Below are 57,671 nucleotides of genomic sequence, written 5' to 3' on the forward strand. Positions count from 1 at the left end.
CAACTCGACGTCGTCCATGGCGAATTGGCCGTGGATGCCGACCGGGAGGGTGACCGCGTACCCCCACATCTGGGTGAGGCCGAGGACGTGGTCGATGCCGCCGACGGGCTGGTAGTCCGTGCGGTAGACGAAGTTGGCGAACGGGATCTCGATCTGCTTCCAGCCGGTGAAGTCGTCCGTGAAGGACGTCGTCCACAGCTCGGAGGCCTCGCCGTTCGCGCCGCCGTCCTTGATCTCGAAGTTGGTCGCCTTGCCGGTGTTCTGGCCGTCCCACCAGAACCGGATGCCTTTGTGCGCCGACCAGTCGTGGGCGGGCGCGTTCGCGGCGTAGTCGTGGGTGAAGCCGCCGTAGCCGCTGATGTCGTAGGTACCGGAGAGAACCTTGGCGCCCTCGGGGGCGTCCGGTCTCGCGGTCAGGGCGAGTTGGGGCGGGTCGTCGTTGTCGCCGCCCCAGGTGAAGATGCCCTCGGCGGGCTGGCTCGCGAAGGGCACCTCGCCTTCGAAGCGGTCGACGGCTACGGGTGCGGGGTCGTCGGCCGCCTGGGACACGGCCGGTGACAGCAGCGCGGCCAACAGTGCGGTGGAGACGAGCAGGGCGGTTCTCGGCATGGACCTTCCCTCGGCTCTGGGGCTCTGGTTCACTCTGGTTCGCCCATTTCACTCATGACTTAGATCACGTCGTGAGTTAACTAACGGCCCGCAGACCCGTCAAGACATCTCGTCAGGAAGGGCTAACGGCACCCGTAAGCAAGCGCGGCCAGGTCCGGGCCGACGGCAAGGCCATGAGCCTCGGCGAGTTCGAGAAGCTCGCCGAGGACTCGTGCTGAACTCCTGGGGGCCTACTTGGCCGGTTCCACGCCCGCGCGCAGCAGACCGTACGTGTACGCGTCCTCCAGCGCCTGCCACGACGCGGCGATGACGTTCTCCGCGACGCCCACCGTCGACCACTCGCCCGCGCCGTCGGACGTGGAGATCAGGACGCGGGTCGTGGAGGACGTGCCGTGGACGCCTTCCAGGATGCGGACCTTGTAGTCGACGAGGTCGAGCTTGGCGAGCTGGGGGTAGAGCTTTTCGAGGGCTACGCGCAGGGCGCGGTCGAGGGCGTTGACCGGGCCGTTGCCCTCGGCCGTGGCGACGATGCGCTCGCCCTTGGCGTAGAGCTTGACCGTGGCCTCGTTGGCGTGGGTGCCGTCGGGGCGGTCCTCGACGATCGCGCGCCAGGACTCGACCTCGAAGTAGGAGCGGGCCTTGCCCTCTGCCTCGGCGCGGAGGAGGAGTTCGAAGGACGCGTCGGCCGCCTCGTAGGTGTAGCCCCTGAGTTCGCGCTCCTTGACGCGGTCCACCACCCGGCCGACCAGTTCGCGGTCGCCGCTGATGTCGACGCCGAGTTCCTTGCCCTTCAGCTCGATCGACGCGCGGCCCGCCATGTCGGAGACCAGCATCCGCATGGTGTTGCCGACCTGCTCGGGGTCGATGTGCTGGTACAGGTCCGGGTCGACCTTGATCGCGGAGGCGTGCAGGCCGGCCTTGTGGGCGAAGGCGGATACGCCGACGTACGGCTGGTGCGTCGACGGGGTGAGGTTCACTACCTCGGCGATGGCGTGGGAGATGCGGGTCATCTCACGCAGCTTGCCGTCGGGGAGGACCTTCTTGCCGTACTTCAGCTCCAGGGCCGCGACGACGGGGAAGAGGTTGGCGTTGCCGACGCGCTCTCCGTAGCCGTTCGCCGTGCACTGGACGTGGGTCGCGCCCGCGTCGACGGCGGCGAGGGTGTTGGCGACCGCGCAGCCGGTGTCGTCCTGGGTGTGGATGCCGAGCCGGGCGCCGGTGTCGGCGAGGACGGTGGCGACGACCGCCTGGATCTGCGCCGGGAGCATCCCGCCGTTGGTGTCGCAGAGGATCACGACGGACGCGCCGGCCTCGGCGGCGGACCGTACGACCGCTTTCGCGTACTCGGGGTTGGCGCGGTAGCCGTCGAAGAAGTGCTCGCAGTCGACGAAGACGCGGCGGCCCTGGGCGACCAGGTGGGAGACGGTGTCGCGGACCATCTCCAGGTTCTCGTCGAGGGTGGTGCGCAGGGCCAGCTCGACATGGCGGTCGTGGGACTTCGCGACGAGGGTGATGACGTCGGCGCCGGAGTCCAGGAGTGCCTTGACCTGCGGGTCCTCGGCCGCTTTGGCGCCGGCGCGGCGGGTGGCGCCGAACGCGACCAGCTGGGCGTGCTTGAAGTCGATCTCCTGCCGGGCGCGGGCGAAGAACTCGGTGTCCCGCGGGTTCGCGCCGGGCCAGCCGCCCTCGATGAAGCCAACGCCGAAGTCGTCCAGGTGCCGAGCGATGGCCAGCTTGTCCGCGACGGTGAGGTTGATGCCCTCCCGCTGCGCGCCGTCACGCAGGGTCGTGTCGAAGACGTGGAACGAATCGTCGAGTTCGCTGGTTTCCGTCATGGTCTCTGGCTCCTGAGGATCTGGATCTCGGTCTGTACCGGAATGACCGGCTCCACCGTCCCCCAATGATCCCTCGCGCTGCGCTCCCGGCTGAAGGTGGGCCAGAAAAGCGAAAAACCTCTCGCGGGTGCGAGAGGTCTGCGCGCGGGTCGAGGACGACGATGGCCGCCCGTACCTGGTCGTACGTGGCGGTCACTGCGGACCGGCGCGCCTGCTGCCAATAATCGTGGCGAACGAGAGCACGGGGGCAGTCTGGCACACCTGCGGCCGTGCTCACCGTCCGTCTCATGATGCGAACAGTCGGTTGATCAACTCACCTGGCGGACGAACACGTCCGCGACCCCGTTGGTGTCGTCCGGCACCAGGGAGGACGCCGAGCTGAACGCCACCGCACGCCCGCCGGCGGTCAGCGTGTCCGGTCCCACCTGGGCGTCCGTCGGGAGGGCGGCGCCTTTCCGCCCGGTCCGCAGGTCGCGCACCCGTGTGCCGTCCGCGCCCGCGACGACGGCGTACCGGCCGTCCGCCGTGGCCGACAGGGGACGCCCGTCCGCCACCCGCCGGGACTCGCCGGTGCGCAGGTCGTGGACGTACAGGCCGCCCTCGGCGTCGAGGAGGACGCGGCGGCCGTCCGCGGTGATACGGACCAGGTAGGCGGCGCCGAGGCCCGTGTCGACCTGGGTCCGCTCGCCCGTCCTGCGGTCCTTGACGAAGACGTCGGCCGGGTCCGTCCCGGAGCCGGTGCGGACGCCGTACGCGACCCGTTCGCCGTCGCCGCTCACCGAGGCCCCGGCCTTGTCGCCCTCCTCGGCCGGGGAGATCAGCTCGTCGGTGCCGGTGGCCGTGTCGCGGACGTACAGGAGCCGGGTGGCCTGCGGGCCGTTGCGGTTGCCGATGGTGTACGCGACGTGCGTGCCGTCCGGGCTGATCGACTCCACGCCGCCCAACTCGTCGAAGCCGGGCGGGTTCTCGGGCCACAGCTTCGTCGAGACGCCGGTGGCGCGGTCGTACAGGTACGGCGCCTGGAACCGGACGCCGGCGGAGAAGGCGACCCGGCTCCCGTCGGCGCTCGGCATCGGCGAGCCGTACGCGTAGCCGCTGCCGAGGTCGACCGCGGTGACCTTGCCGGTGGTCAGGTCCTTCAGCCGCAGGCACGTGAAGTACTGCGCGCAGCCCAAGCTCGGCGCCGTCGAGGTGAACGCGACATGCCGGCCGTCGGCGCTGATCGCGGCGCCGCCGGACGGCCCGTCGGCCTGGCTGCCGTCGGCGGCGGTACTGACCCGCTCCACCGGGGGCGGCCGGTGCGGTGCCGCGGTGGCCGGGACGGCGGCGGCACCCAGCGCGAGGAGCAGCGCGGCCCCCAAGGACATGCCGGAGGTGCGTCTGGACATCAACATGATTTCCCCCGAAACCTCGTCTTCCCCCGGTCCCGCACCGGGGACTCACAGGGATGCAAGCGCACCGGGCGCCCCGGGTCAATGCGCTCGTCTGCGTACAACCCGGACGCGCCCTCAGGAGTCCGCGAGGAGCCCCTCGTCGATGAACTCCCTTACGTGGCCGAGAACTTGCGCCCGGTCCGTTCCGCGCAGCCCGATCGCCACATGGATGGAGAACCCGTCGAGGAGGGCGCGGAGGCGGGCGGCGAAGCGGTCCGGGTCGACGCGGCGGAACTCGCCGCGCGAGACGCCCTCCGCGATCAGCGCGACGAGGTCGCGGTGCCAGACGCCCTCGATGACGGCCTGCCGGTCGCGGGCGTTCTCGTCGGCGTTCTGCGAGCGGTTCCAGACCTCCAGCCACAGCGTCCAGTGCGGATCGCGGTGCCCGTGCGGGACGTACAGGTCGACGTACGCGTCGACGCGCTCGCGGGCGGTGGCCGTACGGGTGAGGAGCCGGCCGCGTTCGGCGCCGAGTCTGCCCTCGCTCCACTCCAGGGTCTGGAGCAGGAGTTCGTCCTTGGAGTGGAAGTAGTAGAGGAGATGGCCGCTGCTCATGCCGACCTCGCGGCCGAGCGCCGCCATGGTGAGCTTCTCCAGACCGCGTGCGGCGATCATGCCCATGGCGGCGGCGAGGACGTCCTCGCGCGGCGGCGCGTTCTTCCGCGCACCGGCCATCGTCCGACTCCCTAGATTTTCGGCTGCTGTTGGGTGACGCAGTGGATGCCTCCACCGCCCGCGAAGATCGTACGGGCGTCCACCGGCGTCACCGTCCGCCCGGGGAAGAGACGGCGGAGGATCCCGGCGGCGATCTCGTCCTGCGGGTCGTCGAAGGCGCAGAGCACGACCCCGCCGTTGCAGAGGTAGTGGTTGACGTAGGAGTAGTCGGCCCAGTGGCCGTCGGCCTCCAGCACGGTCGGCGCCGGGATCTCCACGACCTCCAGGCGGCGGCCCTTCGCGTCGGTCTCGGCGCGGAGGAGGGCGAGGTACTCCTGGGAGCGGGCGTGGTCCGGGTGGGCCGGGTCGCGCTGGCTGTGGACCACTACGGTGCCGGGCCGGGCGAAGGCCGCGACGATGTCGACATGGCCCTGGGTGCCGTAGACGCCGTAGTCGCCGGTGAGGCCGTGCGGGAGCCAGATGGCCTTGGTGGTGCCGAGGTTGGCGTGGATCTCCGCCTCGACCTGCTCGCGGGTCCAGCCGGGGTTGCGGCCGGCGCCGAGCTGGACCGTCTCGGTGAGCAGGACCGTGCCCTCGCCGTCGACGTGGATGGCGCCGCCCTCGTTGACGAGTTCCGAGGTGTACGTCTTCGCGCCGGCGAGATCCGCGACGTGCGAGCCGATCTTCGCGTCGTGCTCCCAGCGGGCCCAGTCCTGGGCGCCCCAGCCGTTGAACGTCCAGTCCACGGCGGCCAGTTCACGGCCGTCGGTGACGAACGTGGGGCCGATGTCCCGCATCCACGCGTCGTCCAGTTCGCGCTCGACCAGGTCGATGTCCGGGCCGAGCAGTTCGCGCGCCGACTCGGCCTGCCCGGGCCCGTGCATCATCGTCACCGGTTCGAAGCGGCGCACGGCACGGGCCACCGACGCCCAGGCGGTACGGGCCTCCGCCAGCTCCCCGGCGTTGGTGAAGGTCGGGTTGGGCCCGGGCCAGGCCATCCAGGTGCGCTCGTGCGGGGCCCACTCGGGGGGCATACGGAAGCCGTCGGCGGCGGGCGTGGTCATGAGGAATCCTTTCCGGAAATGTGACACTCGACCGGCCATGTGTCACAAAAAGTAGAGGCGGTTGAGGGAGACGGACTCGGCCGGTTCGGAGCGCAGCGGCTCCCCGTCGAGGGTGACCAGGCCGGTGCGCTGGTCGACGTCGACCGCTCCGGTACGGGAGTTGAGCCGCAGGTCGGCGGGTCCGATGCCCCGGGTGCCGCGAACTGCCACGCGGCGGCGGCGAGTTGGCATCGAGTCGTTGCCCTGGTCCAGGGCCGCCTGTGCGACGAAGGCCACGGAGATGTCGGCGGGGGTCGTACCGTGCGCGCCGAACTGCGGTCCCAGAACCAGGGGTTCGCAGGTGTCGGTCGCCGCGTTGGGGTCGCCGACCACGCCGTAGGCCGGGAATCCCGACTTCAGCACCAGCTGCGGTTTCGCGCCGAAGTACTCGGGCCGCCACAGCACGAGGTCGGCGAGCTTGCCGACCTCGAGGGAGCCGACCTCGTGCGAAAGCCCGTGCGCGATCGCGGGGTTGATGGTCAGCTTGGCGATGTAGCGCAGGACGCGTTCATTGTCGTCATCACCGGACGGCGCGCCGAGTTCGGCCTTCATCTTCCCGGCCATCGCGAACGTACGGCGGACCGTCTCTCCCGCCCGGCCCATGCCCTGCGCGTCGGACGAGGTGATGCCGATCGCGCCCAGGTCGTGCAGCACGTCCTCGGCACCCATCGTCCCGGCGCGGATGCGGTCGCGGGCCATGGCGGCGTCGCCGGGCAGGTCGGTCTTCAGGTCGTGGACGGAGACGATCATGCCGTAGTGCTCGGCGACGGCGTCCCGGCCGAAGGGGAGGGTGGGGTTGGTGGAGGAGCCGATGACGTTCGCGACTCCCGCCATTTTCAGGACGTTCGGCACGTGTCCGCCGCCGCACCCCTCGATGTGGAAGGCGTGGATCGTCCGGCCCTCCAGGACACGAAGCGTGTCCTCCACCGACAGGCACTCGTTCAACCCGTCGCTGTGCAGGGCGACTTGGACGTCGTGGTCCTCCGCTACCCGCAACGCCGTATCCAGGGCGCGGGTGTGGGCGCCCATGTCCTCGTGGACCTTGAAGCCGCTGGCACCGCCTTCGGCGAGCGCCTCGATCAGCGGTGCGTCCGAGGACGACGAACCCCGGCCCAGGAAGCCGATGTTGACCGGCCAGGCGTCGAACGCGTTGAACGCGTGGCGCAGCGCCCAGGGCGAGTTGACGCCGACGCCCCACACCGGGCCGAACTCCTGGCCGATGATCGTGGTCACCCCGGACGCCAGCGAGGCCTCCATGATGCGCGGCGACAGCAGATGGACATGCGTGTCGACGGCACCGGCGGTGGCGATCAGCCCCTCGCCGGAGACGATGGAGGTACCGGTGCCGACGACGACGTCGACCCCGTCGAGGGTGTCGGGGTTACCGGCCCGCCCGAGGGAACAGATCCGCCCTTCGCGGATACCGATGGAGACCTTCCGGATGCCCTGCACCGCGTCGATCACCACCACATTGCTGATCACGACGTCGCAGGTGTCGCGGACGGCGGCGGCCTTGAGGTGCAGTCCGTCGCGGGCGGTCTTGCCGAAGCCGGCGAGGAACTCGTCGCCGTAGCGCTGGGAGTCGGACTCGACGCGGACGGTCAGCCCCGAGTCGCCGAGGCGGACCCGGTCGCCGGCACGGGGGCCATGGGTGGCGGCGTACTCGTACGGGTTCACAGCTCGACTCCCAGGTAGCCGCAGGCGGTTGCCCGGCGCAGGGCCTCTTCCTTGGCGCCCGGCGCGTCCAGCGGTCCGTCGACGAGCCCCGCGAAACCGATCGCGATCCGCTCGCCGCCGATCGGCAGCAGACCGACCTCGGCGCGCTCGCCCGGCCCGAAGCGGACGGACGACCCGGCGGGTACGGCGAGCCGCATGCCGTAGGCCTCGGCGCGGGGGAAGTCGAGGCGCGGGTTGGCCTCGAAGAAGTGGAAGTGGGAGGTCACGGAGACGGGGACGGTCGCCGTGTTGACGACCGTGAGGCGGACGACGGCCTCGGGCTCGGCGTGCGCGGGCCCGGGCCGGAGCGCGCCCGGAGCCCGGTCCCCCAGGCTGCCGCCGCCGATGGGGTCGGAGACGACCGCGAGTCGCGAGCCGTCGTCGAAGACGGCCTCGACATGCACCTCGGTGACGACGTCGGCGACACCCGGCAGGACGTCGTCCGGCCCCAGGACCGACCGGGCGCGCGAGATCGCGACGGCGAGTCGCGCACCGTCCCTGGCCGCCTCGCACACCGTGTCCGCGATGAGCGCGGTGGCCTCCGGCACGTTGAGCCGGAGGCCGCGCGCCTTGCGGGCGCGGGCCAGTTCGGCGGCCGAGAACAGCAGCAGCCGGTCACGTTCCGTGGGGGTGAGTCTCATCCCGCATCCCTCCTTTAGAGCAGAACTCTAAACGAAGAATCCTCACACCGGGCGACTTGACGCGCCCCCATCCCTGGTTTGCATTGAACGTCACTCTAAACCGGGCGGGGCTCATCATTTCTGGGCGCCTCCGTGCACGGGCCACTGGACGGTCGCGCCCTGCGCTCTCAGCCCGTCTGGGGGTGCCCCCTCTGGGGGAGTGTGAGGACGAGGCCGTTCAGGCCGGTCACCCCGGCTCCAACCCCGGCAGGAACTCGCTCGCCCCGAACGCCGGCCTCAGGTCGGTGAACCACGTCGCGCTCTCGTCGTACGCCGCGAAGAACGGGCGGTCCACGAGGGCGGGATCGCGGGCCTGGATCAGATGCAGCACGAAGACCTTCTCGCCGGCGATCTCCGCGACGCCGTCGACGCAGACCTTGCCCGGCATCGCGGACATGACCGGGCCGCGGACCGTGCGGGCGAGGCCGGAGACGCGGGCGTAGGCGTCGCGGAAGATCTGGTGACCGCGGGCCAGCGGGACGCCGAAGTAGCCCTGGGGGCCGGTGTCGCGCTCGACGAACTGGTAGTACGGCACCGCGCCGAGCGTGGTCGTCTCGTCCCACAGTTCGGCCCAGGCCTCTGCGCTGTCGTTGATGCCGGCCACCAGCGGGCCCTGGCAGCGGATCACCGCGCCCGTGCCCCGTACCCGGCGCATCGCCTCCCGTACGACCGGCGGGCGCACCTCCTGCGGATGCGTGAAGTGGGCCATGAGGGCGAGGTGACGGCCGCTCGCCACCACCTTCTCGAAGAGGAGGAGCAGGTCGTCGGCGTCCCGGTCGGTCGTGAAGCGGTACGGCCAGAAGGCGAGGGACTTGGTGCCGATGCGGATCGAGCGGACCGTGTCGATCTCCAGGAGGGGGTCGACGTAGCGGCGAAGGACCTCTGTACTCATCACCAACGGGTCGCCGCCCGTGATGAGGGTGCTGGTGACCTCGGGGTGGGCCCGGAGGTAGGCGGTGGTCGTGGTGATGTCGTCGGTGGCGATGCGGAGTTCGGACTCGCCGACGAACTGCGGCCAGCGGAAGCAGTACGTGCAGTAGGCGTGGCAGGTCTGGCCCTGGCGCGGGAAGACCAGCACGGTCTCGGGGTACTTGTGCTGGAGGCCGGTGAGGCGTTCGCCCTCGTGCACGGGCACGTTGGCGTCGAGCTGGCCCGAGGGGTGCGGGTTCAGCTTCATCCGGATCTCGTGGGCCGCGCGCAGGACTTCGGCCTTGGGTGCCTCCTGGGAGAGGAGGTCGGCCATCTGCTTGAGGTCGGGTTCGGGCAACATCCCGGCCTGCGGGAACGTCAGCCGGAAGATCGGGTCGCCGGGGACCGCCGACCAGTCGATCAACTCGTCCACGACATACGTGTTCGTACGGAACGGCAGGACCGTGGAGACGGCCCGCAGGGCGAGCCGCTCGGCGGCCGACAGGGACACGCGTTTCAGCAGGCCGTCCAGGTCGCGGGGGGTGAAGGCGCGAAATCGGGGGCGGTGCGTTGAACTCATGTGTGCCGGGGCCTCTATTCCGTGGCCAGGACCGTGGGCGGCCTCAGCTCAAAGAACGTAGTCTCCAACGCACCGTACTTGTCCGCGAAGTGCTGCCTCAGCAGCTCATGCAGGTCACTCTCGTCATCGACGACGATCAGTTGATGGGCACCCGGCACGCCCAAGGCCTCGCTGAACGCAGAGAGTTGGTCGGGCGGGTGGCGGGCCAGGTACGAGACCAGGTCGTATCCGGGGACATACAGAACGCCCTCGACGGATACGAACCGGCAGCTGAACTCCCGCCGCCCGTCTGCCGCGTCGACCAGGGTCACCGGCATGTGTATGAACTGCTCCACCAGTTTGCCCTGCTGCCAGAGTTCGTCGAAGCGTTGCTCCAAGAACGTGCCCAGTGGGGATCGCACCGCGACCTCCAGCTGGACGCCCTCGCCGGAGAGCCGGCCGATGGTCAGGAAGGAGACCAGGCAGCGGTCGTCCCATCGGTACAGGGTGCCACCCGGGGACGTCGAGCACAGCCGCACCTCCATCAGCGGGCGGGATACGTCGTCAAGTCGGCGAGCGAAATGCTCCAGGATACGTATGTTGCTCAGGATCCCTAGACGAACGACGGAATCCTGCTGGCCCAGTTCAAGACTGCGCCGGATGACGGCGGGGGAATCGGGATCGAGTAGCAGGATCTGAACTCGGGCACCATGCCCAGTGGCCTCTTTGACACCGCGAAAGAAACGCTCGGCGTACTGGGGGCCGAAGAGGTTGGAGAAGGTGTCCAGCACCTTCACGTTCGAGATCGAGCCGTGGACCTGGGCGCTGAACCACTCATAGTCAAGCCGGGGGTGTTCGCGGACCCGGCCCTCCTGGGCTCGGGCGATCAGCGGGCCGATCACGAAGACGGTGATGACGACGCCCACGATGTCGGTGCCCAGGTTGAGGGTGAGGTTCTCGCTGAAGTTGTCCATGCGCTTGGCGAGCCAGAGCAACAGTCCGGCGCAGGCGGCGAGCAGGAGGAGCACAGTGAGGCTCTGCGGGCGGCGCGGAGTGCGCAAGGCGCGGAGCAGCCGGCGCGGCGGCCTCACCGACGGCGTTCGTCCGTTCACCCGCGCTCCCTCCCCGGCCGCGCCCGCGCACGGCAGAGCGCGCTCCCCCCTCGCGGAATCAGTGGATACCCAAGCGGGGGAGGCGCTACGCGTCGAACGAACTACCGACCGCTGGCCGGAATTCGACCTCAGCCCAGCCGGTGCATCCAGCCGTGCTTGTCCGCGGTGTCGCCGCGCTGGATGTCGAGGAGTGCCGAGCGGAGCTTCAGCGTGACCTCGCCGGGCTCGCCGCCCGACTGCGTCCACTCCGCGCCGGTGCGCTTGACCGTGCCGACCGGGGTGATGACCGCGGCCGTACCGCAGGCGAAGACCTCCGTCAGCGTGCCGTTCTCGGCGTCGCGCTGCCACTGCTCGACGGAGATCCGGCCCTCCTCCGGCTGGTAGCCGAGGTCGCGGGCCAGGGTGAGGAGGGAGTCACGGGTCACGCCCTCCAGGATCGAGCCGGTGAGGGTGGGGGTGACGATCCGGTCGCCGTACACGAAGTACAGGTTCATGCCGCCGAGTTCCTCGACCCACTTGCGCTCGACCGCGTCGAGGTAGCAGACCTGGGCGCAGCCCTGTTCGGCGGCCTCGGCCTGGGCGAGGAGGGAGGCGGCGTAGTTGCCGCCGGTCTTGGCGTCGCCCATGCCGCCGGGGACGGCGCGGACGTGGTCCTCGGAGACCCAGATGGAGACGGGCTGCACGCCGCCGGGGAAGTAGGCGCCGGCCGGGGAGGCGATGACCAGGAAGAGGTACTCGTTGGCGGGCTTCACGCCCAGGCCGACCTCGGTCGCGATCATGAACGGGCGGAGGTAGAGGGACTCCTCGCCGCCGTGCGCCGGGACCCAGTCGCGGTCCTGCTGGACCAGCACGTCACAGGCCTCGATGAACGTCTCGACCGGCAGCTCGGGCATGCCGAGGCGGCGCGCGGAGGTCTGGAAGCGGCGGGCGTTCTTCTCGGGGCGGAAGGTGGCGACGGAGCCGTCGGCCTGCCGGTACGCCTTGAGGCCCTCGAAGATCTCCTGCGCGTAGTGCAGGGTCATGTTCGCCGGGTCGAGGGAGAGGGGGCCGTACGGCACGAGCTGGCCGTCGTGCCAGCCGCGGCCCTCGGTCCACTTGATCGTCACCATGTGGTCGGTGAAGTGGCGGCCGAACCCGGGGTTCGCCAGAATCGCGTCGCGCTCGGCGGCGGAAAGTGGCGAGGCCGAGGGCTTGAGCTCGATCGTGGGCGTCGTCATGAGTGGTTGTCCTTCACCGGTTGTGTGTGACGGGCCGCGCTCACGCCCCTCCACTGCCAGTGGCCAGTGCTAGGACGTCCGAGCATTGCCTCATTCCGCGGCTCCGCGTTCGATTATCGCGCGGGGAGGACCGTGGACGAAAACGGCGTGAATGCGACCCGGGGGATGATGGTGGCACCCGGCGGGGACATAAGAAAAGCCGCCGGGTGCATATGCGACCCGGCGGCTTCGGAAGACTACGAGAGTTCTTCGAGTGGGCGCGGGGTCAGCCGGCTACTCGTACGGCGAGCGCGTCGCCGATCTCGGTGGTGCTGCGCGCGGGCTTGCCGGTGCGCTCCGCGAGGTCGGCGGAGACGGCCTCCTCGATGCGGACGGCCTCGGCGTCGTAGCCGAGGTGGCGCAGCAGGAGGGCGACGGACAGGACCGTGGCGGTGGGGTCGGCCTTGCCCTGGCCCGCGATGTCCGGGGCCGAGCCGTGCACGGGCTCGAACATCGAGGGGAACTCGCCGGACGGGTTGATGTTCCCGCTCGCGGCGACGCCGATGCCGCCGGAGACGGCCGCGGCGAGGTCGGTGATGATGTCGCCGAAGAGGTTGTCGGTGACGATCACGTCGAAGCGGGCCGGGTCGGTGACGAGGTAGATCGTCGCCGCGTCGACGTGGATGTAGTCGGTGGTGACCTCGGGGAACTCGGCCGCGACCTTGTTGAAGACGTTCGTCCACAGGTGGCCGGCGAAGGTCAGCACGTTGTTCTTGTGGACCAGCGTGAGCTTCTTGCGCGGGCGGGCCTGGGCGCGGGCGAAGGCGTCGCGGACGACGCGCTCGACACCGAAGGCCGTGTTGACGGAGACCTCGGTGGCGACCTCGTGCTCGGTGCCCTTGCGGATGGTGCCGCCGTTGCCCGTGTACGGGCCCTCGGTGCCCTCGCGGACCACGACGAAGTCGATCTCCGGCTCACCGGCGAGGGGGGTCGCCACGCCCGGGAGCAGCTTGCTCGGCCGCAGGTTCACGTGGTGGTCGAAGGCGAAGCGCAGCTTGAGCAGGAAGCCCCGCTCAAGGACACCGGACGGGACCGACGGGTCACCGATCGCGCCCAGCAGGATCGCGTCGTGCGGCTTCAGCGCGGCCAGGTCGGCGTCGGTGAGGGTCTCACCGGTCGCGTGGTAGCGGCGGGCGCCGAAGTCGAACTCCTTGGTCTCCAGCTTCACATCCTGCGGAAGGACGGCGGAGAGGACCTTGAGACCTTCGGCCACGACTTCCTGACCGATGCCGTCACCGGGGATCACTGCGAGATCGATGCTGCGAGACATGCCCGTCACCGTACTCCTCGTCCCATGGGATGACATGGGGTGTCCAAGATGCGGACGCGTCTCGGGGGTACGGTGTCGACCGTTCGACCGGCGTTCACCCTTGCGCCGGGAGGCCGTTGGACTGCTGGGGGAGTTTCATCGACATGGAGACACCGGATGTCGGCATCCCGGAACACCTCGCGTCCCGGATGAGCATGGCCGAGCAGTACGAGTACCTGCGCACCAAGCTGTCCCGGCGCCGCGCCCTGGTGACGGCGGGCTCGGTGGCGGGCGGGCTGCTGACGGGGTGTGCCGGTGGTACGGCGACGGGCGCCCAGAAGTCGGCCTCCCCCGCCACGTCGAAGGTCCCCGGCGCGGCCGTCACCCCCTTCGGCCGCCATCTCGCCTTCGGCGCCGACCCGAAGACCGCGATGCGGGTCTCCTGGCAGGTGCCGTTCGCGGTCAAGGAGCCGTACGTGCGCATCGGGACGAAGCCCGACGACCTCGGCCGCAGGATCACCGCCGAGGTACGCGACCTGCACACTCCGGGGCTGACGGGTGTACGCCCGGCCGTCGAGCAGTACTACGTCCACGCGGCCCTGAACGGCCTCCGCCCCGGCACGACGTACTACTACGGCGTCGGCCACGAGGGCTTCGACCCGGCCGCCCCGGCCCACCGCTCGACGATCGGCTCGTTCCGTACGGCGCCGGCGAGCCCGGAGAAGTTCGTGTTCACGGCCTTCGGCGACCAGGGCGTGAGCAACGCGGCGGCCACCAACGACCACGTCGTCCTGCGCCAGAACCCCGCCTTCCACCTCCACGCCGGTGACATCTGCTACGCCGACACCAACGGCCAGGGCAAGAAGACGGACGGCTACGACCCGACGTACTGGAACCTCTTCCTCAAGCAGAACGAGGGCGTCTCCCGGTCCGTCCCGTGGATGGTGACGACCGGGAACCACGACATGGAGGCCTGGTACTCCCCCGACGGCTACGGCGGCCAGCTCGCCCGCTGGTCCCTCCCGGACAACGGCTTCGACCCGACGCACGCGCCCGGCGTGTACTCCTTCGTCTACGGCAACGTCGGCGTCGTGGCGCTCGACGCGAACGACGTGTCGTACGAGATCACCGCCAACCTCGGCTACACCGGCGGCAAGCAGACGAAGTGGCTGGACGGCAGGCTGCGCGACCTGCGGGCGACCAAGGGGATCGATTTCCTCGTGGTCTTCTTCCACCACTGCGCGTACTCGACCTCCGCGCACGCCTCGGACGGCGGGGTACGGGCCGAGTGGCTGCCGCTGTTCAAGAAGCACCAGGTGGACCTGGTGATCAACGGGCACAACCACGTCTACGAGCGGACCGACGCCGTCAAGGACGGCGCGGTCGGCAGGGCGGTGCCCATCGGTGCTTCCACCGATCCGACGAAGGACGGCATCGTCTACGTCACGGCGGGCGGCGGCGGCCGGGATCTGTACGGCTTCCCGGCGGGCGTCAAGGAGAGCTACGAGGGGCACGTCACCCGGCACGGGGCGATCGACACCGCGCAGTGGGCGAAGGGGCAGCACGCGAGGGCGGAGACGGTGGAGTGGTCGCGGGTGCGCTACCGGGGCTTCTCCCTCCTCGCGGTGGAGGCGGAGAGCGGCGGCACGCCCCGGCTCAAGGTGTCGGCGCTGGACCAGAACGGCAGGCGCATCGACCACTTCGAGGTGCGGCGCGGCCGATGAGACCGCGCCGCACCCCGTACGGGCGCGGCTCCCGGCTGGTGGGTGGTGTTACTGCGGCTCAGTGGCCGGTCTCGCCGCCGTTGTCCCGGCGGTCGAGGGCACGCTGGAGAGCTGCGGCGGCGTTCTTGCGCTCGGACTCGCTCGTGCGGGACACGTGGCGGACGCGGCGGCGGACGGTCGTCTCGGCCATGGAGAATCGACTCCTTCGATAATTCCTGGAGTGCGGAAGGGGGTTACGAGACGCCGGAGGGGGCGGGGAGCAGTGGGCCGCAGGGATTGCCTGCGCGATGCCCGGCTCACGGCCGCCATTCGCTTGGTCGAGCGAGACGTTCGGCTCCTACAAAGCTAGGACAGGGCCGCGCATCTGTCTCCACAATTACTCGGACTTCCTACTATCTGAGACGGTGAAACGAGTCACAGGTCGCTGACCTGCGGTTTCACAAAATGCGTCGCTACCTCAGAGCACATCCCCGTCACGCCAGTCGAAGAGAAGCTCCTCGCCGAGGTCGAGAGGTCCGGCGAGTGCGGGGCGGACGTACGTACTGTCCTCCTCCTCGGGCAGGTGGACGATGCCGTCCGGGCCGAGGGCGGAGATCTTGCCGCCCCACAGCCGCCAGCCGCGCACGGTGTAGAGACGGGCGCCGTCGTCGCTCGCGCCGAGCAGACCGACGTCGTAGGCGTGGTCGACGATCCGCTCCAGCTCGGCCATGACCCGCCCGCCGTGTCCCCGGCGCCGCGCGTCGGGCCGTACGCCGACCCCCTCCACGTACCCGACCCGGAGCCAGCGCCCGCGATACCGCACCCGGCGCATGACGACCGAGCCGTGCGCGACGAGCCCGGTGTCGTCGGCGAGCAGGGCGTGCACGCCGCCGAGGCCGTGCTCCCAGTCCTGGTCGGTGAGGTCGCCGCCGAAGGCCGCGTCCAGCAGTTCGCGGGCGGCGCGGAGGTCGGCCGGGGTGAGGTCGGCCGTGTGGGCGGTGCGCATACGGATGGTCACGGGGTCAGTATCGGAGACGACGGCTCAGAGTGCTGCCGTCATCACCGCATCGCGAAATCCGGACGGGTCCTCGACCCATGGCAGATGCCCGGCCGCCGGCAGGGTCACCCGCCGCACCCGGGGCAGCGCCCGCGCGAGCGAGTCGACCGCCGAGCGGGGCCGGATGTCCTGGGCACCGTCCACGATGACGACCGGCACGTCGAGGGCCCGGCAGGCGGCGTACAGGGCGGGGGTGCCGGTGGTCTGCTTCGCTTCGGCGTTCAGGGCCTTGTTGCAGGGGAAGTTGATCGGGAACCAGGGGTCGGCCATCCGCTCGGCGTGCTCGATCGCCCGGTCGCGGTCCACGAATTCGGCCGACCACTGGAGCACGGCCCGGTCACGGCTCTCGTCGGGCAACTCCCGCCAGCGGGCGAGCCGTTGGGGATCCTCGCCGAGTCGCCCGAGGAGGTTCTCCTCGTAGGCGTCGTGCCAGTCGGCGTCGGGCCCGATGCCGGTGCCGCTGACGTAGACGAGGGCGGCGACGCGGTCCGGGTGGGCGAGGGCGTAGCTCAGGGCGAGCGACGCGCCCCAGGAGTGGCCGAGCAGCACGGGCCGCTCCAGCGCGAAGTGCCGTCGTACGGCGTCGAGATCGGCCACGAACCGCTCGGTGGTCCACGGGCCCGCGCAGGGCTCGGACCGGCCGCAGCCGCGCTGGTCCCAACGGACCACCGTGGCACGGTCGTCGAACATCGCGGCCACGTCCTCGGACATGTCCCACAGTCCGGGTCCGCCGTGGCACAGCACCAGGGGTGTGGTGCCGGGTGTGCCACGGCCGGACCGGGAGGCCCACAGCCGTACTCCGTCGTCCGCCGTAACCGCCGTGTTCCGCAGAGGGGTTGAGGTCATGACGGGGAGTCTGCCCGCTGCGGGCACTGTGTGGCTGTCAGCCCATGTGCGGGTAGGTGTAGTCGGTCGGCGCCACCAGGGTCTCCTTGATGGCTCGGGTCAGGGTCCAGCGCATCAGGTTCTGGGGGGCGCCGGCCTTGTCGTTGGTGCCGGAGGAACGGCCGCCGCCGAAGGGCTGCTGGCCGACGACCGCGCCGGTCGACTTGTCGTTGATGTAGAAGTTGCCGGCCGCGTAGCGCAGCTTCTCCATCGTGTACGCCGCCGCCGCACGGTCGCCCGCGATGACCGAGCCCGTCAGCGCGTAGTCCGAGACCGACTCCATCTGGGTCAGCATCTCGTCGTAGTTCTCGTCGTCGTAGACGTGCACGGCGAGGAACGGGCCGAAGTACTCCGTGGTGAACACCTCGTTGGCCGGGTCGCTGCACTCGACGACCGTCGGGCGGACGAACCAGCCGACCGAGTCGTCGTACGAACCGCCCGCCACGATCGTGCAGTTGGGGTCCGCCTTGGCGCGGTCGATGGCCGCCTTGTTCTTGGCGAAGGCGCGCTCGTCGATGACCGCGCCGATGAAGTTGGAGAGGTCGGTGACGTCGCCCATGGTCAAGTACTCGACCTCGGCGGCGAATTCCTCCTTGAAACCGGAGTTCCAGATCGACGCCGGGATGTACGCCCGGGAGGTCGCGGAGCACTTCTGCCCCTGGTACTCGAAGGAACCCCGGGTCAACGCCGTCTTCAACACGGCACGGTCCGCGCTCGGGTGGGCGACGACGAAGTCCTTGCCGCCGGTCTCGCCGACCAGGCGCGGGTAGGAGCGGTACTTCTCGATGTTCGCGCCGACCGTCTTCCACAGGTACTGGAAGGTCTTGGTGGACCCGGTGAAGTGGATGGCGGCCAGGTCCCGGTGCTCCAGGGCGACCTTGGAGACCTCGATGCCGTCGCCGGTGACGAGGTTGATGACGCCCTTGGGCAGCCCGGCCTCCTCCAGCAACCGCATGAGCAGAACGGCGGAATGGGTCTGCGTCGGGCTCGGCTTCCAGACCACCACATTGCCCATCAGCGCGGGCGCCGTCGGCAGGTTGCCCGCGATCGCGGTGAAGTTGAACGGGGTGATCGCGTAGACGAAGCCTTCGAGCGGGCGGTGGTCGAGGCGGTTCCAGACGCCCGGGGAGTTCGCCGGGGGCTGCTCGGCGAGCAGGTCGCGGGCGTACTTCACATTGAAGCGCCAGAAGTCGACCAGCTCGCAGGGGCAGTCGATCTCGGCCTGCTGGGCGGTCTTCGACTGCCCGAGCATGGTGGAGGCGGCGAGGGTCTCCCGCCACGGGCCGGACAGCAACTCCGCCGCGCGCAGGATGATCGCGGCGCGGTCGTCGAAGGACATCGCGCGCCAGGCGGGCGCGGCGGCGAGGGCCGCGTCGATCGCGTCCTGGGCGTCGGACCGGGTCGCGTTGGCGTACGTCCCGATCCGCGCCTTGTGGTTGTGCGGCTGTACGACGTCGACGCGCTCGCCGCCGCCCATCCGCCGCTCGCCGCCGACGGTCATCGGCAGGTCGATCGGGTTCTCGGCCAGTTCCTTGAGCTTGGCCTCCAGACGGGCACGCTCGGGAGAACCGGGCGCGTAGCCGTGCACCGGCTCGTTGACGGGGGTGGGGACCTGGGTCACAGCGTCCATGAGTTCCGTAACTCCTTGTACGTGAGCGGGTGTTCGGTCAGCCCTTGGTGAGGGTGGATCGTGCGAAGAAGAGGAGGTTGGCCGGCTTCTCCGCGAGGCGCCGCATGCTGTGCCTTCCCGGGGGACAACCCCCGGACCCCCGGCAGAAATACCTCGGCGCGGGCGTCATCTCTCAGCCCCTGGTCAGCATGCTGCGGGCGAAGAAGCGCAGATTCGCCGGCTTCTCCGCAAGGCGCCGCATGAAGTAGCCGTACCAGTCCGTGCCGTAGGCCGTGTAGACGCGCATGCGGTGGCCTTCGGCGGCGAGCCGCAGATGTTCCTCGCTCCTGATCCCGTACAGCATCTGGAACTCGTACTCGTCGAGCTTGCGGCCCGCGCGCCGGGCGAGTTCCTGGGCGATGGAGATGAGGCGGGGGTCGTGGGACCCGATCATCGGGTAGCCGTCGCCCTCCATCAGGATCCGCAGGACGCGGACGTACGCCTTGTCGATCTCGTGCTTCTGCTGGTACGCGACCTCGGCGGGCTCCTTGTACGCGCCCTTCACCAGCCGGACGCGGCTGCCGGCCTCGGCGAGGCGGCGGGCGTCGGCCTCGGTGCGGAAGAGGTAGGCCTGGATGACGCAGCCGGTCTGCGGGAAGTCCTTCCGCAGCTCCTCGTGGATCGCGAACATCGAGTCGAGGGTGGTGTGGTCCTCGGCGTCGAGCGTGACGGTCGTACCGATGGCGGCGGCGGCCTCGACGACGGGCCGGACGTTCGCGAGGGCGAGTTCGTGACCGCCGTGGAATGCAGGGGCGGGCCCGGAGGGCCCTTCGAGCAGGGTGGTGGTGGGCGACGGGAGGGACTGGCCGAACATGGACAGCTTGATGGACATCTCGGCCCGGGGGCCCAGTTCCAGCTCCGCGAGCCGCTCGACGAGCAGGAGATAGGCGTCGCGGGCGGCGGCGGCCTGCTCGGGGGTGGTGATGTCCTCGCCGACGACGTCCATCGTCAGTTCCAGGCCCTTGGCGGTGAGGTCCTGGATGATCGGCACGATCTCGTCCACGGTCTCGCCGGGGATGAAGCGGTCGACGACCTGCTTGGTCACCGGCGCCGCCGAGATCAGCCGGCGCATCTGATCGCTGCGCGAGGCGGCGAGAATCACGGGACCCAGCACGGGGCACCTCCAGGCGGTCGAACATACGGGGAACCACCGTGAAACCTAGGGATGTCTCCGATCGTCGGCCATCGACAGCTGTCACGCATCCGTGCCGCAGATCTCAGACAGATGTATGAAGGCGGCCGGGAACCGGCGCGGGAATGCGGGAGAATGCCCGGGTGACATCCGATTCCAGAGGCGACTACCAGGAGCTCGTGGACGAGATCTCCGAGCTGCTCGGCGCCCCGGCGACCCTGGAGAACCGTGACTTCGAACTGATCGCCTTCGGGGCCTACGACGGCGAGGGCGACCTGGACCCGTCGGCACTGGACCCGGTCCGCACCCGCTCGATCCTGACCCGGCGCTCCACGGCGGCGATCCGCACCTGGTTCGAGGGCTTCGGCATCACCCGGGCGACCGGCCCGGTCCGCATCCCGCCGACCCCGGAGGCCGGGGTCTACCGGGGCCGTATCTGCCTCCCCGTCCGCCATCGGGGCGTCGTCCTCGGCTACGTCTGGCTCCTGACCGACGACCCGGGGCCCGGCGCCCCGCAGCTGGACGCGGCCATGGAGGTGACGGCCCGTATCGGCGCGCTCCTCGCGGACGAGGCACAGGCGGGCGCCGACCTCACGCGCGAGCTGCGGGCCGTCCTCACCGCCGAGCGGGGCTGGCAGCGGGACATGGCGGTGGCCGCGCTGCGTACGGCGCTGGGCCCGCGCGGCGAGGGCCCGCACACGGTGGTCTGCGTGGCCCCCTGGCCGTCGACCGCCGACCCGGACGAGGCCCCGTCGGCCCGTACGGTGCCGCACGCGACGGCGCTGTGCACGGTGCCGTGGGGGGCGGAGGGGGGCCAGTGCCTGGCGGTGCTGGTACGGCTGCGTTCCGCGGACGTCCTGACGCCGGCGACCTCGGCGGCGACCCGTCTGCTCGAACGGGCCTCCGGCACCCGGGCCACGCACGGCGGAGCGGCCGGCCCGGGTGAGCCGGGAGGCGGCGAGGCGGCGGAGGCCGGTGCGGCGGGCCGGGCGGGCCGGGCGGGCCGGGCGGGCCGGGGCCGGGGCGGCGGGTTCGCCGCGGGGGTCGCCGGCGGGCGGCTCGGGCTGGCGGTGATCGGCGTGGCCTGGCAGGAGGCCTCGGCCGCGGCGCGGGCGGCGCTGGCAGAGCCGCGACACGGGCCGGTGGCCACCTGGGCGACGATCGGGCCGTACCGTCTACTGACGGCGCTGCCCTCGGAGATCGCCCACGACCCCTCCGTACGGACCCTGCTGGCCCCCGCCCATCACGCACTCGTCCGCACCGCCGAGGTGTACCTGGACCGCGCGGGCCAGGCCGGTCTGACGGCCGCCGAGCTGGGGATCCACCGCCAGACCCTGTACTACCGGCTGTCACGCGTGGAACAGCTGACGGGACTGGACCTGGACGACGGAGAGGACCGGCTGCTGCTGCACATGGCGCTCAAAGGGGCCCGGCTGCGCTGAAGTTCACCCCCGGCGGGAATGTCGGACATCGAGGCATGCGGGGTCCGGGAACGCTAGCCTCTCGTGCTGTACCGGGCGGCCGAGGGCTATGGGGGACGAGGGACGTGGAGAGCGACGTGGCGGCGTTCCGCCGGATGGAGCGTCATCTGCTGGGCTCGGCACAGGAGGCCAACTACCTGGTCGACCTGTCCAACGTGGTCCGGGACACCACGCTCGGCGGCGGCAGTCCCCGGGCGTTGCAGCGATTACGGCTGGTCCTGCGGGCGCTGCGCGAGTCCACCGGCGACCATGAGGTCACCGTCCACGCGATCGCGGACAACAGCCTGCTGCATCCGCGCCACGACGGGGAGTTCCCCGACCCCGGGGAGGGCCCGCTGCTGCGCGAGTGGCGGGACCGCGGTCTCATCGCCGCCATCGCCAAGGCGGATCCGGACCTGCTGGACCACGCGAACGAGTTCGGTATCCGGGTCATCAGCGGGGACTACTTCCGGGGCCACCGGGGGGAGCACCCCTGGATCCAGGGAGACCGTGAACACTTCCTCAAACCCGAACGGCACGACGGCGGTCCGGTGCGGCTGGTGCTGCGGGACATGCGGGTCTTCGCCGACAGCGAGATCTCCCGCGAGGGCGAGCGCGACGCCCTCAAAGCCCGCAACCTGCTGGACTTCCAGGGCCGCCCGCGCTCGGACGTGCTGGGGCGGTCCTGGCGCTGCCCGCACCCGGGCTGCAACCCCGGCCCCGCCGTCCAGGGCGGCAAGGTGGTCTGCCGGTCCCACCGGACGCTGCTGACGGACACCGGCCCCCGCCGCCGTCGTATCCAGCTCAAGATCTTCATCGACGGCAGGTGCCACGCCTGGGAGAACCTGAGCGAGGGCCCCGAGGGTCAGGACAAGGAGTTCGGCCTCGGGCGCAACCACCTCGGGCGCGTCGAGGAGCGTCATCTGTCCGACGAGCGACGGCGCGCGATCAGCAGGCGACATCTGCTGATCGTGAGCAGCCGGGGAGTGCTGCGGGTCCTCGACACCAGCAGGGTGGGCAGCCGGATCCGCACGCTGCGGCCGGGCGGGGAGCCCACTCCGTGGCAGCCCCTGCCACGCCTCGACGCGGACGCCGGGCCCGGGGAGCGGATCGCGCGCGCCTTCGGAGCGGACGACGAGATCGAGATGGTGCCCGGGATCGTGCTGCGCCGAAGTGGCCAGCGATGGCCGGAGGAACGTCCCGAGGGCGTCCGCGCCAAGCCGCCCAGGCGCCCCAGGGCCGGCGACGAACTGACGAACCCGGGCTGACCGGGAATGGGGTGTGGGGAAGCGGTGCGGAATCCGGTAGGGGGTTGAGTGGAGCCGCTGCGGGAGGACGATCCCGAACGAATCGGCGGGCACCGGCTGTTCGCCCTGCTGGGCGAGGGCGGCTGGGGAAGCGTCTACTTCGCCCGCTGCTCGCAGAGCGGGCGCAACATGGCGCTCAAGACGATCCAGCCCAAGTGGCTCGAGGGGGACCCGGAGCGTTTCCGCAAGCGTTTCGCCCGGGAGGTCGAGGCCGCCAAGTCGGTCGACCCCAAGGTCACCGCCGAGGTCTTCTCCTACGACACCCTCGCCCCGGAGCCCTGGTTCGCCACCCGCTACATCCCCGGGGTGACGCTGCGTGAGGCGCTCGACCACGGCGCGAATCCGCTGTCGCTGCGCGTCTGGCGGGTGCTGGCGGCCGATCTGACCGACGCCCTGCGGAGCATCCACAGTTCGAACCTCGTCCACCGCGACCTCAAACTCGGCAATGTCCTCCTGGACGCCCAGGGCGCCTCCGTCATCGACTTCGGGATCGCCCGGCACCTCTCCCCGGAGGACGGCGCCAGCCTGACCAGGACCGGGGTCACCCTCCGGACCGACACCTTCGCCTCACCCGAACAGCTCCGGGAACAGCAGGTGGGACCGCCCACCGATGTCTTCGCGCTGGGTGTGGTGCTGGCCTACACGGCCCAGAACCGCCACCCGTTCGGGACCGGCTCCTCGGCGGAGATCGTCTCGAACATCCTGAACGGTCATGTGTCGCTCGACGGCCTGCCCGCCGTGGTGGACCAGGTGGTCCGCCCATGCCTGGAGCCCAGGCCCGAGAACCGGCCCACGCCCGCGGAGATCGCCGAGCTGTTGTCCAGGGAGGCACCGCGGAGGACGAACGACTGGCAGCTGCCTCCGGGACTGCGGACCGAGATCCACCAGCGGTCCCGTTTCGCCCACGACATCGCCGAGCCGCTCCGTCCACGGCACTACAGGAACGGATCGTCACCGACGGGTTCCCCGTCCGCGTCCGGGCTCACGTCCGATCCGACCCCGGCGGAGGACCGGGCCGCGCCGAACGCCCGGCTGTCACGGGAACGCGATCTGTCGTCGGCGCCCGCGGCGCGGGCGGACACCGACACGACCGTCCCGCCGGCGCCCGCCGCCTCCGAAGTGAAGGCACCGGAGGCGGCGGGCAAGGCCGCGCCGAAGACCGGCGACAACGACGTGGACGCCCAGCTCCGTGCCGCCGCCGGGGCCGGCAATCTCGAAGCGATGCGCATGCTCGCCGCCCGCCTCAAGAGTGCCGGCGAAGTGGATTCGGCCCTGCTGTGGTTCCGGAAGGCGGCGCACGCCGGCAACGCCACCGCCGCCCGCGAGGCCGCGCAGCTGATCGAGAAGCACTTCCCCGACCGACGGGGACAGGCGCTGGCGCTGTACCGGATGGCGGCGGACGCCGGTGAGGTCTTCGCGCGGACGCGGCTGGCCGAACTGGGGGTACAGGAGCAGGCCCGGCCGAAGGCAGCGGCCCCCGCGAAGACGGCGGCCAAGACGAAAGCCGCGGCGCCGGCCAAGACCCCGCAGAAGAACGCCAAGACCGCGAAGAACGGCGGAACGGCGGCCCCCGCCCAGATGTCCGCGGCGGAGCAGGCGCTGCTCCGCGAGCACCGGGCATCGGCGATGGAGGGGCAGATCGGGTCCGTACTCGCCCTGGCGAACTGGTACAAGCAGAAGAAACGCGACAAGGACGCGCTCGTCTGGTTCTGGCGAGCCGCCGAGGCCGGTCACCCCCATGGCATGCAAATGACCGCGCAACTGCTCGCCAAGGATCGTGAGCGCGGCCGGGAGTCACGCGAGTGGTACTTCAAGGCGGCCAACGCGGGCAACACGGCGGCCATGCACTGGACGGGGCGCGTGCTGCTCCAGGAGGGCCGCCCGGCCGACGCGTTCGTCCACTTCCGCGGCGCCGCCGAGAAGGGACACGCGCCTTCCATGGTCGAGGTGGCTCACGCCCTGGAGGCGTCGGGGCAGCTGGACCAGTCCTTGGAGTGGCTCACCCGGGCCATCTCGAAAGGCAGCGCCGTGGCGTCCAAGGAGGCCGTGCGCGTCCGTGCCGAGCTGCGGCGCACCTCGCCGCCTCCCCGAACCGAGCCGCCGCGGAAGACGGCGCCGAACCAGGCGGCCCCGAAGACCGACACCACCGCCAAGTCCGGCCGACCGGATGTCCCCTCACTGCGCAAGCAGGCCGCGAAACACGAGAAAGAAGGCCGTCTGCAGAAGGCACTGGACAGCTACGCCCAGGCGGAACAACTGGGCGACGTGGCCTCCAAGCGGGACGTCGCCCGGCTGTGCCTGCAACTGTGCGACCGCACCGACGCCGCCGACGAGCGCAGGCGTCTGCGGAAGCGCGCGGTGCGGCTCTACCGGAAGCTGGCCGAGAAGGGCGACCAGCCGTCGATCCGGGCCCTGGCCGAACTGGGGGTGAGCACCGATGCCAAGCAACAGGCACAGCCCCAGGCGCAGACCCAGTTGGAAACACAGTTGCAGGCCGCCAGGGCGGGCAACTCCAAGGCCATGCGCGCCGTTGCCCGCACCTATCTGAGGACGGGGTCCGAGGAACATGTGCAGGCGGCCCTGGCCTGGCTGCGGCAGGCGGGCGAGTTGAACAACACCGGGGCCATGCTGGACGGCGCCCGCGTGTACGAGGAACAGGGGCAGCACCGGGACGCCCTCGAGTGGTACTGCTGGGCCAAGGACAGCGGCGACACGACGGCGGCGTCCCACATCGAGCGCCTCAGGGCCGAGTACCCGGGCATCGCACTGGTGCAACGCCTGTCCAGGCGCCTGCGCCGCGCGTGGTCCTGACACCCTGGTCGACCGCGATGCCGCGTTCCGGGACGCGGTGCCGGCGTTCCTGGCCGCACAACTCCTCCCGGACGAGCCACCCTTCGTCGTCCCCATGGCAGGCGGGACTGGCATCGCCCTCCGGGTAGGCAGGGCGCACAAATGTGACACTCGATGGCCGAAGTGTCACATTTCCACGAAGAGGGTCCCCAGCGGAGCGCGTCGGCAGCCTTCACCCTCGACGTACGACACGAGCGAACGGTCCGGCAGCGCCCGCCTCGTCCTGCCCGGCGGCATCACGGCAGACCTGACCGGATATCGGTGGGCCTTGACGCTGACCGCGCTCCTGATGCCGGGGGCGGTGGCACCGGCATTGCGGGACCGGCGGGTCACCTCGGCTTCCGCACACCCTCCAGCACTTGCCGCAGACCCTCGGTGAGCTGCGCCGCGTCCGGTGCGCTCTTCGGGTCGAAGTTCCACTGCGCGATGAGTCCCGTGATCAGCGTCATGTAGAGGGCGCCGACGGTGTCCGCGGTCTCGTCCGAGACGTCCGCCTCCGGCACGCTCATCATCAACGAGACCATGCCCCGCCCGCCTTCACGCTGGGCCCGGGCCAACTGGTCGCGCACCTCGGGCAGTTTGTCGCCCATGGTCATGATCTCCATGCCGAGTCCCCACATCGAACCGGGCTCACTCATGGTGGCGACGATGTTCGAGAACACCGCCCGGAACCGCTCCAGCGAACCGGGCTCGCCGCCGATCACCGCGCCCGCACCCCCCTCGAAGGCGTCGGACGTCTGCTCCACCAGCGCCAGGTAGGCCTGCGCGAGCAGCGCGTCCTTCGAACCGTAGTGGTAGCCGATGGACGCGAGGTTGGTCCCCGACTCCTTGACGATGTCGCGCGCCGTCGTGCGCGCGAACCCCTTCTCCAGCAGGCAGCGCTTCGCGCCTTCGAGCAGATCCTCACGGTGTCCCATGCCCTTCACCGTACAGCCGGTCCATACAACCGTCCCAGACAGACGAATTATACGAGCGTACTATACAAGCGTTTAATACGCGCGTACATTCACCGTCATGACGAACTCGACCAACTCGACGAGCTCCACGAACCTCGCGAGCACCCCCAACTCCCGTGCCGGCCGCCGAGAATGGACCGCTCTCGGCGTCCTGATGCTCCCGCTGCTCCTCGTCTCGATGGACGTCTCCGTCCTCTACTTCGCCATCCCGGCGATCAGCGCGGACCTGGAGCCCAGCGGCACCCAGCAGCTGTGGATCTTCGACATCTACGCCTTCGTCCTGGCCGGCCTGCTGATGACGATGGGCTCGGTCGGCGACCGCATCGGCCGCCGCAGGCTCCTCCTGATCGGCGCGGCAGCCTTCGGCACCGCCTCCCTGATCGCGGCCTACGCGAACAGCGCCGAGACCCTGATCGCCGCCCGCGCGGTCCTCGGTATCGGCGGCGCGACCCTGATGCCCTCGACGATGGCGCTGCTGCGCACGATGTTCACCGACCCCGCCCAGCGCGCGAAGGCGATCGGTCTGTGGTCCGGCGTGATGACCGCCGGCGTCGCGCTCGGCTCGGTACTCAGCGGAGTCCTCGTCCAGTACTTCTGGTGGGGCTCGGTCTTCCTGATCAACCTCCCCGCGATAGCCCTGCTCCTGCTCATCGGCCCGTTCCTGCTCCCCGAGTCGAAGAACCCCGCCCCCGGCCGCTTCGACTGGCCGAGCGTCCCGCTGTCACTGGCCGGCGTCCTGCCGGCGATCTACGGCCTCAAGGAGATCCCGTCGGAGGGCTGGCACGTCCAGTACGTCGTCTCGATCACGGTCGGCCTGCTCTTTGCCGCGCTCTTCGTCCACCGCCAGCGCACGGCGGCGTCCCCGATGATCGACCCGTCCCTCTTCCGCGCCCGGGGCTTCACCCCCTCGGTCGTCCTCAACCTCGTCTCCGCCTTCGGCATGCTGGGCTCGGCCTTCTTCACCACGCAGTACCTGCAGTCGGTGCTCGGCAAGAGTTCGATGGAGGCGGCCCTGTGGGCACTGCTCCCCTCGGTGCCGATCGGCATGGCGGCCCCACTGGCAACGACCCTCGTCCAGAAGGGAGTCGACCGCGCCCACGTCGTCGCGACCGGCTTCGCCCTTGCCTCCACCGGCTACGGCATGCTCGCCCTCACCGGCACCGACTCCCTCTGGCTGGTCCTGGCCGCCGCCGGCGTCCTCGCCTCCGGGATCGTCATGGTGATGTCCCAGATCATGGACCTCGCGATGGGCAGCGCACCGGTGGAGAAGGCGGGCGTGGCGTCCTCCCTCATGGAAACGGGAGCCGAGTTCGGCGGCGCCCTCGGCATGGCCCTCCTCGGCTCCATCGGCACGGCCGTCTACCGCCACGGCATCCCGTCATCGGCCCCCGCCCCGGCCCACGAAACCCTCGGCGGCGCCCTCGCCGTCGCCCGACAGCTGCCGGGGTGCACGGGAGACGCCCTGATCGCAACCGCACGCCAGGCCTTCACCAACGGCATGCACGGCGCGGCGATCGCGGGAGCGGTACTGCTGCTGGGGGCGGCGTTCGCGGCGGCGCGGACGCTGCGGGGGATCGAAAAACGCCGGACGGGCTGAGGTTACTCAGCCCGTCCGGCGTTTGAGGACGAGGCCCCTTCAGGGCCGATCGGGGGTCTGGGGGCGGAGCCCCCAGAGGACCCCGGCCTCAGACCAGGTTCACCGAGCGGGCGGAGGTCGCCCCGATCTCCTCGGCCACCTCCGCCAACACGCCGGCGGCAACCGTGTCGTCAACCGTCAGCACGGCCAACGCCTCGCCACCCGCCACCGACCGCGACACCTGCATCCCGGCGATGTTGATCCCGGCCTCACCGAACACACGACCCACCGTCCCGACAACCCCGGGCCGGTCCTCGTACCGCAGCACCACCATGTGGTCCGCGAGCGCGAGGTCGACGTCGTAGTCCCCGACCGCGACGATCTTCTGGAGGTTCTTGGGACCGGCCAGCGTGCCGGACACCGCGACCTCCTCGCCGCTGCTCAGCGTGCCCCGCACGGTCACGACGTTGCGGTGGTCGGCGGACTCCGAGCTGGTCGTCAGCCGCACCTCAACCCCCCGTTCCTGCGCGAACAGCGGAGCGTTGACGTACGACACGGTCTCGTCGACGACGTCCTCGAACACGCCCTTGAGCGCGGAGAGTTCGAGCACCTTGACGTCGTGCTGGGTGATCTCGCCGTAAACCTCGACGTCGAGGCGGACCGCGACCTCGCCCGCGAGGGCGGTGAAGATGCGGCCGAGCTTCTCGGCGAGCGGGAGGCCGGGCTTGACGTCCTCGGCGATGACGCCGCCCTGGACGTTGACCGCGTCGGGGACGAGTTCACCGGCCAGCGCGAGGCGCACCGACTTGGCGACCGAGACACCGGCCTTCTCCTGCGCCTCGTCCGTGGAGGCGCCGAGGTGCGGGGTGGAGACGACCTGGTCGAACTCGAACAGCGGGGAGTCCGTGCAGGGCTCCTTCGCGTACACGTCGAGACCGGCGCCGGCGACGCGGCCCTCCTTGAGCGCGGAGTACAGCGCCTCCTCGTCGACGATCCCGCCGCGCGCGGCGTTGACGATGCGGACGGTCGGCTTGACCTTGCGCAGCGCCTCGTCGCCGATCAGACCGACCGTCTCGGGGGTCTTGGGCAGGTGCACGGTGATGAAGTCGGAGACTTCGAGCAGCTCGTCGAGCGACAGGATCTTGACGCCCATCTGCGCGGCCCGCGCGGGCTGGATGTAGGGGTCGTAGGCGACGACCTTCATCCCGAACGCGGACATGCGCTGCGCCACGAGGGCCCCGATACGTCCCAGACCCACCACACCCAGGGTCTTCTCGGCCAGCTCCACGCCCGTGTACTTGCTGCGCTTCCACTCGCCGTTCTTCAGCGCGGCGTTGGCCTGCGGGATGTGGCGTGCGGTCGCCAGCAGCAGACCGCAGGCCAGCTCGGCGGCGGTGACGATGTTCGAGGTGGGGGCGTTGACGACCATCACGCCGGCCTTGGTGGCGGCGGAGACGTCCACGTTGTCCAGGCCGACGCCGGCTCGTGCGACGACCTTCAGCTTCTTCGCGGCGGCGACCGCCTCGGCGTCGACCTTGGTGGCCGAACGGATCAGGATCGCGTCCACGTCGGCGATCGCGGGGAGCAGCTCGCCCCGGTCGGCGCCGTTGCAGTGCCGGATCTCGAAGTCCGGACCAAGGGCGTCCACGGTGGCGGGCGACAGCTCTTCAGCGATGAGTACGACAGGTTTCGAGCTCACGTGAGTCCTCACAAGTCCATTGCGTGCGGACGGCCGTCCCGACGGCCGCAGGCGGTGGAGGGGCTAGCCGCGGAGACGCACGACGCTGTGGGCCTGACGCGTATGTAGTACGGCAGTGTAGTGGCGCGCCGACAGTCGTCTTACGCCTCTGCGGAAGGATCACCCGTCCGAGGCTGGACGGGTTGGACAAAGGGGCCGGAGCGAGTGCTCCGGCCCCTCTGCCTCTGGCCTTACGCCTCTTCGTCGACCCAGCTCATCAGCTTGCGGAGCTGCTTGCCGGTGGTCTCCAGCAGGGACTCGGCGTCCTTCTGCTTGTACTCGTTGTACTTCTTCAGACCGCCGTGGTACTCGGCCATCCACTCACGGGCGAAGGTGCCGTCCTGGATCTCGGCGAGGACCTGCTTCATCGTGGCCTTGGTCTCGTCCGTGATGATCCGCGGGCCGGTGACGTAGTCGCCCCACTCGGCGGTCTCGGAGATCGACCAGCGCATCTTCTCCAGGCCGCCCTCGTACATGAGGTCGACGATGAGCTTCAGCTCGTGCAGGCACTCGAAGTACGCGATCTCGGGCTGGTAGCCGGCCTCGGTCAGCGTCTCGAAACCGGCCTTGACCAGCGCGGCCGTACCACCGCAGAGGACGGCCTGCTCACCGAACAGGTCGGTCTCGGTCTCCTCGGTGAAGGTCGTCTTGATGACGCCGGCGCGGGTGCCGCCGATGCCCTTCGCGTACGACAGCGCGAGCGCGAAGCCGTTGCCGGTCGCGTCCTGCTCGACGGCCGCGATACACGGAACGCCGCGGCCCTCCTCGTACTGGCGGCGGACGAGGTGGCCCGGACCCTTGGGGGCGACCATGCAGACGTCGACGCCCGCCGGCGGCTTGATGAAGTCGAAGCGGATGTTCAGGCCGTGGCCGAAGAACAGCGCGTCGCCGTCCTTGAGGTTGTCCTTGATGGACTCCTCGTAGACCTGGGCCTGGATCGGGTCCGGCACCAGGATCATGATGACGTCGGCCTCGGCGGCGGCCTCGGCGGGCGTCACCACGCGCAGGCCCTGCTCCTCGGCCTTCGCCTTGGACTTGGAGCCCTCGTGCAGACCGACGCGCACGTCGACACCCGAGTCACGGAGCGACAGCGCGTGGGCGTGGCCCTGGCTGCCGTAGCCGATGACCGCGACCTTGCGGCCCTGGATGATGGACAGGTCGGCGTCGGCGTCGTAGAACAGCTCGGCCACTTTGGGTTCTCTCCTTGGTGTGCAGGTGTTGCGTCCCACCGTATGACGGCGGTGGGAATCGAAGTTCGGGGGTCTCGGAATGCGGGCGGCCGGGGCCGCCCGCACACGGGTCTACGCGGACCGGTCGAGGGAGCGCAGCGAGCGGTCGGTGATGGAGCGGGCGCCGCGGCCGATCGCGATCGTGCCGGACTGGACCAGCTCCTTGATGCCGTACGGTTCCAGCATCTTGAGCATGGCGGACAGCTTGTCGCTGGAGCCGGTGGCCTCGACGGTGACGGCCTCCGGGGAGACGTCGACGGTCTTGGCGCGGAACAGCTGGACGATCTCGACGATCTGGGAGCGCGTCTCGTTGTCGGCGCGCACCTTCACCAGAACGAGTTCGCGCTGAACCGCGGAACCCGCCTCCAGTTCGACGATCTTGAGCACGTTGACGAGCTTGTTGAGCTGCTTGGTGACCTGTTCGAGGGGCAGTGCCTCGATCACGTTCACCACGATCGTGATGCGGGAGATCTCCGGGTGTTCGGTGACACCGACGGCGAGGGAGTCGATGTTGAAGCCTCGCCGGGAGAACAGGGCGGTGATCCGGGCGAGGACACCGGGCTTGTTCTCGACCAGGACGGAGAGCGTGTGCTTGGACATTTCTCGTTCGTCTCTCTCGCTCAGTCGTCTTCGTTGTCGCCGAAGTCGGGGCGGACGTCCCGGGCGAACATGACCTCGTCGTTGGAGGTGCCGGCCGCGACCATCGGCCACACCATGGCGTCCTCGTGGACGATGAAGTCGATCACGACGGGGCGGTCGTTGATCGAGTTCGCCTCCTCGATGACCTTGTCGAGGTCGTCGGGGGACTCGCAGCGGATCGCGTAACACCCCATCGCCTCCGACAACTTGACGAAGTCGGGGATGCGCGTGCCGGCGCTCGGCTGCTTGCCGTCGGCCTCCGGACCGCTGTGCAGCACGGTGTTGGAGTAGCGCTGGTTGTAGAACAGGGTCTGCCACTGACGGACCATGCCGAGGGCGCCGTTGTTGATGATGGCGACCTTGATCGGGATGTTGTTCAGGGCGCAGGTGGTGAGTTCCTGGTTGGTCATCTGGAAGCAGCCGTCGCCGTCGACCGCCCAGACCGTACGGTCCGGGGCACCGGCCTTGGCGCCCATCGCGGCCGGGACCGCGTAGCCCATGGTTCCGGCGCCGCCGGAGTTGAGCCAGGTCGCCGGCTTCTCGTACTGGATGTAGTGCGCGGCCCACATCTGGTGCTGGCCGACGCCCGCCGCGAAGATCGTTCCCTCCGGGGCGAGTTGGCCGATGCGCTCGATGACCTGCTGCGGGGAGAGCGAGCCGTTGTCGGGCTGCTCGTAGCCGAGCGGGTAGGTCTCGCGCCAGCGGTTGAGGTCCTTCCACCATGCGGTGTAGTCGCCGGTGTGGCCCTCGCTGTGCTCCTTCTGCACCGCCTGCACCAGGTCGGCGATGACCTCGCGGGCGTCCCCGACGATCGGCACGTCGGCGGCGCGGTTCTTGCCGATCTCCGCGGGGTCGATGTCGGCGTGGACGATCTTGGCGTACGGGGCGAAGCTGTCCAGCTTGCCGGTGACGCGGTCGTCGAAGCGGGCGCCGAGGGCGACGATCAGGTCGGCCTTCTGCAGCGCGGTGACGGCGGTGACCGCACCGTGCATGCCCGGCATTCCCACGTGCAGCTCGTGACTGTCGGGGAATGCGCCGAGCGCCATCAGGGTGGTGGTGACGGGCGCTCCGGTGAGTTCTGCGAGGACCTTCAGCTCGGCGGTGGCGTGGGCCTTGAGGACGCCGCCGCCGACGTAGAGGACGGGCCGCTTCGCGGCGGTGATCAGCTTGGCGGCCTCGCGGATCTGCTTGGCGTGCGGCTTGGTCACCGGGCGGTAGCCGGGCAGGTCCATGACCGGCGGCCAGGAGAAGGTGGTCTTCGCCTGGAGGGCGTCCTTCGCGATGTCGACCAGCACCGGGCCGGGGCGGCCGGTGGAGGCGATGTGGAAGGCCTGCGCGATGACGCGCGGGATGTCCTCGGCCTTGGTGACCAGGAAGTTGTGCTTGGTGACCGGCATCGTGATGCCGACGATGTCCGCCTCCTGGAAGGCGTCCGTACCGATCGCCTTGGACGCGACCTGCCCGGTGATCGCCACGAGCGGCACCGAGTCCATGTGCGCGTCGGCGATCGGGGTCACCAGGTTGGTGGCGCCGGGGCCCGAGGTCGCCATGCAGACGCCGACCTTGCCGGTGGCCTGCGCGTAGCCGGTGGCCGCGTGGCCCGCGCCCTGCTCGTGCCGGACCAGGACGTGACGCACCCGCGTCGAGTCCATCAGCGGGTCGTACGCCGGAAGGATCGCACCGCCGGGGATGCCGAATACCGTGTCGGCCCCGACTTCCTCAAGAGAGCGGATGAGGGACTGCGCGCCCGTGACGTGCTCGGGGGCGGACTGCTGTCCTCCGGATCGGGGCCGCGGCTGCGGATGGGCCCCGGTGGCCTGCTCGGTCATCGTCATTCTCTTCTCGATGCTGAGGGTTTTTGCGAGGTTTGTGCGGGGTTCTACTGCTGCACGGCTGGATCCTGTGCAACAAAAAACCCCTCGTGCCGTGAGGCAAGCGAGGGGAGCGCGCCGGGTGCGGTCGCTGGGAGTTCCGGGTCCGTCCGGACGTCACCAGCGTCAGCCGACGCGCTTTCCAAGTACGAGAATTCGGGTGCGCATGGCATTGACCCTCCCCCCGGCACGCACCGACTGTCAAGTGGGTGGGACGGGAGTCTCATTATGTGAACGGAGGGCCGTTCCGCCTCCGAAAACCACCGGCACATTACTGGTGTACACCCCTGAGCCGCCTCCCGCGAACGCGGGCTCCGCCGGGCCGTGCGGCATCGGGTAGTGGCCGCGGGACAGGGCCCGGCGCAGCCGGTACTCGTCCAGCGGCCCGGAGAAGGCCATGCCCTGCCCGTGCGTGCAGCCCATCGCGCGCAGGGCGACCACCTGTTCGGGCAGGTCGACCCCGTCGGCCACGGACTGGAGCCCGAGATCGCAGGCGATCCGCAGCAGCCCGCTGGTGATCTTGTGCAGCCGCGCGGACTCGACGACGCCCTCGACCAGACTGCGGTCCAGTTTCAGTACGTCGACGGGCAGCCGCCGCAGCGTCGTGATGGCCGCGTAGCCGCTCCCGAAGCCGTCCAGCGCGATGCGGACGCCGAGCCGCCGCAGGGCGGTCAGGCGGCGCTCCAGCTCGTCCAGGGAGACGCGCGGGTCGGTGTCGGACAGCTCGACGACCAGCGAGCCGGACGGCAGCCCGTGCCGGGTCAGCAGGGCCTCGATCGAGCCGAGCGGCATCGACTTGTCCAGCAGCCGCCGGGCGCTTATCCGTACGGCCACGGACACGGCGAGCCCGGTCGCGGTGCGCTCGGCGGCCTGCTCGACGGCCTCCTCCAGCATCCAGCGGCCCAGCTCGGCGGTCTTGTCGCTGTCCTCGGCCACCCGCAGGAACTCGGCGGGCGTGAACAGCACCCCCTGCGAGGACCGCCACCGCGCCTGCGTGGACACCGACACGATCCGGCCGTCCGTCAGCGACACCACGGGCTGGTGCAGCAGCGCGAACTCGCCGTCGTGCAGCGCGGCCCGCAGCCGCGTGGCCAGCTCCGCCTTCCGTACGACGTCCTGCTGCATCTGCGGGGCGTACAGCTCGACCCGGCCCTTGCCCGCCCCCTTGGCGCGGTACATCGCGAGGTCGGCGTTGCGCAGCAACTCCCCCGCGCCCAGGCCCGGTTCGGCGAAGGCGACGCCGATGGAGGCGGCGACGCGGACATCGTTGCCGTCGATGAGGTACGGCTGGGACAGGGTGATTCTCAGCCGGTCGGCGAGTTCCATGATGTGCCGCTCGCGGGCGGCGCGGTCCCGGGTGCCGTCGCCGACGATGAGGGCCGCGAACTCGTCGCCGCCCAGCCGGGAGGCGGTGTCGCCGTGCCGGACGGCGCCGTCGAGTCTGCGGGCGGCCTGGACGAGGAGTTCGTCGCCCGCCTGGTGTCCGATCGTGTCGTTGACGGCCTTGAAGCCGTCGAGGTCGATGAAGAGCACGGCGGTGCCGCGGTCGGTGGAGCGGCGGCCGGACAGGGCCTGCTGCACGCGCTTGGTGAACAGGGCGCGGTTGGGCAGGTCGGTGAGCGGGTCGTGCTCGGCGTTGTGCTGCAACTGCGCCTGGAGGCGCACTCTTTCGGTCACGTCCCGGCTGTTGAAGATCAGGCCGCCGTGATGGCGGTTGACCGTCGACTCGACGTTCAGCCAGCCTCCCCCACCGCCGGACCGGAAGCGGCACTCGATGCGGGTCGTGGGTTCGTCGAGGGGGCTGGCGGTGAGGAAGCGGCGCACCTCGTGCACCACACAGCCCAGGTCCTCCGGGTGGATGAGCGAGGCGAGTTCGGTCCCGACCAGTTCCTCCGCGGCCTTGCCGTAGACACCGGCGGCGGCCGGGGAGACGTAGCGGAGGATGCCGTTCGGGGCGGCGATCATGATGACGTCGCTGGAGCCCTGCACCAGGGAGCGGAAGTGGTTCTCCTTCTGGGCCAGTTCCTGGGTGAGGGTGATGTTGTCGAGCAGCATGATGCCCTGGCGCACCACGAGGGCGAGGACCACGCAGCCCGCGGTGATGAGCACCACGCGGTCGGGGCTGCGGCCGTTGAGGACGTTGTAGAGAATGCCCAACGTGCAGACGGCGGCGGCGAGATACGGGGTGAGCGCGGCCAGCGAACCGGCGATGGGCCGGGTGGCCGGATACCGGCCGTGATCGCCGCCCTGGACGGGGGCCTGGTGGTGGACGCCGGGCCGCTGTCCGGGCCGGTGCTCGTGCACCACGCGCGTGTGCCCGTCGTCCTCGGCCCGGGTGTGCCGGGGCGCGGCCCAGGGGGCGTAGGCGAGGAGCAGCGAGCCGGCGAACCAGCCCGCGTCGAGCAACTGGCCCGAGTGGTAGTTGTTGTGGAGCAGCGGCGAGGTGAACAGGGCGTCGCACATCACGGTCAGGGCCAGCGCGCCGATCGCGGTGTTCACGGCGGTGCGGTTGACCGAGGAGCGCCGGAAGTGCAGCGCGAGCACCATGCTGACCAGGGCGATGTCGAGCAGCGGGTACGCCAGCGACAGCGCGGTGTGGGCCACGCTCGGCCCGTCGAACTTGGCGGCCTGGGCGAGCGCGAGGCTCCAGGACAGCGTGAGGAGCGAGCCCCCGATCAGCCAGGCGTCCAGCGCCAGACAGACCCAACCGGCCTTGGTGACAGGCCTTTTGGCGAGGACGAGGAGCCCGACGATGGCGGGCGGCGCGAAGCAGAGGAAGAACAGGTCGGCGAAGCTGGGGCTGGGCACGGGGCGCTCCAGGACAACCTCGTACCACCCCCAGACCCCGTTGCCCAGTGCCGCCATCGCCGAGGAGAGCGAGAACAGCAGCCAGGCGGGTCGAAAGCGGATACGGCGGCTGCGCGCGTAGAGGAAGCACGAGACGGCGGCGGTACCGGCTGCCGCGCTGAGCCCGAAGTCGCCCATGATCAGGGCGACTTGACGCGACCCCCAGTCGAGCGCGGAACCGACGGCGTATCCCGCGCACACCAGGGCCAGGACGAGTTGCTGGACCAGGCTCCATCCGCCGCGGGAACCCGGCGGTCGAGGCAGCCGCGCTCCCGGTGAAGTCCGGTCCCGGAGCGCCCCGTTGAGGGTGGTCGTCGGAGACGGTGGCGAACTCACCGGGCCCTCCCGGTCCGTGTCGCTCCCGGGTCCCGCGGGCCCCGGTGCGCTGGATGAGCGTGCCTTCGGCGGCTGTTGTGCCTGCGGTGGTGACTGTGGTGGCTGTGATGTCCGCCGTGACCGCTGTGGCTGCCGTGATTGCCGTGGTGACCGCGTCTGGCCGCGGCGACGCGCCAGGGTCGCCGTCGGCGGCCCCGCCGCGTCGGATCGCTCGTCCATAGGCCGTGCATCGCCCGTCGCCCCCCTCACAGTCTGAAATGTCCAACCCCGGCGCCGAACGGTGCGCGGCGCAGCCCCTGCCGGGACGATACACCAGTCTCGTCACTCAGGGACATAGTTCCTCTACGCTCCGTGACGATCAGCGGAGATGTGCGCACGCACCGCTTCCGGAAGGTTGCGGAGGGTACCGGAAGCGGATGACACCCCTGCTGCGCCTACCCCGTTGGGCCCGTCGTAAGGATCACGTTGCGCAGCGGCTCCCGGTTCACAAACCGCCCCAACTGCTCCACCACCAGACGCTTCGCACGCGGCAGGAACGCCGAAGTGGGCCCGCCGACATGGGGACTGATCAGCACGCCGGGCGCCTGCCACAACGGGTGCCCCCGGGGCAGGGGTTCGGGGTCGGTGACGTCCAACGCGGCGGTGATACGGCCGCTTTCCAGCTCCGCGAGCAGCGCCTTGGTGTCGACGACGGGGCCGCGGGCCACGTTGACCAGCAGCGCCCCGTCCTTCATCCGGGCCAGGAACTCGGCGTCGACCAGGTGCCGGGTGGTCTCGTCGAGGGGCGTGGACAGGATGACGACGTCCGCTTCCGGGAGCAGGGCGGGCAGTTCGGCGAGCGGATGCACCGGCCCGCGCGCGGTGGTACGCGCGGAGCGCGCCACCCGCGCCACCCGCGCGAGCTCGAACGGAGTGAGCCGGTCCTCGATGGCGGAACCGATGGCGCCGTAGCCGACGACGAGGACGGACCGGTCCGCGAGCGCCGGGTGGAAGTCCCCCTGCCAGCGCTCCTGTTGCTGCGCCCGCACGAACCCCGGGATCCCGCGCAACGAGGCGAGGGTCAGCGCGAGCGCCAGCTCGGCGGTGCTCGCCTCGTGCACTCCGCGCGCGTTGCACAGCCGCACACCCGGGACGATGGCGGAGAGGCTCGCGGTCATGTCGTCGACGCCGGCCGTCAGCGTCTGGATGACCTGGAGATTCCGCATGTGCTCCAGGGGCCGCGTCTTCACGGGGTGACGCTTCATGTAGGGCACCACGTATACGACACAGTCCGCGGGATCACCGGGGAACTCCTGATCGCCGTCCTCACCCCCGTCCCAGAACAGGTAGTCGGGCCCCTCGGGGAGCCCTTCGATCTCGTCCGGCGGGATGGGCAGCCATACGTCGACAGTCATGGTCAGGAGGCTATGGCAAGGCCACGCGCGCGTAGAGGTTAGGTTTGTGGGCCAGGAGAAGGAGGGTCACGAGCAGGTGGAGCGCAGGACGATCGGTGCGGGGGCGCTCGCTGTGGGGGCCGTCGGACTCGGCTGCATGCCGATGAGTTGGGCGTACAGCGGGTCGCGGCAACGGGGCGAGGAGTCGGTCAGGGCCGTGCACCGGGCGCTCGATCTGGGCGTGACGCTTCTGGACACCGCCGACATGTACGGCCCGTTCACCAACGAGCTGTTGTTGGGGCGGGTGTTGAAGGAGCGGCGCCAGGACGCGTTCGTGTCGACCAAGGTCGGCCTGCTGGTCGGCGAACAGCACATCGTGGCCAACGGCCGCCCCGGCTATGTGAAACGGGCCTGCGACGCCTCGCTGCGCCGCCTCCAGACCGAGGTGATCGACCTCTACCAACTGCACCGCGCCGACCCCGAGGTCCCCGTCGAGGAGACCTGGGGCGCGATGGCGGACCTCGTACAGGCCGGAAAAGTAAGGGCGTTGGGGGTGTGCGCGGTCGGTGCCCGTGCCGCGCGCCGGCCCGGGGCGCGGCTGCATGACGGAACGATCCGCCAACTCCAGCGCGTACAGCAGGTGTTCCCGGTCACAGCGGTGCAGGCCGAGCTGTCGGTGTGGTCGACGGAGGCGCTGGACGCGCTGCTGCCGTGGTGCGCGGCGCGCGGGGTCGGCTTCCTGGCGGCGATGCCCCTCGGCAACGGCTTCCTCACCGGCACCCTCACCCCGGGCGAGGGCTTCGAACCGGACGACGTCCGCGCCCGCCACCCCCGCTTCACCGCCGAGATGACCGCCGCGAACCAGCCCATCGTCGCCGGCCTGCGCCGGGTGGCCCGCCGGCACGGCGAGGACGTCACGCCCGCGCAGGTGGCCCTGGCGTGGGCGCTGGCGCAGGGCCCGCACGTGGTGCCGGTGCCGGGCACCAAGCAGGAGCGCTGGGTGACGGAGAACGCGGGGGCGGCGGGCCTGCGCCTGACGGCGGAGGACCTGACGGAGGTGGCGGGACTGCCGGCGGCGCTGGGGTCGTGGGACTGACGGCTCGATCGTGCGTCGGAGTGCGGTGATCGGGAACCCGTGCGGCGCGAGCGGTGTATGACAAGGAGAACCAGCCAGAAGGCAGGCCCGGGAGAGCCCGCCGCCGTACCGCCTGAGAACCCGCCCGTCGAAGGGACCTGATCGTGCAACGTCGAGTCGTGTCGGCCACCCTGGCCGTGACCGCGCTCCTGCTGACGGCCGGCTGCTCCTCCGACGGCGGAGGAGGGTCCCCGGACAATGGCACGAGCGCGTCGTCCGGCGGCAGCGGTACGTCGACGGGGACCTCCTCCTCCGCACAGGCCGCCGAGCGGACCCCGCCCGCCAAGGGCACGGTGAAGGTGCTGCGCACGGTCACCGAGGGCCTGAAGACCCCCTGGGGCCTCGCCCCGCTGCCCGACGGGGACCTCCTCGTCTCCTCCCGCGACGACGGGACCATCACCCGGATCGCCGGGAAGACCGGTAAAAAGACCGAGCTGGGCTCGGTGTCCGGGGTGTCCCCGGCCGGCGAGGGCGGCCTCCTCGGCATCGCGCTCTCGCCGGACTACGCCTCGGACCACATGATCTACGCGTACTTCACCTCGGACTCGGACAACCGCATCGTCCGCATGCTGTACGACGAGAAGAAGCCCGCCGGTGAACAGCTCGGGGCGCCCGACACGGTCTTCAAGGGCATCCCCAAGGGCTATATCCACAACGGCGGCCGGATCGCCTTCGGCCCCGACGGGATGCTGTACGCGGGCACGGGCGAGAGCGGCCGGCGGGGTCTGGCGCAGGACAAGAAGTCCCTGGGCGGCAAGATCCTGCGGCTGACCCCGGAGGGCGACCCGGCGCCGGGCGACCCGTTCCCGGACTCGCCGGTGTACACCTACGGCCACCGCAATGTGCAGGGCCTCGCCTGGGACGCCGAGCAGCGATTGTTCGCCTCGGAGTTCGGCCAGGACACCTGGGACGAGCTGAACGCGATCAAGCCCGGCGACAACTACGGCTGGCCGGTCGCCGAGGGCAGGTCGGACAACCCCGAGTACCACAATCCGATCGCCCAGTGGCACACGGACGACGCCTCCCCCAGCGGTATCGCCTACGCCGAGGGCTCGATCTGGATGGCGGGGCTGAAGGGGCAGCGCCTGTGGCGCATCCCGCTGAACGGCACCAAGGCGTCGGCCGCCCCGCAGGCCTTCCTCACCGGCGAGTACGGCCGCCTGCGCACGGTCGTGTCGGCCGGCGGCGGCAAGCTGTGGCTGGTGACCAGCAACACGGACGGCCGGGGCACTCCTAAGCCGGGGGACGACCGGATTCTGGAGCTTCGGGTGACCTAGCGGACGCGTCGGCAGAGGGGTCCGGCAGGCGTACGACGACCTTGCCGGACTCCAGGTCTATCGGCCCGCGCCCGGGGTCTCCGTCGGCGACGTCGACCCTGGTCATCTCCAGCCGGTTGCGCTCGTCCTCGGTGTGCTTGCGGCCCGGTGAGAACAGTTCCTCGAACATGTTGAACACGGCGCCTCCCCTGGCCCGGTCCCCTACAGCGTACGACTCATCGCGCCGAGCGCGCGGTGAGCGGGTCGGGCGGGAACAGCTCCAGCCGGTGGGCGACGGCCGCGGCCTCTCCCCGGCCCGAGACGCCGAGCTTGCCGAGGATGTTCGAGACATGGACACTCGCGGTCTTCGGGGAGATGAAGAGTTCCTCGGCGATCTGCCGGTTGGTGCGGCCGGCGGAGACCAGGCGCAGGACGTCGCGCTCCCGGCTGGTGAGGCCCAGCGCCTCGACGGGGTCGGCGGGGACGGCTCTCGGCGCCGGGACCCTGGTGAGCGTCAGCCGGGCCCGCTGGGCGAGCAGCGCGACGGAGTCGGCGAGCGGGCGGGCACCGAGGTGCCCGGCGACGGCACCGGCCAGGCGGAGCAGTTCGGTGGCGCGGTCGCGCGCGTTGTCACCGCCGCCGTCGGAGTCGGCGAGGAGTGCTTCGGCGAGGCGGTGCCGGACGCGGGCGAGGTCGTAGGGGCGGTCGAGGCGTTCGAAGGCGGCGACCACCTCGGACCAGTCGTCCGGGGTGGAGCGTCCCTCGGCGTGCCGCAGTTCGGCGCGGAGCCAGCGTTCGTGGGCCTGCCAGACGGGGACGTTGGTGGCGACCGGCTTCGCGGCCTCCCGGATGCGGTCGAGGATCTTGGGGCGGCCGGGGTCGGCGACGGGCAGGCCGACGGCCTGGGTCTCGGCGACGGCCGCGGTGACCAGCAGGGGCCAGGCCTCGAACTGTGTGCCGGGCCGGAAACCGGAGTCCAGGACGAGTTCGAGTGTGGCCCGCACGTCCAGGAAGCGGCCCTCGGTGGCGGCGACCTGGAGTTCGATCCGCTCCAGGGGCAGATGGTGCTGAGGTGCGATGTCATGCGTGCCGAAGTGCTCGCGGGCGGCGGCCAGTTGGCGGCGGGCCTCGGCCACCTCGCCCCGGGCGAGCGCGAGTTCGGCGCGGAGCCGGGCGTGGAAGCCTCGGGGTTTGGCGCTCTGGCCCACGCGCTCCGACTTGGTCGCCGCCTCGGCGGCCTCGTCCCAGCGGCCCAAAGTGAAGAGGGATTCGGCGAGGTTTCCCCAGATCCAGGCCTCTTTGTCGAACTGGCCGAACTTCTTGGCGAAGGCGAGCCCCTTCTCCATGATCGACACGGCTTCCCGGGAGCGGCCGACCGTCTGGAGTGAGGAGGGGAGGTTCACATAGCTGCGGCCGGCGACGACGGAAATGCCCTCGGCGACCGTCCGTTCGTTCACCTCGACCAGTTCGGCTAGGCCCGCCTCGACGTCGCCGGAGGCGACCATGAGGCCGGCCAGGGTGAGGCGGGCGTCCATCTCGATCTCGCGGGCGCCCACCATGCGCGCGTACTCGACCGCGCGCTCGGCGGCCACGTAGGCGTCGGGTCCCGGCACATGGACCATGGACCAGCCGGCGACCTTGGCCAGTACCTCCGCGTGCACCTCGGAGGGCGGCAGTCCGCGGACCAGCTCCTGGGCGGCGGCCAGTTCCGGCCAGCCGTCGCCGCGCGCCTGGGCCTGGACCAGGAGGGAGCGCTGCACCCAGAACCAGGCGGCCCGCAGCGGGTCGCCCTCGTCCTCCAGGAGGTGCAGGGCCCGCTTGGTGATCTTCAGGGCGCGCTCGCGCTCCCCGCTCAGCCGCCCGGCGACGGCGGCCTCCGCCATCAGGTCGAGGTAGCGCAGGGGGGTGGTCTCGGGGTCGCAGCCGCAGGGCGGATACACCTCGGTGTAGTCCACCGGGCGCAGGCCGGCCCGTACGGCGTCGGGGACGGTGTCCCACAGCTCCATCGCCCGCTCCAGGAGCCGCAGTTGCTCGGCGTGGGCGTGCCGGCCGCGGGCCGCCACGGAGGCGTCCAGGACGGCGGGGAGGGCCTTGGCGGGGTCGTGGGCGTGGTACCAGTAGCTCGCCAGGCGCATGACACGCTGGTCGGCGGGGACGAGCGTCGGGTCGGCCTCCAGGGCTTCGGCGTAGCGGCGGTTGAGGCGGGAGCGCTCACCGGGCAGCAGGTCGTCGCCGACCGCCTCGCGGACCAGGGAGTGGCGGAAGCGGTAGCCGTCGCCTCCGGGTGCGGCCTGGAGGATGTTGGCGCCGACGGCGGCCCGCAGCGCCTCGATGAGGTCGTCCTCGGCGAGCCGGGCGACGGCGGCGAGCAGTCGGTACTCGACGGTGGAACCGCCCTCGGCGACGATCCGGGCGACCCGCTGGGCGCTCTCGGGCAGTGACTCGACGCGGACCAGGAGCAGGTCGCGCAGGGTGTCGGTGAGGCTGGTGCGGCAGCCGTCGTGGGCGGCCACGGCCAGTTCCTCGACGAAGAAGGCGTTGCCGTCGGAGCGTTCGAAGATCTCGTCCACCTGGGCGGGGTCCGGTTCCGCGGCCCGGATGCCGGCGATCTGGCGGCCCACCTCCTGCCGGTTGAAGCGGCCCAGTTCGATCCGGCGGACCGTGCGGAGCCGGTCGAGTTCGGCGAGCAGCGGGCGCAGCGGGTGGCGGCGGTGGATGTCGTCGGCGCGGTAGGTGGCGAGGACGATCAGGCGGCCGGTGCGCAGGGTGCGGAAGAGGTAGGCCAGGAGGTGGCGGGTGGAGGCGTCGGCCCAGTGCAGGTCCTCCAGGGCGACGACGACCGTGCGGTCGGCGGCGACGCGCTCCAGGAGGCGCGCGGTGAGTTCGAAGAGGCGGGCCATGCCCTCCTCGTCGTGCCGGCGGGCCCGCCGGTCGGTGGGGGTCTCCGCCAACTCGGGGAGCAGCCGGGCGAGTTCCTCCTCCTGGCCGGCGGCAGCCGCGGACAGCTCCTCGGGCAGCTCGCGGCGCAGGGCGCGCAGGGCGGTGGAGAACGGGGCGAAGGGCAGTCCGTCCGCGCCGATCTCGACACAGCCGCCGAGGGCGACGACGGCGCCCCCGCGGCAGGCGGCGGTGGCGAACTCCTCGACGAGCCGGGTCTTGCCGACGCCGGCCTCGCCGCCCAGCAGCAACGCCTGCGGCTCGCCCGCGGCAGCGCGGGCGAGCGCGTCGTTCAGCGTGTCCAGTTCGTCGGCGCGGCCGACGAAGACGGGACTGACGGACCTGGTCTCCACAGATCCGAGCATGTCACGCGGGTCTGACAACGCGGCACCCGTTTTCGGGAGGGCGACCGCGGAGCCGTTCACGACGCGCGGGCGAACAGGTGCCTGCGCGGGCGCTCGGTATGCACCTCCCCCTCGGCGGCCTGCCGGGCCTGCTCGCGGCGGGCGGCGCGACGGCTGCGGACGGCCTCGCGGGCGAGGCGCTCGTCGGCGGCCTGGCGGCGGAGTTCGGCGGAACGGATCTGGTGGAGTTCGTACTCGTACATCTCAAGTCCCTTGGAAGAGGCGGGTTTCGGGCTTCGCTTCCTGCGATGCCTCAACCTTCGTCTCCCAGGGGGGTCCGCCACATCGGGAGAGTTCCGCATCTTGCGGGGCCGGGCGGGCCTTAGACGTGCGTAAGGGGTCTCAGGTCATCCGTAAGGTGCTTACGGATGACCTGAGACCCCTGGTGAACAGCGGTGACTCAGCTCGCGGACGGCAGGGCGAGCAGGGCGTCGGTGTACTTGAGGACGGCCAGCAGCAGGCCTACGACGCCGAGCACGACGCCCGCCCAGGCGACCGACTTGATCCAGGTGGCCTGCGGCTTGCCCGGGGTGCCGAACGCGGGCCGGATGAGCGCGCCGACACCCACGAGGGCGGCCACGAGCGCGAAAAGACCGGCCCAGATCGCGGTGGCGTGCCAGGAGGTGCCGTAGACCTCCTTGATCTGCGTGGCCACGCTCGCGGTGGACGCGGTGTGGAGCTGACCGTTGAGCTGCGCGCGGGCGCCGGCGACGGTGCCGATCCAGCCGCCGGAGAGGGAGATGAAGCCGAGCGCGGCGGAGACCACGGCGGCGGCTCCCTGGCCGACGCCGGAGGGGCCCTCCGCCTCCAGCTTCGCGAGCTCGGCGGCGTACTCCTCCTCGGTGAGGTCGTCCTCGTGCTCGGCCTCGTCCGCAGCCTGGTTCTCGTCCTTCGCCGTGGTCACTTCCTCGTCGGTCTTGGTGACATCGACGGTTTCCGCGTCGCTCTTCACCTCGGTGGCCTCGTTCGCGGCCTCGTCAACAGTCTTGGTACCCATGGTGCGCACGGTAGGGGTGGTTTCTGAGAAGTTCCTTAAAGATCGCTGTGTCGCGCACCCGCGCGTGCCTCGCGCCACTCGGGGGCGAGCACGGACCACACCTCGATGTCGTGCCGTACGCCCCCGTGGGGGTGGGACTCGCGGAGTATCGCGTCCCTGGTCATGCCCATGCGGCGGGCAACATTCAGGCTCTTCTCATTGCCGGCGGCGGCATGCCATTCGACACGGTGGATGCCGCGCTGTTCGATCGCGAAGTCGATGAGGATCCGCATCGCGCGGGTGATCAGTCCGCGCCCGGCGGCGGCGGGTTCCAGCCAGCAGCCGACCTCGCAGTTGCCCTGGTCGGCGTGGAAGTTCAGGAAGAGGACCCCGCCCACGAGCTTCCCGTCCAGCCAGATGCCGTGCAGGGACGCGCTGTCGGCGGCGCGCAGGTCGGCGTAGCGCTGGAGCATGTCCCGCGTGGACTCGACGTCCGTCGCCTTGGAGCCGAAGGTGATGAACCGGCCGACGAACTCCCGGCCGCGCTCCAGGTGGGCGAGGAACTCCTCGGCGTGCCATGTCTCCAGGGGACGCAGTTCGGCTCCGTCGTCACCCAGGGATATCGCGTACATCCTGTTCCCGCTCCTTCGCCAGGACGTCCGCCACCTCGGCGTCCGTCGCGGCGGCCAGCCTCTCATGGGCGGCGCGGCACTCGGGGGGCTCGATGCTGATGCGGGGCAGGACGCGGTCCAGGCCGCGGGGCAGCCACCAGTTGGCGCCGCCGAGCAGGTGCATGAGGGCGGGGACCAGGAGGGTGCGCAGCACGAAGGCGTCCAGGGCGACGGCGGACGCGAGCGCGATGCCGAACATGGCGATCACGCGGTCGCCGCTGAGCACGAAGGCGAGGAAGACCGAGATCATGATGACGGCGGCCGAGTTGATGACGCGGCTGGTCTCGGCGAGGCCGACACGGACGGCCCGGCGGTTGTCGCCGGTTTCCAGCCATTCCTCGTACATCCGGCTGACGAGGAAGACCTGGTAGTCCATGGAGAGCCCGAAGAGGACCGAGACCATGATCACGGGGAGGAAGGGTTCGATCGGCCCGGCGCGTCCCAGGCCGAGGAACTCGCTCCCCCAGCCCCACTGGAAGATCGCGACGACGACCCCGAAGGCGGCGGCCACGGCGGCGACGTTCATCGCGGCGGCCTTGAGCGGGATGCCGACCGAGCGGAAGGCGAGCAGCAGCAGGACGCAGCCGAGCGAGATGACGACCCCGACGAACAGCGGGAGCTTGCCGACGATGACGGCGGCGAAGTCGTCGTAGCTGGCCGTCACGCCGCCGACGTGGATGTCGAGCGAGGTGCCCGTCTCGGCCCGGGGCAGTACCTCGGTGCGCAGCCGGTCGACGAGGTCGCTGGTCCGCTGGGACTGCGGCGCCGAGTCGGGGACGACCGAGAAGTAGCCGGTGGAGCCTCCGCTGTCGTAGGTCACCGGGGTCACGGAGGCGACGCCCTCGGTGGTGCGCAGGGTGGCGTCGAGGTTGTCGAGGATGAGCTTGTCCTCGGCTCCGCCGATCTTGGTGACGAGGGTGAGGGGGCCGTTGACGCCGGGTCCGAAGCCGTCCGCGAGGAGGTCGTAGGCCTGGCGGGTGGTGGACGACCGGGGGTCGTTGCCCTGGTCGGAGGTGCCCAGGTGGAGCGCGAAGGTGGGCAGGGCGAGGACGGTGATGACGACCAGGGCGAGGGTGCCGAGCAGTTTGGGGTGGCGCTCGACGAACGCGGACCAGCGGGCGGCGAGACCGGTGGGCAGCTCCGGCTGGGGCCCGTGGTCGGCCAGCCGGCGCCGTTCGCGGCGGCTCAGGGCGCGGGGGCCGATGAAGGACAGCAGGGCCGGGAGCAGCGTCACGGAGGCCGCGACGGTGAGCACCACGGTCAACGAGGCGGCGATCGCGACCCCGTTGAGGAAGCCGAGCCGCAGGATCAGCATCCCGAGCAGGGCGATGCACACGGTGGCGCCCGCGAAGACGACCGCGCGCCCGGTGGTGACGACCGCGTTGGTGACCGCCTCGGCGACGGACAGCCCGCGTTTCAGCCCGCGTCGGTGCCGGGTCACGATGAACAGGGCGTAGTCGATGCCGACGCCCAGCCCGATCAGCATGCCGAGCATGGGCGCGAAGTCGGCGACGGTCATGGCGTGCCCGAGCAGCACGATCGCCCCGTAGGCGGTGCCGACGCTCACCAGGGCGGTGCCGATGGGCAGCAGCGAGGCGGCGAGCGAACCGAAGGCGAGGAACAGCACGAGGGCGGCCACGGCGACCCCGACGATCTCGGCGGTGTGCCCGCTCGACGACTCGGTGAGCGCGATGGCGCTGCCGCCCGACTCGACCTGGAGCCCGTCCGTCTCGGCGGCCTTGGCGGCGCGGACGACCGTCTGCGCCTCGGACTTGTCGATGTCCTCGGCGGCGTGCACGAAGGTGACGGTGGCGTACGCGGTGTGCCCGTCGGCGCTGATCCGCCCCGCGCCCTGTCCGTCGTACGGACTGACGACGGAGGCGATCCCGGACAGGTTCGCGATCCGGTCCAGGGCGGTGGTCATGGTCTGTTCGACGTCGGCGGCGCGGACGGTGCCGGGCGAGGTGTGCCAGACGACGGTGTCGCTGTCGCCGCCGAGGCCCGGGAAGCCCTCCCTGAGCAGCTGCGTGGCGCGGCCCGACTCGGTGCCGGGGACCTCGTAGTCGTTCGAGTACACCAAACCGGCAACGGCGGCGGCTGCGGTGACCCCGCCGAACGCGAGGAGCCACAGCAGGACGGCGACGAGGCGGTGCCGAACACACCAGCGTGCAAGGGCTGCCACGAACGTGCTCCCGGGGATGGCGAAGGGTGGATCTTTGACCGGGAATCCAGGTTCAAGGGATGAACAGCCCGCAAAGAACGCATGAGCAAGATGTGGTCCACTCTTGCAGCCGAAAGTGATCGTTCAGCGCGTTCGTGCCCTGATTCACAGGAGTGGGAGCCAGATCACAGGACAGTAACGGCAACTCTGTCAGGGCACCCGGCTCAGTCGAACTGGTCCCCCAGCGCCATCACCATCGCGCCGACGACCAGCAGCCACAACGCGCGTCTGGTACGCCCCCGGGAGCCCAGGACCGACGCGAACGCACACACGGCGGCGCCCACGGCATAGGAGGCCGGGCAGAGGGCCGGCGCGGAACCACTCGCTCTGAGCACCGCCGCGGCCACACCCGCGAGGGCCAGTACGGCACCGGTCAGCGCTGCCGTCCAACGGGCCCGCCCCGCGTCCAGTGCCGGATCGAACTCCGGTGTCTCGGAATCTGCGCGTCCGTCCATGGCGGGCGAGGGTAGCGCCTCCGCCTGAGAAACCTGGTGCGCGGCCAACCGACGTCCTCCACGATCTCGTTGCTCTCCCACAGGGAGCTACGCAGAACCGGAGGCGCCCGTTCACCGACCATCCCTGGGGATGCATCTCAGCCGATGCATCCCCAGGGATGGTGATTTCGTACGGTGTATCAGCCCTCGCTGACGCCCAGCTGCTCCAGGATGAGCTCCTTGACGCGGGCCGCGTCGGCCTGGCCCCGGGTGGCCTTCATGACCGCGCCGACCAGGGCGCCGGCCGCCGCGACCTTGCCGCCGCGGATCTTGTCGGCGATGCCCGGGTTGCCGGCGATGGCCTCCTGGACGGCGGTGGTGAGGGCGCCGTCGTCGGAGACGACCTTCAGGCCGCGCTTGTCGACGACCTCGTCCGGGGTGCCCTCGCCGGCGAGGACGCCCTCGATGACCTGGCGGGCCAGCTTGTCGTTCAGGTCACCGGCGGTCACCAGCGCGGCGACCCGGGCGACCTGCTCCGGCGTGATGGGCAGCTCGTCGAGCGCCTTGCCGGACTCGTTGGCGCTGCGGGCGAGTTCACCCATCCACCACTTGCGCGCGGAGGCCGAGTCCGCACCGGCGTCGATCGTGGCGACGATGGAGTCGATGGCACCGGCGTTGAGGATCGACTGCATGTCGAACGCGGTGATCCCCCACTCCTCGGTCAGCCGGTTGCGGCGGGCCAACGGCTGCTCGGGCAGCCCGGCGCGGATCTCCTCGACCCACTCGCGCGAGGGGGCCACGGGAACCAGGTCCGGCTCGGGGAAGTACCGGTAGTCCTCCGCCTCCTCCTTCACGCGGCCCGAGGTCGTCGACCCGGTGTCCTCGTGGAAGTGGCGGGTCTCCTGGATGATCGTGCCGCCGGAGTTCAGCACCGCGGCGTGGCGCTGGATCTCGTAGCGGGCGGCACGCTCCACGGAGCGCAGCGAGTTGACGTTCTTCGTCTCGCTGCGGGTGCCGAACTTCTCGCGGCCGTGCGGGCGCAGCGACAGGTTGACGTCGCAGCGCATCTGCCCCTGCTCCATGCGGGCTTCCGACACACCGAGCGCCCGGATCAGCTCGCGCAGCTCGGCGACGTACGCCTTGGCGACCTCGGGAGCGCGCTCACCCGCGCCTTCGATCGGCTTGGTGACGATCTCGATGAGCGGGATGCCGGCGCGGTTGTAGTCGAGCAGCGAGTGCGAGGCGCCGTGGATACGGCCCGTCGCGCCGCCGACGTGCAGCGACTTGCCGGTGTCCTCCTCCATGTGGGCGCGTTCGATCTGCACCCGGAAGGTCTCGCCGTCCTCCAACTGGACGTCCAGATAGCCGTTGAAGGCGATCGGCTCGTCGTACTGGGAGGTCTGGAAGTTCTTCGGCATGTCCGGATAGAAGTAGTTCTTCCGGGCGAAGCGGCACCACTCGGCGATCTCGCAGTTCAGCGCGAGGCCGATCCTGATCGCGGACTCGACGCCGATCGCGTTGACGACCGGGAGCGCGCCGGGCATGCCGAGGCAGGTCGGGCAGGTCTGCGAGTTCGGTTCGGCGCCCAGTTCGGTCGAACAGCCGCAGAACATCTTGGTCTTGGTGCCGAGTTCGACATGGACCTCAAGGCCCATGACGGGGTCGTACGACGCCAGCGCGTCCTCGTACGACTCCAGGTCGGTCGTGGTGGTCACGGTGAACTTTCCCTCTCAGCCCAGCAGGACGTCGTCGTCGCCCAGCCGCTTCAGCTCGCGGTACAGGATGGCGAGGCCGGTGACGATCGCGACGGCGGACACCGTGGCGTCGATCAGACGGAGCGTGTCGTGCTCGGTGCGTGCCTTCTTGATCTGCTTGGCGACACCCAGCGCGCCGAACGCGGTGGTGGCGATGGACACATACGTGCCGGACTTGGACTTCTTGAAGCCCTTGGCCTTCGACAGTGCGTTGGTCACAGCGACGGTGCCTCCTCAAGCAGCGGGTGGCCCCACTTTTCCACGAAGGCGGCCTCGACGGCGGCGCCGACCTTGTAAAGGCGGTCGTCCTTCAGCGCCGGGGCGATGATCTGCAGCCCGACCGGGAGGCCGTCCTCGGGCGCGAGGCCGCAGGGCAGCGACATGGCCGAGTTGCCCGCCAGGTTGGTCGGGATGGTGCACAGGTCCGCGAGGTACATCGCCATCGGGTCGTCGGCACGCTCGCCGATCGGGAAGGCGGTGGTCGGCGTCGTCGGCGACACGATCACGTCGACGCTCTCGAACGACTTCTCGAAGTCGCGCGTGATGAGCGTCCGGACCTTCTGGGCGCTGCCGTAGTACGCGTCGTAGTAGCCACTCGACAGGGCGTACGTGCCGAGCATGATGCGGCGCTTCACCTCGGGGCCGAAGCCCGCCTCACGGGTGATCGAGGTGACCTCTTCGGCCGAGTGGGTGCCGTCGTCGCCGGCACGGAGGCCGTAGCGCAGGCCGTCGAAACGGGCCAGGTTCGACGAACACTCGGAGGGCGCGATCAGGTAGTACGCCGACAGGGCGAGGTCGAAGGACGGGCAGTCCAGCTCGACGATCTCCGCGCCGAGTTCCTTCAGTACGGCGACGGCCTCGTCGAAGCGCTGGATGACACCGGCCTGGTAGCCCTCGCCGCGGAACTGCTTCACGACACCGACGCGCATGCCCTGCACACTGCCGTTGCGGGCGGCCTCGACGACCGGCGGGACCGGGGCGTCGATCGAGGTCGAGTCCAGCGGGTCGTGCCCGGCGATGACCTCGTGCAGCAGCGCCGCGTCCAGGACCGTACGCGCGCAGGGCCCGCCCTGGTCGAGGGAGGAGGAGAACGCGACCATGCCGTAGCGGGAGACCGCGCCGTACGTCGGCTTGACGCCGACCGTGCCGGTGACGGCGGCCGGCTGGCGGATCGAGCCGCCGGTGTCGGTGCCGATCGCGAGCGGCGCCTGGAAGGAGGCGAGCGCGGCGGAGGAACCGCCGCCGGAGCCGCCGGGGATCTTGGTGAGGTCCCACGGGTTGCCGGTAGGCCCATAGGCGCTGTTCTCGGTACTGGACCCCATGGCGAACTCGTCCATGTTGGTCTTGCCGAGGATGACCACGTCGGCGGCCTTCAGCCGCTTGGTGACCGTCGCGTCGTACGGCGGGATCCAGCCTTCGAGGATCTTGGAGCCGACGGTGGTCGGGATGCCCTCGGTGGTGAAGATGTCCTTGAGGGCGAGCGGTACACCGGCGAGCGGGCCGAGCTTCTCGCCGCGCTCCCGCTTGGCGTCCACGGCACGGGCCTGGGCCAGCGCGCCCTCGCGGTCGACGTGCAGGAAGGCGTGCACCTTCGCGTCGACCTCCTCGATACGGGCGAGGTGGGCCTCGGTTACCTCGACGGCCGTGAGCACGCCGGACGCGATGTTCGCGGCGGTCTCGGCGGCGGTGAGCCGGATGATGCTGCTGTGGTCCGTCATGGTGATTAGTCCTCCCCCAGGATCTGCGGCACCTTGAAACGCTGCTGCTCCTGGGCCGGGGCGCCGGAGAGCGCCTGCTCGGGGGTGAGCGAGGGACGGACCTCGTCCGCGCGCATGACGTTCGTCAGCGGCAGCGGGTGGGAGGTCGGCGGTACGTCTTGGTCGGCGACCTCGCTGACGCGGGCGACCGCGCCGATGATGTCGTCCAGCTGTCCCGCGAAGTGTTCGAGCTCTTCGGGCTTCAGCTCCAGACGCGCCAGCCGGGCGAGGTGGGCGACCTCCTCGCGCGTGATGCCAGGCATGCGGCGTTCCTCTGGGGTGAGTGTGTGTGGTTTGGCGCAATCCTATGGGGCGGGGGCCCGTAGCCGTTAAACGGTTTCCGCCCGGCCTCGCCGGGGGCGACGCGTCAGACGAGAAACAGCAGTGCGGAGCTGACGAGCACGACGACCGCCGTGGCGAAGTGGATCCCGTAGGCCACGGCTTTCGTGCCGCCGTTGCGCAGCACTATCAGGGTGTCGCCGAGCGGTATGACGGCCACGCAGAGCATGAACCAGGCCTCTGCCCGGGCCCCGGCGAAGGCCAGCAGAGCCAGGCCGATCAGTCCGAGCGTGCCGTCCCTGGAGCCCTTGATCGTGAGGTAGGCGCGGGCGTCGCCGGCCGGGTCGGCCGGCACGCCGTAGCCGGTGGCGGCGGGACCGGGCTGGAACAGGAACCGGTAGCCGAGGAACAGGCAGAACAGGTCCAGCACGATCGCCAGGGTGTACGCGGTGATGGTCACGTCACTTCTCCTCGTTTCGTTTTTCTAGCGGCGCTAGCAACAGGAGCGAAGCTAGCAGAGCGTCGACAGGAACGCTAGCGATGCTAGAATCCGGGCCATGACGATTCAGACGCGCCGGGAGCGCGAGCGGGCCGAGCGGGAGCTGCTGATCGTCTCGGCCGCACGGGAACTGGCCGAGACGGAGGGCTGGGACGCGGTGACCACACGGCGGCTGGCCGCCGAGATCGAGTACAGCCAGCCGGTGCTCTACAGCCACTTCAAGGACAAGGGCGCCATCATGGCGGCGGTCGCGGTGGAGGGCTGCGCGGAGATCGCCGCCGAGATGCGCACGGCGCGCCTGGCGGCGAAGGACACGCGGGAGGCGCTGACCGCGGTGGGCGAGACGTACACGTCGTTCGGCCGCCGCCGCCCCGCGCTCTACGACGCGATGTTCACCCACATGGTGGACCTGCCGTTCGCGACCCCGGAGGCCCCGGCGCCCTTGCAGGCGGCCTTCGGGGAACTGTTCAGCGCCGTCCAGCCGATCGCGGCCGAGGGCGACGACCCGGGCCTGCTCACCGAGACATATTGGGCGGGCCTGCACGGCCTGGTGACATTGATGCGCAGCGGACGCCTACCGGAGGGCGCACACGAGCAGCGCCTGGCGCTGCTGATCGCCCACTTCGCAGCAGGGGTGAGTTGAGGCGCCCAAGGGGCGCGGGGCTGTATCGATTTGCGGCTCCGCCGCGTGGGCGCGACCAGCCACAACAGGCCGGCAGCCGCGACCCGGCAGAAGCCCCTCCCCCATGGGCGCAGCCAATATCAGGCAAGCCGCCCCGGATCATCGGCCGCAGCCGCGGGCAAGGCCGCCCGAGGCCGCTGCCACCCCCGAGACCCCCGAGCCAGCAACCAAGCAGTCATGTCCTCGGGCGGCATGGCCGCGGCAACCAGCCACCCCTGCACCGCATCGCACCCGAGATCCCGCAACCGCTCCCACGTCTCGTCGTCCTCGACACCTTCCGCGACGACGAGCAACCCCAGGGAATGCGCGAGATCAACGGTGCAGCGCACAATCTCCGCGTCCTCGTTGTCCACCGCCAGCCGCGCCACGAACGACCGGTCGATCTTCAACTCGCTGACCGGCAGCCGCCGGAGATGCACCAGGGACGAGTACCCCGTGCCGAAGTCGTCGAGGGACATCTTCACGCCGTGTCCGGTCAGGCCGTTGAGGGTGTCGGCGGCGCGCTGGGGGTCCTCCAGGAGGACGTGTTCGGTTATCTCCAGCTGAAGCGACCCCGCCGGGACGCCGTGCCGGGCGAGGCGCGCGGCGACCGAGCCGGCGAAACCGGGGGTGTGCACATCGCGCGGGGAGACGTTCACCGCGACCGGTACGAACAGCCCCTGGGCCCGCCACCTGGCGACCTGGGCGAGCGCCGTGTCGAGCACGTACTCGGTGAGGTGGGGCATCAGCCCCGACGACTCGGCGATCGCTATGAACTCGTCCGGCGGCACCTTCCCGCGCTCGGGATGCACCCACCGCACCAGCGCCTCCAGGCCGGCGACCTGGCCGTCGAAGCGGACCTTGGGCTGGTAGTGCAGCTGTACCTCGTGCGCGTCGAGCGCGCGGCGCAGATCGCCGAGGAGTCCGAGCCGGTCGGGGGTGTTGGAGTCCCGCTTGGACTCGTAGACCTCTACGCCCGTACGGTCCCGCTTCGCCTGGTACATCGCGACGTCCGCCCGGCGCAGCAGTCCCTCGGCGTCGAGGGCGTGGTCGGGGAAGACGGCGACGCCCGCGCTGGCCTCCAGGACGAGCGTGAGCCCGTCGAGGTCGAGCGGGGAGCTGAGCGCGACGACGAGGTTGCGGGCGACCCGGGTCGCGGACGTCGTGGAGTCGGCGACGGGCAGCAGGACGGCGAACTCGTCACCGCCGAGCCGCGCGGCCTCCGCCCCGCGCGGCAGCGCCACCCGCAGCCGGTCGGCTATCTGCAACAGCAGCCTGTCACCGGCGAGATGACCCAACGTGTCGTTGACCGATCGGAACCGGTCGAGGTCGATCAGCATGAGGGCGGCCTTGGCGCCGATGCGCTCGGCGTCGTCCAGGGCGGTCCAGATGCGCTCCAGGAGCCACTGACGGTTGGGCAGCCCGGTGAGCGGGTCGCGCAGTTGCTCCTCGGCCCGGGCGCGGGCCATCCACAGGGTGGAGTCGAGGGCGATCAGCGGGATGGAGAAGAGGGGCAGCAGTACCGGCTGCGCTACGGCGACCACGCAGATCAGCGGGGCGATGCCGAGCAGGGCGACCGCGACGAGGCCCTGTCTGAGCAGGGCGGTGCGGGCGACGGTGGGCAGTCCGCCGTGGCGCGGGGCGTGCAGGTACCAGAGCAGGGTGCGGGTCACGGCGAGATAGGCGAGGGCGACCAGCACCACTTCGGGGGCGGTGTAGACCGTCCAGCTGTCCGGGTTCCACGGTTTCTCGACGGACGGCACCCGGCCGAACGCGCCCAGCACGAGTGCTCCGGCGGCGATGCCGAGGATGTCCACCGCGCCGTGCAGTACGCCCTGGCGCCAGCGGTTGCGCCTGGCTATGCCGACCAGGACGACGACGGTGAGGCTGACCATGCCGGCGGCGACCCAGCCGTAGAGCAGCAGGACGCCGAGGGTGAGGGCGGCGCCCGAGCCGGTGCCGCCCCACCAGCGGGCACGGCCGAGGGCGACGAGGTGGCCGACGATGATGCCGGTGAGGACGGCGAGCGACCAGCCGACGGTGCCGGACGGGAAGAGCGCGTGGCCGCCGGTGAACGCCCGGAAGAATCCGGCGCCGAGGACGAAGCCGGCCGCGGCCACGACCGCCGTGGGCAGCGCGGGCCAGGTCAGGTGCCGTCCGGATTCACCGCCCGGCAGTCCGGAGCTGTGGTCCGGGGTGAGCGGTGCGTCGTGGCGCGCGTCCGGTGTGGAGTACTGTCCGGTGGCGCGCGGCTGGGCGCCCGGACGCTCCACGGGGCGCGCACCCCAACGGCTCCCCCGCCAGGCGCCGGTGAACCGGCGCAGGAGTGAGTCCGGGGGGGCGCTCTCGGTCGGTTCCATTCCCGTCCCTCTCACAGCCGGCGGTGCCCACGCCACGCGGTCCGATGCCCGACTTCCGTCAACGGCACCGCGTTTGGAAAACCCTTCCCCTTGCTCTCCAAGAGCAGGGGTTGCCCCAACCGCAGCTGGGCACGGCAGGTGCACACCTCAACAGTAGGCCGCAGAAGGCTTCCACGGGCAGCGGTCGTAGACGGTTGCCCGAATGCGACCCTGCCACCCGTATGCATCTGGTATGCGCCGATCGGGTGGCCTTCAACCGCCGCTCCTCGCTACTCCTCGACCGGAAGCGCGACTTCGGCGGCCGCCTCGGGCCCCTGTTCCAACAGGACGGTGAAGCCGTCCTCGTTCAGAACAGGCACCTTGACCTGCATCGCCTTGTCGTACTTCGAACCAGGATTGTCACCTACGACAACGAAAGAGGTCTTCTTCGAAACAGAACCGGTCACTTTCGCTCCCCGGCTCTGCAGGGCGTCCTTGGCGCCGTCCCGCGTGAAGTGTTCGAGTGTGCCGGTGACGACCACGGTCAGCCCTTCGAGCGGGCGCGGGCCCTCGTCCTCGCCGGACCCCTCGTCCTCCATCCGGACCCCGGCGGCCCGCCACTTGCGGAGGATCTCCTGGTGCCAGTCCTCGGCGAACCACTCCTTGAGCGAGGCGGCGATGATCGGGCCGACCCCGTCGGTGTTCGCCAACTCCACCTCGTCGGCCTGCTCGATACGCTCGATCGAGCGGAACTCGCGGGCCAGCGCCTCGGCCGCGACCGGGCCGACATGACGGATCGACAGGCCGGTGAGGACGCGGGCGAGTGGGCTGTCCTTGGCCGCGGCGATGGTCTCCAGCATCGCGAGGGCGTTCTTCTTCGGCTCGCCCTGCTGGTTGGCGAAGACCGTGGCGATCTTCTCCTCGCCGGTCTTCGGGTCGCGCTTGGGCAGCCCGCTGTCCTGGTCGAGGACGTACGCCTTGATGGGCAGCAGCTGCTCGATGGTGAGGCCGAACAGGTCGCCCTCGTCCTTCAGCGGCGGGTCCGCCGGCTCCAGCGGCTTGGTGAGGGCCGCCGCCGAGACATAGCCGAAGTGGTCGATGTCCAGCGCCTTGCGGCCCGCGAGATAGAAGAGCCGCTCCCTCAACTGGGCGGGGCAGGTACGGGCGTTCGGGCAGCGGAGGTCGATGTCGCCCTCCTTCATCGGCCGCAGCGGCGTACCGCACTCGGGGCACTCGGCCGGCATCACGAACTCCCGCTCGCTGCCGTCGCGCAGGTCGGCGACCGGGCCGAGGATCTCCGGGATGACGTCACCGGCCTTGCGCAGCACCACCGTGTCCCCGATGAGGACGCCCTTGGCCTTGACGACCTCCTGGTTGTGCAGCGTCGCGAACTCGACCTCCGAGCCCGCCACCGTCACCGGCTCGACCTGCGCGTACGGCGTGACCCGGCCCGTACGGCCCACGCCCACGCGGATGTTGACGAGCTTGGTGTTGACCTCCTCGGGCGCGTACTTCCACGCGATCGCCCAGCGCGGGGCGCGGGAGGTGGAGCCGAGCCGCCCCTGGAGGGGGATCTCGTCGAGCTTGACGACCACGCCGTCGATCTCGTGCTCCACGGAGTGGCGGTTCTCGCCGAAGTACCGGATGAACTCCCGTACGCCGTCGAGGTCGTCGACCACCTTGTTGTGCGGGGAGGTCGGCAGGCCCCAGGTCTTCAGCAGGGCGTACGCCTCGGAGAGACGGGTGAGCGCGTCGAAGCCCTCCAGGGCGCCGATGCCGTGGACGACCATGTGCAGGGGCCGGCTCGCGGTGACGCGCGGGTCCTTCTGGCGGAGTGAACCGGCCGCCGCGTTACGGGGGTTGGCGAAGGGCTTGTCACCGGCCTCGACCAGACGGGCGTTCAGCTCCTCGAACTTCTCCATCGGGAAGTAGACCTCACCGCGGATCTCCACGAGGTCGGGCACCCGGTCGCCGGTCAGCCGGTCCGGGATCTCGGCGATCGTGCGGACGTTGGGCGTGATGTCCTCGCCCGTACGACCGTCGCCGCGGGTCGCCGCGCGCGTGAGGCGGCCCTGCTCATACGTCAGGTTGACGGCGAGCCCGTCGACCTTCAGCTCGCACAGGAAGTGGTATGCGGAGGTGCCGACGTCCTTGTGGACGCGCTCGGCCCAGGCCGCCAGCTCCAGGTCGTCGAAGGCGTTGTCCAGGGACAGCATCCGCGAGCGGTGGACGACGGAGGTGAACTCCGTCTCGTACGCCCCCGCGACCTTCTGCGTCGGGGAGTCGGGCGTGCGCAGCTCGGGATACTGCTCCTCCAGCGCCTCCAGGGTGCGCAGGAGCTTGTCGAACTCCGCGTCGCTGACGACCGGGGCGTCGTTCACGTAGTAACGGAAGCGGTGCTCCTCGATCTGCTCAGCGAGCTGCGCGTGCTTCTCCCGTGCCTCTGCGGGCACCGTCGTCTCCGCCTGCCTGTCGCCGGCCACCGTGTTGTCCTTCCGTCACTCAGGGTTGTCCGCGAGGGATCTCGCCGCCCGGACGCAGTGGGCGAGCGCATGGCGCGCGTACTCGGGGGAGGCCCCCGCGAGTCCGCACGCCGGGGTGAGCG

At 70.5% G+C, this 57,671-nt stretch carries 46 protein-coding genes (2 of these 46 running past the window's edge); 8 read left to right on the top strand and 38 right to left on the bottom strand.

Annotated elements, in window-relative coordinates:
- The 11 genes from ACIQBL_RS35250 to ACIQBL_RS35300 all read right to left on the bottom strand — a co-directional run.
- Positions 1–609: the beginning of a glycoside hydrolase family 3 protein gene (locus tag ACIQBL_RS35250; protein ID WP_401949304.1), read on the bottom strand. 2,394 nt of this gene lie to the left of the window's left edge; only the first 609 of its 3,003 coding nucleotides appear in the window; its start codon is at positions 607–609; its stop codon lies beyond the left edge, outside the window.
- 230 nt (positions 610–839) lie between these two features.
- Positions 840–2,444, bottom strand: a complete 1,605-nt coding sequence (gene cimA, locus ACIQBL_RS35255) for a citramalate synthase (RefSeq protein ID WP_401949307.1) — start codon at positions 2,442–2,444, stop codon at positions 840–842.
- A 308-nt stretch (positions 2,445–2,752) separates the two neighbouring features.
- On the bottom strand, positions 2,753–3,832 hold the full coding sequence (locus ACIQBL_RS35260; RefSeq protein ID WP_401949310.1) for a TolB family protein: 1,080 nt from the start codon (positions 3,830–3,832) through the stop codon (positions 2,753–2,755).
- A gap of 120 nt (positions 3,833–3,952) precedes the next feature.
- Positions 3,953–4,552, bottom strand: coding sequence for a TetR/AcrR family transcriptional regulator (locus tag ACIQBL_RS35265; protein WP_401949313.1), 600 nt, complete (start codon positions 4,550–4,552; stop codon positions 3,953–3,955).
- Between the two features lie 11 nt (positions 4,553–4,563).
- Positions 4,564–5,595, bottom strand: a complete 1,032-nt coding sequence (locus tag ACIQBL_RS35270) for an agmatine/peptidylarginine deiminase (protein WP_401949315.1) — start codon at positions 5,593–5,595, stop codon at positions 4,564–4,566.
- Between the two features lie 42 nt (positions 5,596–5,637).
- A complete protein-coding gene (locus ACIQBL_RS35275; protein WP_401949623.1) occupies positions 5,638–7,335 on the bottom strand; it encodes an urease subunit alpha in 1,698 nt (565 codons plus the stop codon).
- Positions 7,308–7,991 (bottom strand): urease subunit gamma, encoded by a 684-nt coding sequence (gene ureA / locus ACIQBL_RS35280; protein ID WP_401949317.1) that lies wholly within the window; start codon positions 7,989–7,991, stop codon positions 7,308–7,310. The genes ACIQBL_RS35275 and ureA overlap by 28 nt, the downstream gene beginning before the upstream one ends.
- Positions 7,992–8,217: 226 nt before the next feature.
- Positions 8,218–9,519, bottom strand: a complete 1,302-nt coding sequence (locus ACIQBL_RS35285) for a KamA family radical SAM protein (RefSeq protein WP_401949320.1) — start codon at positions 9,517–9,519, stop codon at positions 8,218–8,220.
- A 14-nt stretch (positions 9,520–9,533) separates the two neighbouring features.
- Positions 9,534–10,526, bottom strand: coding sequence for a hypothetical protein (locus ACIQBL_RS35290; RefSeq protein WP_401949323.1), 993 nt, complete (start codon positions 10,524–10,526; stop codon positions 9,534–9,536).
- Positions 10,527–10,738: 212 nt separating this feature from the next.
- Positions 10,739–11,827 carry a branched-chain amino acid aminotransferase gene (locus ACIQBL_RS35295; RefSeq protein WP_401949326.1) on the bottom strand — a complete coding sequence of 363 codons (1,089 nt, stop codon included), beginning with the start codon at positions 11,825–11,827 and terminating at the stop codon, positions 10,739–10,741.
- Between the two features lie 265 nt (positions 11,828–12,092).
- Positions 12,093–13,136 carry a 3-isopropylmalate dehydrogenase gene (locus ACIQBL_RS35300; RefSeq protein WP_356056615.1) on the bottom strand — a complete coding sequence of 348 codons (1,044 nt, stop codon included), beginning with the start codon at positions 13,134–13,136 and terminating at the stop codon, positions 12,093–12,095.
- A gap of 143 nt (positions 13,137–13,279) precedes the next feature.
- Here ACIQBL_RS35300 and ACIQBL_RS35305 point away from each other — a divergent pair, with 143 nt between their 5' ends.
- Positions 13,280–14,839: a purple acid phosphatase family protein gene (locus ACIQBL_RS35305; RefSeq protein ID WP_401949328.1), complete on the top strand. Its 1,560-nt coding sequence runs from the start codon at positions 13,280–13,282 to the stop codon at positions 14,837–14,839.
- A 58-nt stretch (positions 14,840–14,897) separates the two neighbouring features.
- Here ACIQBL_RS35305 and ACIQBL_RS35310 read toward each other — a convergent pair whose 3' ends face one another.
- The 5 genes from ACIQBL_RS35310 to ACIQBL_RS35330 form a co-directional block, all read right to left on the bottom strand.
- Positions 14,898–15,029 carry a hypothetical protein gene (locus ACIQBL_RS35310; protein WP_089098576.1) on the bottom strand — a complete coding sequence of 44 codons (132 nt, stop codon included), beginning with the start codon at positions 15,027–15,029 and terminating at the stop codon, positions 14,898–14,900.
- 267 nt (positions 15,030–15,296) lie between these two features.
- Complete coding sequence (locus ACIQBL_RS35315) at positions 15,297–15,836, bottom strand: GNAT family N-acetyltransferase (protein ID WP_401949331.1); 540 nt, start codon at positions 15,834–15,836, stop codon at positions 15,297–15,299.
- Between the two features lie 24 nt (positions 15,837–15,860).
- On the bottom strand, positions 15,861–16,721 hold the full coding sequence (locus tag ACIQBL_RS35320; protein WP_401949334.1) for an alpha/beta fold hydrolase: 861 nt from the start codon (positions 16,719–16,721) through the stop codon (positions 15,861–15,863).
- Between the two features lie 37 nt (positions 16,722–16,758).
- Complete coding sequence (gene pruA, locus ACIQBL_RS35325; protein ID WP_401949337.1) at positions 16,759–18,390, bottom strand: L-glutamate gamma-semialdehyde dehydrogenase; 1,632 nt, start codon at positions 18,388–18,390, stop codon at positions 16,759–16,761.
- Positions 18,391–18,562: 172 nt separating this feature from the next.
- The gene (locus ACIQBL_RS35330; protein ID WP_401949340.1) at positions 18,563–19,543 is read right to left on the bottom strand and encodes a proline dehydrogenase family protein; all 981 of its coding nucleotides are present in this window, start codon (positions 19,541–19,543) and stop codon (positions 18,563–18,565) included.
- 143 nt (positions 19,544–19,686) lie between these two features.
- On the opposite strand from ACIQBL_RS35330, the gene ACIQBL_RS35335 reads away from it, so the two are divergent.
- From ACIQBL_RS35335 to ACIQBL_RS35345, 3 genes are all read left to right on the top strand, one after another.
- The gene (locus ACIQBL_RS35335; RefSeq protein WP_401949343.1) at positions 19,687–21,003 is read left to right on the top strand and encodes a PucR family transcriptional regulator; all 1,317 of its coding nucleotides are present in this window, start codon (positions 19,687–19,689) and stop codon (positions 21,001–21,003) included.
- Between the two features lie 104 nt (positions 21,004–21,107).
- Positions 21,108–22,289 (top strand): FHA domain-containing protein, encoded by a 1,182-nt coding sequence (locus tag ACIQBL_RS35340; protein ID WP_401949346.1) that lies wholly within the window; start codon positions 21,108–21,110, stop codon positions 22,287–22,289.
- Positions 22,290–22,337: 48 nt separating this feature from the next.
- Positions 22,338–25,139 carry a protein kinase gene (locus ACIQBL_RS35345; protein WP_401949349.1) on the top strand — a complete coding sequence of 934 codons (2,802 nt, stop codon included), beginning with the start codon at positions 22,338–22,340 and terminating at the stop codon, positions 25,137–25,139.
- Between the two features lie 368 nt (positions 25,140–25,507).
- Here ACIQBL_RS35345 and ACIQBL_RS35350 read toward each other — a convergent pair whose 3' ends face one another.
- Complete coding sequence (locus ACIQBL_RS35350) at positions 25,508–26,095, bottom strand: TetR/AcrR family transcriptional regulator (protein ID WP_401949352.1); 588 nt, start codon at positions 26,093–26,095, stop codon at positions 25,508–25,510.
- A gap of 97 nt (positions 26,096–26,192) precedes the next feature.
- Between ACIQBL_RS35350 and ACIQBL_RS35355 the strand changes: the two genes are divergently transcribed.
- Positions 26,193–27,731, top strand: a complete 1,539-nt coding sequence (locus ACIQBL_RS35355) for an MFS transporter (RefSeq protein WP_401949355.1) — start codon at positions 26,193–26,195, stop codon at positions 27,729–27,731.
- An 88-nt stretch (positions 27,732–27,819) separates the two neighbouring features.
- On the opposite strand, the gene serA is transcribed toward ACIQBL_RS35355, so the two are convergent.
- The 6 genes from serA to ACIQBL_RS35385 form a co-directional block, all read right to left on the bottom strand.
- Positions 27,820–29,409: a phosphoglycerate dehydrogenase gene (gene serA / locus ACIQBL_RS35360; RefSeq protein ID WP_043680266.1), complete on the bottom strand. Its 1,590-nt coding sequence runs from the start codon at positions 29,407–29,409 to the stop codon at positions 27,820–27,822.
- A gap of 230 nt (positions 29,410–29,639) precedes the next feature.
- Entirely contained in the window at positions 29,640–30,638 is a 999-nt protein-coding gene (gene ilvC / locus ACIQBL_RS35365; protein ID WP_401949358.1) for a ketol-acid reductoisomerase, read from the bottom strand.
- A gap of 111 nt (positions 30,639–30,749) precedes the next feature.
- On the bottom strand, positions 30,750–31,277 hold the full coding sequence (gene ilvN, locus ACIQBL_RS35370; RefSeq protein ID WP_043680260.1) for an acetolactate synthase small subunit: 528 nt from the start codon (positions 31,275–31,277) through the stop codon (positions 30,750–30,752).
- A gap of 20 nt (positions 31,278–31,297) precedes the next feature.
- Positions 31,298–33,151, bottom strand: a complete 1,854-nt coding sequence (locus ACIQBL_RS35375) for an acetolactate synthase large subunit (protein WP_401949361.1) — start codon at positions 33,149–33,151, stop codon at positions 31,298–31,300.
- Positions 33,152–33,388: 237 nt separating this feature from the next.
- Positions 33,389–36,370 carry a putative bifunctional diguanylate cyclase/phosphodiesterase gene (locus ACIQBL_RS35380; protein WP_401949364.1) on the bottom strand — a complete coding sequence of 994 codons (2,982 nt, stop codon included), beginning with the start codon at positions 36,368–36,370 and terminating at the stop codon, positions 33,389–33,391.
- Positions 36,371–36,804: 434 nt separating this feature from the next.
- A complete protein-coding gene (locus ACIQBL_RS35385; RefSeq protein ID WP_401949366.1) occupies positions 36,805–37,764 on the bottom strand; it encodes a 2-hydroxyacid dehydrogenase in 960 nt (319 codons plus the stop codon).
- A 76-nt stretch (positions 37,765–37,840) separates the two neighbouring features.
- Between ACIQBL_RS35385 and ACIQBL_RS35390 the strand changes: the two genes are divergently transcribed.
- Together ACIQBL_RS35390 and ACIQBL_RS35395 are read left to right on the top strand one after the other, a co-directional pair.
- Complete coding sequence (locus ACIQBL_RS35390) at positions 37,841–38,839, top strand: aldo/keto reductase (protein WP_401949625.1); 999 nt, start codon at positions 37,841–37,843, stop codon at positions 38,837–38,839.
- Between the two features lie 158 nt (positions 38,840–38,997).
- Complete coding sequence (locus ACIQBL_RS35395) at positions 38,998–40,155, top strand: PQQ-dependent sugar dehydrogenase (RefSeq protein ID WP_401949627.1); 1,158 nt, start codon at positions 38,998–39,000, stop codon at positions 40,153–40,155.
- On the opposite strand, the gene ACIQBL_RS35400 is transcribed toward ACIQBL_RS35395, so the two are convergent.
- From ACIQBL_RS35400 to ACIQBL_RS35455, 12 genes are all read right to left on the bottom strand, one after another.
- Positions 40,112–40,333, bottom strand: a complete 222-nt coding sequence (locus ACIQBL_RS35400; RefSeq protein WP_401949368.1) for a DUF6191 domain-containing protein — start codon at positions 40,331–40,333, stop codon at positions 40,112–40,114. The two genes, ACIQBL_RS35395 and ACIQBL_RS35400, sit on opposite strands and share 44 nt — an antisense overlap.
- A gap of 37 nt (positions 40,334–40,370) precedes the next feature.
- Entirely contained in the window at positions 40,371–43,436 is a 3,066-nt protein-coding gene (locus tag ACIQBL_RS35405) for an AAA family ATPase (RefSeq protein WP_401949371.1), read from the bottom strand.
- Positions 43,437–43,492: 56 nt separating this feature from the next.
- Positions 43,493–43,678 (bottom strand): hypothetical protein, encoded by a 186-nt coding sequence (locus ACIQBL_RS35410; RefSeq protein WP_401949374.1) that lies wholly within the window; start codon positions 43,676–43,678, stop codon positions 43,493–43,495.
- 197 nt (positions 43,679–43,875) lie between these two features.
- The gene (locus ACIQBL_RS35415; RefSeq protein WP_401949377.1) at positions 43,876–44,472 is read right to left on the bottom strand and encodes a hypothetical protein; all 597 of its coding nucleotides are present in this window, start codon (positions 44,470–44,472) and stop codon (positions 43,876–43,878) included.
- 35 nt (positions 44,473–44,507) lie between these two features.
- Complete coding sequence (locus ACIQBL_RS35420) at positions 44,508–45,083, bottom strand: GNAT family N-acetyltransferase (protein ID WP_401949380.1); 576 nt, start codon at positions 45,081–45,083, stop codon at positions 44,508–44,510.
- Positions 45,061–47,304: an MMPL family transporter gene (locus ACIQBL_RS35425; RefSeq protein ID WP_401949383.1), complete on the bottom strand. Its 2,244-nt coding sequence runs from the start codon at positions 47,302–47,304 to the stop codon at positions 45,061–45,063. The genes ACIQBL_RS35420 and ACIQBL_RS35425 overlap by 23 nt, the downstream gene beginning before the upstream one ends.
- 203 nt (positions 47,305–47,507) lie before the next feature.
- Positions 47,508–47,798: a hypothetical protein gene (locus ACIQBL_RS35430; protein WP_401949386.1), complete on the bottom strand. Its 291-nt coding sequence runs from the start codon at positions 47,796–47,798 to the stop codon at positions 47,508–47,510.
- A 179-nt stretch (positions 47,799–47,977) separates the two neighbouring features.
- Complete coding sequence (gene gatB / locus ACIQBL_RS35435) at positions 47,978–49,492, bottom strand: Asp-tRNA(Asn)/Glu-tRNA(Gln) amidotransferase subunit GatB (RefSeq protein WP_401949388.1); 1,515 nt, start codon at positions 49,490–49,492, stop codon at positions 47,978–47,980.
- A gap of 15 nt (positions 49,493–49,507) precedes the next feature.
- Positions 49,508–49,750 carry a hypothetical protein gene (locus ACIQBL_RS35440; protein ID WP_401949390.1) on the bottom strand — a complete coding sequence of 81 codons (243 nt, stop codon included), beginning with the start codon at positions 49,748–49,750 and terminating at the stop codon, positions 49,508–49,510.
- Complete coding sequence (gatA, locus tag ACIQBL_RS35445; RefSeq protein WP_401949393.1) at positions 49,747–51,249, bottom strand: Asp-tRNA(Asn)/Glu-tRNA(Gln) amidotransferase subunit GatA; 1,503 nt, start codon at positions 51,247–51,249, stop codon at positions 49,747–49,749. Before gatA ends, ACIQBL_RS35440 begins: the two co-directional genes overlap by 4 nt.
- Before the next feature lie 5 nt (positions 51,250–51,254).
- Positions 51,255–51,551, bottom strand: coding sequence for an Asp-tRNA(Asn)/Glu-tRNA(Gln) amidotransferase subunit GatC (gene gatC, locus ACIQBL_RS35450; RefSeq protein ID WP_007384860.1), 297 nt, complete (start codon positions 51,549–51,551; stop codon positions 51,255–51,257).
- A gap of 104 nt (positions 51,552–51,655) precedes the next feature.
- The gene (locus tag ACIQBL_RS35455) at positions 51,656–52,027 is read right to left on the bottom strand and encodes a DUF4267 domain-containing protein (RefSeq protein WP_401949396.1); all 372 of its coding nucleotides are present in this window, start codon (positions 52,025–52,027) and stop codon (positions 51,656–51,658) included.
- A 97-nt stretch (positions 52,028–52,124) separates the two neighbouring features.
- Here ACIQBL_RS35455 and ACIQBL_RS35460 point away from each other — a divergent pair, with 97 nt between their 5' ends.
- Positions 52,125–52,709 (top strand): TetR/AcrR family transcriptional regulator, encoded by a 585-nt coding sequence (locus ACIQBL_RS35460; protein WP_401949398.1) that lies wholly within the window; start codon positions 52,125–52,127, stop codon positions 52,707–52,709.
- 119 nt (positions 52,710–52,828) lie between these two features.
- Here the strand turns inward: ACIQBL_RS35460 and ACIQBL_RS35465 are convergent, their stop codons facing one another.
- The 3 genes from ACIQBL_RS35465 to ACIQBL_RS35475 form a co-directional block, all read right to left on the bottom strand.
- The gene (locus ACIQBL_RS35465) at positions 52,829–55,087 is read right to left on the bottom strand and encodes a putative bifunctional diguanylate cyclase/phosphodiesterase (protein ID WP_401949401.1); all 2,259 of its coding nucleotides are present in this window, start codon (positions 55,085–55,087) and stop codon (positions 52,829–52,831) included.
- Positions 55,088–55,356: 269 nt separating this feature from the next.
- On the bottom strand, positions 55,357–57,549 hold the full coding sequence (gene ligA, locus ACIQBL_RS35470; RefSeq protein ID WP_401949403.1) for an NAD-dependent DNA ligase LigA: 2,193 nt from the start codon (positions 57,547–57,549) through the stop codon (positions 55,357–55,359).
- A 15-nt stretch (positions 57,550–57,564) separates the two neighbouring features.
- Positions 57,565–57,671 carry the 3' end of a methionine synthase gene (locus tag ACIQBL_RS35475; protein ID WP_401949405.1) on the bottom strand. Its footprint extends 901 nt past the window's final position, so 107 of the gene's 1,008 nt are visible here — the last part of the coding sequence; its start codon lies off the right edge, out of view; it ends in the stop codon at positions 57,565–57,567.

The organism is Streptomyces sp. NPDC088350, assembly GCF_044753545.1.
Taxonomy (GTDB): Bacteria; Actinomycetota; Actinomycetes; order Streptomycetales; family Streptomycetaceae; genus Streptomyces.

Coding starts and splice junctions, on each gene's coding strand:
- ACIQBL_RS35300 (WP_356056615.1), bottom strand. CDS start 13,136: ATGTCTCGCAGCATCGATCTCGCAGTGATCCCCGGTGACGGCATCGGT.
- gatC (WP_007384860.1), bottom strand. CDS start 51,551: ATGCCTGGCATCACGCGCGAGGAGGTCGCCCACCTCGCCCGGCTGGCG.
- ACIQBL_RS35375 (WP_401949361.1), bottom strand. CDS start 33,151: ATGACGATGACCGAGCAGGCCACCGGGGCCCATCCGCAGCCGCGGCCC.
- ilvN (WP_043680260.1), bottom strand. CDS start 31,277: ATGTCCAAGCACACGCTCTCCGTCCTGGTCGAGAACAAGCCCGGTGTC.
- ACIQBL_RS35405 (WP_401949371.1), bottom strand. CDS start 43,436: ATGCTCGGATCTGTGGAGACCAGGTCCGTCAGTCCCGTCTTCGTCGGC.
- ACIQBL_RS35260 (WP_401949310.1), bottom strand. CDS start 3,832: ATGTCCAGACGCACCTCCGGCATGTCCTTGGGGGCCGCGCTGCTCCTC.
- gatA (WP_401949393.1), bottom strand. CDS start 51,249: ATGACGGACCACAGCAGCATCATCCGGCTCACCGCCGCCGAGACCGCC.
- ACIQBL_RS35415 (WP_401949377.1), bottom strand. CDS start 44,472: ATGGGTACCAAGACTGTTGACGAGGCCGCGAACGAGGCCACCGAGGTG.
- ACIQBL_RS35355 (WP_401949355.1), top strand. CDS start 26,193: ATGACGAACTCGACCAACTCGACGAGCTCCACGAACCTCGCGAGCACC.
- ACIQBL_RS35420 (WP_401949380.1), bottom strand. CDS start 45,083: ATGTACGCGATATCCCTGGGTGACGACGGAGCCGAACTGCGTCCCCTG.
- ACIQBL_RS35465 (WP_401949401.1), bottom strand. CDS start 55,087: ATGGAACCGACCGAGAGCGCCCCCCCGGACTCACTCCTGCGCCGGTTC.
- ACIQBL_RS35430 (WP_401949386.1), bottom strand. CDS start 47,798: ATGGACGGACGCGCAGATTCCGAGACACCGGAGTTCGATCCGGCACTG.
- ACIQBL_RS35410 (WP_401949374.1), bottom strand. CDS start 43,678: ATGTACGAGTACGAACTCCACCAGATCCGTTCCGCCGAACTCCGCCGC.
- cimA (WP_401949307.1), bottom strand. CDS start 2,444: ATGACGGAAACCAGCGAACTCGACGATTCGTTCCACGTCTTCGACACG.
- ureA (WP_401949317.1), bottom strand. CDS start 7,991: ATGAGACTCACCCCCACGGAACGTGACCGGCTGCTGCTGTTCTCGGCC.
- ACIQBL_RS35305 (WP_401949328.1), top strand. CDS start 13,280: ATGGAGACACCGGATGTCGGCATCCCGGAACACCTCGCGTCCCGGATG.
- ACIQBL_RS35285 (WP_401949320.1), bottom strand. CDS start 9,519: ATGAGTTCAACGCACCGCCCCCGATTTCGCGCCTTCACCCCCCGCGAC.
- ACIQBL_RS35385 (WP_401949366.1), bottom strand. CDS start 37,764: ATGACTGTCGACGTATGGCTGCCCATCCCGCCGGACGAGATCGAAGGG.
- ACIQBL_RS35270 (WP_401949315.1), bottom strand. CDS start 5,595: ATGACCACGCCCGCCGCCGACGGCTTCCGTATGCCCCCCGAGTGGGCC.
- ACIQBL_RS35350 (WP_401949352.1), bottom strand. CDS start 26,095: ATGGGACACCGTGAGGATCTGCTCGAAGGCGCGAAGCGCTGCCTGCTG.
- ACIQBL_RS35460 (WP_401949398.1), top strand. CDS start 52,125: ATGACGATTCAGACGCGCCGGGAGCGCGAGCGGGCCGAGCGGGAGCTG.
- ACIQBL_RS35320 (WP_401949334.1), bottom strand. CDS start 16,721: ATGACCTCAACCCCTCTGCGGAACACGGCGGTTACGGCGGACGACGGA.
- ACIQBL_RS35295 (WP_401949326.1), bottom strand. CDS start 11,827: ATGACGACGCCCACGATCGAGCTCAAGCCCTCGGCCTCGCCACTTTCC.
- ACIQBL_RS35335 (WP_401949343.1), top strand. CDS start 19,687: ATGCGGGAGAATGCCCGGGTGACATCCGATTCCAGAGGCGACTACCAG.
- ACIQBL_RS35310 (WP_089098576.1), bottom strand. CDS start 15,029: ATGGCCGAGACGACCGTCCGCCGCCGCGTCCGCCACGTGTCCCGCACG.
- ACIQBL_RS35265 (WP_401949313.1), bottom strand. CDS start 4,552: ATGGCCGGTGCGCGGAAGAACGCGCCGCCGCGCGAGGACGTCCTCGCC.
- pruA (WP_401949337.1), bottom strand. CDS start 18,390: ATGGACGCTGTGACCCAGGTCCCCACCCCCGTCAACGAGCCGGTGCAC.